Source organism: Microbacterium sp. NPDC091676 (assembly GCF_044756645.1).
Taxonomy (GTDB): domain Bacteria; phylum Actinomycetota; class Actinomycetes; order Actinomycetales; family Microbacteriaceae; genus Microbacterium; species Microbacterium paraoxydans_D.
This window is the reverse complement of the sequence record NZ_JBIVTI010000002.1, coordinates 54,940-109,288: the sequence shown is the minus strand read 5'-3', so window position 1 is coordinate 109,288 and position 54,349 is coordinate 54,940. Positions and strand designations below refer to the sequence as shown.

At 70.9% G+C, this 54,349-nt stretch carries 57 protein-coding genes and 1 tRNA gene (2 of these 58 running past the window's edge); 24 read left to right on the top strand and 34 right to left on the bottom strand.

Going from position 1 to position 54,349, the window contains the following annotated elements:
- The 4 genes in view from ACIQID_RS13640 to ACIQID_RS13625 are tightly spaced (at most 48 nt apart) and all read left to right on the top strand, a layout consistent with a single transcriptional unit that may run on beyond the window.
- Window positions 1-321 carry the 3' end of a thymidine phosphorylase gene (locus ACIQID_RS13640; protein ID WP_400286063.1) on the top strand. 993 nt of this gene lie to the left of the window's left edge, so 321 of the gene's 1,314 nt are visible here — the last part of the coding sequence; its start codon lies off the left edge, out of view; its stop codon occupies window positions 319-321.
- 48 nt (window positions 322-369) lie between these two features.
- On the top strand, window positions 370-1,485 hold the full coding sequence (locus ACIQID_RS13635; RefSeq protein WP_400286060.1) for an adenosine deaminase: 1,116 nt from the start codon (window positions 370-372) through the stop codon (window positions 1,483-1,485).
- 1 nt (window position 1,486) lies between these two features.
- Window positions 1,487-2,593 (top strand): polysaccharide deacetylase family protein, encoded by a 1,107-nt coding sequence (locus ACIQID_RS13630; protein ID WP_400286057.1) that lies wholly within the window; start codon window positions 1,487-1,489, stop codon window positions 2,591-2,593.
- Between the two features lie 27 nt (window positions 2,594-2,620).
- A complete protein-coding gene (locus tag ACIQID_RS13625; RefSeq protein WP_400286054.1) occupies window positions 2,621-3,490 on the top strand; it encodes a carbohydrate kinase family protein in 870 nt (289 codons plus the stop codon).
- Here ACIQID_RS13625 and ACIQID_RS13620 read toward each other — a convergent pair.
- From ACIQID_RS13620 to ACIQID_RS13590, 7 genes are all read right to left on the bottom strand, one after another.
- On the bottom strand, window positions 3,487-4,185 hold the full coding sequence (locus ACIQID_RS13620) for an alpha/beta hydrolase (RefSeq protein WP_400286051.1): 699 nt from the start codon (window positions 4,183-4,185) through the stop codon (window positions 3,487-3,489). The two genes, ACIQID_RS13625 and ACIQID_RS13620, sit on opposite strands and share 4 nt — an antisense overlap.
- Before the next feature lie 85 nt (window positions 4,186-4,270).
- Window positions 4,271-5,425, bottom strand: a complete 1,155-nt coding sequence (locus tag ACIQID_RS13615) for a mannitol-1-phosphate 5-dehydrogenase (RefSeq protein ID WP_400286048.1) — start codon at window positions 5,423-5,425, stop codon at window positions 4,271-4,273.
- Window positions 5,422-5,856, bottom strand: a complete 435-nt coding sequence (locus ACIQID_RS13610) for a PTS sugar transporter subunit IIA (protein ID WP_025105671.1) — start codon at window positions 5,854-5,856, stop codon at window positions 5,422-5,424. Before ACIQID_RS13610 ends, ACIQID_RS13615 begins: the two co-directional genes overlap by 4 nt.
- Window positions 5,853-7,487 (bottom strand): PTS mannitol transporter subunit IICB, encoded by a 1,635-nt coding sequence (locus ACIQID_RS13605; protein ID WP_312675208.1) that lies wholly within the window; start codon window positions 7,485-7,487, stop codon window positions 5,853-5,855. The genes ACIQID_RS13610 and ACIQID_RS13605 overlap by 4 nt, the downstream gene beginning before the upstream one ends.
- Window positions 7,484-9,169: a phosphoenolpyruvate--protein phosphotransferase gene (ptsP, locus tag ACIQID_RS13600; RefSeq protein ID WP_400286039.1), complete on the bottom strand. Its 1,686-nt coding sequence runs from the start codon at window positions 9,167-9,169 to the stop codon at window positions 7,484-7,486. Before ptsP ends, ACIQID_RS13605 begins: the two co-directional genes overlap by 4 nt.
- Window positions 9,166-9,447 carry an HPr family phosphocarrier protein gene (locus ACIQID_RS13595; protein WP_071329668.1) on the bottom strand — a complete coding sequence of 94 codons (282 nt, stop codon included), beginning with the start codon at window positions 9,445-9,447 and terminating at the stop codon, window positions 9,166-9,168. Before ACIQID_RS13595 ends, ptsP begins: the two co-directional genes overlap by 4 nt.
- Window positions 9,444-9,761, bottom strand: coding sequence for a PTS sugar transporter subunit IIB (locus ACIQID_RS13590; RefSeq protein WP_060923562.1), 318 nt, complete (start codon window positions 9,759-9,761; stop codon window positions 9,444-9,446). The genes ACIQID_RS13595 and ACIQID_RS13590 overlap by 4 nt, the downstream gene beginning before the upstream one ends.
- A gap of 163 nt (window positions 9,762-9,924) precedes the next feature.
- Here ACIQID_RS13590 and ACIQID_RS13585 point away from each other — a divergent pair, with 163 nt between their 5' ends.
- Window positions 9,925-11,847: a BglG family transcription antiterminator gene (locus ACIQID_RS13585; RefSeq protein ID WP_400286032.1), complete on the top strand. Its 1,923-nt coding sequence runs from the start codon at window positions 9,925-9,927 to the stop codon at window positions 11,845-11,847.
- A gap of 3 nt (window positions 11,848-11,850) precedes the next feature.
- Here the strand turns inward: ACIQID_RS13585 and ACIQID_RS13580 are convergent, their stop codons facing one another.
- From ACIQID_RS13580 to ACIQID_RS13570, 3 genes are read right to left on the bottom strand one after another with little or no spacing between them, the layout of a single operon-like run.
- Window positions 11,851-12,114 (bottom strand): HPr family phosphocarrier protein, encoded by a 264-nt coding sequence (locus ACIQID_RS13580; protein ID WP_312675203.1) that lies wholly within the window; start codon window positions 12,112-12,114, stop codon window positions 11,851-11,853.
- A gap of 2 nt (window positions 12,115-12,116) precedes the next feature.
- Complete coding sequence (locus tag ACIQID_RS13575; protein ID WP_400286028.1) at window positions 12,117-13,787, bottom strand: phospho-sugar mutase; 1,671 nt, start codon at window positions 13,785-13,787, stop codon at window positions 12,117-12,119.
- Window positions 13,784-14,617: a purine-nucleoside phosphorylase gene (locus ACIQID_RS13570; protein WP_400286025.1), complete on the bottom strand. Its 834-nt coding sequence runs from the start codon at window positions 14,615-14,617 to the stop codon at window positions 13,784-13,786. The genes ACIQID_RS13575 and ACIQID_RS13570 overlap by 4 nt, the downstream gene beginning before the upstream one ends.
- Before the next feature lie 48 nt (window positions 14,618-14,665).
- Between ACIQID_RS13570 and ACIQID_RS13565 the strand changes: the two genes are divergently transcribed.
- Window positions 14,666-16,114, top strand: coding sequence for an NAD(P)H-quinone dehydrogenase (locus ACIQID_RS13565; protein WP_025105680.1), 1,449 nt, complete (start codon window positions 14,666-14,668; stop codon window positions 16,112-16,114).
- 94 nt (window positions 16,115-16,208) lie between these two features.
- On the opposite strand, the gene ACIQID_RS13560 is transcribed toward ACIQID_RS13565, so the two are convergent.
- Window positions 16,209-17,975, bottom strand: a complete 1,767-nt coding sequence (locus tag ACIQID_RS13560) for a biotin carboxylase N-terminal domain-containing protein (protein ID WP_400286021.1) — start codon at window positions 17,973-17,975, stop codon at window positions 16,209-16,211.
- A 78-nt stretch (window positions 17,976-18,053) separates the two neighbouring features.
- Window positions 18,054-18,689, bottom strand: a complete 636-nt coding sequence (locus tag ACIQID_RS13555; protein ID WP_400286018.1) for a Maf family protein — start codon at window positions 18,687-18,689, stop codon at window positions 18,054-18,056.
- 23 nt (window positions 18,690-18,712) lie between these two features.
- Here ACIQID_RS13555 and ACIQID_RS13550 point away from each other — a divergent pair, with 23 nt between their 5' ends.
- Genes ACIQID_RS13550 through ACIQID_RS13535 form a run of 4 tightly spaced genes read left to right on the top strand, consistent with a single transcriptional unit; the run spans window position 18,713 to window position 22,904 of the window.
- On the top strand, window positions 18,713-19,957 hold the full coding sequence (locus tag ACIQID_RS13550; protein WP_400286015.1) for a class I SAM-dependent RNA methyltransferase: 1,245 nt from the start codon (window positions 18,713-18,715) through the stop codon (window positions 19,955-19,957).
- Between the two features lie 43 nt (window positions 19,958-20,000).
- Entirely contained in the window at window positions 20,001-20,660 is a 660-nt protein-coding gene (locus ACIQID_RS13545; protein WP_312675195.1) for a response regulator transcription factor, read from the top strand.
- Window positions 20,650-21,885, top strand: coding sequence for an ATP-binding protein (locus ACIQID_RS13540; protein ID WP_400286012.1), 1,236 nt, complete (start codon window positions 20,650-20,652; stop codon window positions 21,883-21,885). Before ACIQID_RS13545 ends, ACIQID_RS13540 begins: the two co-directional genes overlap by 11 nt.
- Window positions 21,882-22,904 (top strand): hypothetical protein, encoded by a 1,023-nt coding sequence (locus tag ACIQID_RS13535; RefSeq protein WP_400286009.1) that lies wholly within the window; start codon window positions 21,882-21,884, stop codon window positions 22,902-22,904. The genes ACIQID_RS13540 and ACIQID_RS13535 overlap by 4 nt, the downstream gene beginning before the upstream one ends.
- Before the next feature lie 196 nt (window positions 22,905-23,100).
- On the opposite strand, the gene ACIQID_RS13530 is transcribed toward ACIQID_RS13535, so the two are convergent.
- The 4 genes from ACIQID_RS13530 to ACIQID_RS13515 all read right to left on the bottom strand — a co-directional run bounded on the left by ACIQID_RS13530 (window position 23,101) and on the right by ACIQID_RS13515 (window position 26,778).
- Window positions 23,101-23,343, bottom strand: a complete 243-nt coding sequence (locus ACIQID_RS13530) for an acyl-CoA carboxylase subunit epsilon (RefSeq protein WP_400286006.1) — start codon at window positions 23,341-23,343, stop codon at window positions 23,101-23,103.
- On the bottom strand, window positions 23,340-24,929 hold the full coding sequence (locus tag ACIQID_RS13525) for an acyl-CoA carboxylase subunit beta (protein ID WP_370670667.1): 1,590 nt from the start codon (window positions 24,927-24,929) through the stop codon (window positions 23,340-23,342). Before ACIQID_RS13525 ends, ACIQID_RS13530 begins: the two co-directional genes overlap by 4 nt.
- Window positions 24,930-25,016: 87 nt before the next feature.
- Window positions 25,017-26,006, bottom strand: coding sequence for a hypothetical protein (locus ACIQID_RS13520; RefSeq protein ID WP_400286001.1), 990 nt, complete (start codon window positions 26,004-26,006; stop codon window positions 25,017-25,019).
- A 79-nt stretch (window positions 26,007-26,085) separates the two neighbouring features.
- Complete coding sequence (locus ACIQID_RS13515; RefSeq protein WP_025105324.1) at window positions 26,086-26,778, bottom strand: NTP transferase domain-containing protein; 693 nt, start codon at window positions 26,776-26,778, stop codon at window positions 26,086-26,088.
- 249 nt (window positions 26,779-27,027) lie between these two features.
- Between ACIQID_RS13515 and ACIQID_RS13510 the strand changes: the two genes are divergently transcribed.
- Genes ACIQID_RS13510 through ACIQID_RS13500 form a run of 3 tightly spaced genes read left to right on the top strand, consistent with a single transcriptional unit; the run spans window position 27,028 to window position 30,837 of the window.
- Window positions 27,028-28,989, top strand: coding sequence for an ATP-binding cassette domain-containing protein (locus ACIQID_RS13510; protein WP_400285997.1), 1,962 nt, complete (start codon window positions 27,028-27,030; stop codon window positions 28,987-28,989).
- On the top strand, window positions 28,965-30,530 hold the full coding sequence (locus ACIQID_RS13505; protein ID WP_312675187.1) for a hypothetical protein: 1,566 nt from the start codon (window positions 28,965-28,967) through the stop codon (window positions 30,528-30,530). Before ACIQID_RS13510 ends, ACIQID_RS13505 begins: the two co-directional genes overlap by 25 nt.
- Window positions 30,531-30,570: 40 nt before the next feature.
- Window positions 30,571-30,837, top strand: coding sequence for a DUF3039 domain-containing protein (locus tag ACIQID_RS13500; RefSeq protein ID WP_025105320.1), 267 nt, complete (start codon window positions 30,571-30,573; stop codon window positions 30,835-30,837).
- 6 nt (window positions 30,838-30,843) lie between these two features.
- Here the strand turns inward: ACIQID_RS13500 and ACIQID_RS13495 are convergent, their stop codons facing one another.
- Window positions 30,844-32,169 (bottom strand): nicotinate phosphoribosyltransferase, encoded by a 1,326-nt coding sequence (locus tag ACIQID_RS13495; RefSeq protein ID WP_400285993.1) that lies wholly within the window; start codon window positions 32,167-32,169, stop codon window positions 30,844-30,846.
- 63 nt (window positions 32,170-32,232) lie between these two features.
- Here ACIQID_RS13495 and murI point away from each other — a divergent pair, with 63 nt between their 5' ends.
- The 4 genes from murI (at window position 32,233) to ACIQID_RS13475 (ending at window position 35,457) form a co-directional block, all read left to right on the top strand.
- A complete protein-coding gene (gene murI / locus ACIQID_RS13490; protein WP_136051104.1) occupies window positions 32,233-33,069 on the top strand; it encodes a glutamate racemase in 837 nt (278 codons plus the stop codon).
- Window positions 33,070-33,102: 33 nt separating this feature from the next.
- On the top strand, window positions 33,103-33,840 hold the full coding sequence (rph, locus tag ACIQID_RS13485; protein ID WP_259981752.1) for a ribonuclease PH: 738 nt from the start codon (window positions 33,103-33,105) through the stop codon (window positions 33,838-33,840).
- Between the two features lie 2 nt (window positions 33,841-33,842).
- On the top strand, window positions 33,843-34,436 hold the full coding sequence (gene rdgB, locus ACIQID_RS13480) for an RdgB/HAM1 family non-canonical purine NTP pyrophosphatase (protein WP_400285988.1): 594 nt from the start codon (window positions 33,843-33,845) through the stop codon (window positions 34,434-34,436).
- Between the two features lie 100 nt (window positions 34,437-34,536).
- Entirely contained in the window at window positions 34,537-35,457 is a 921-nt protein-coding gene (locus tag ACIQID_RS13475; protein WP_400285985.1) for a cation diffusion facilitator family transporter, read from the top strand.
- 12 nt (window positions 35,458-35,469) lie between these two features.
- Here the strand turns inward: ACIQID_RS13475 and ligD are convergent, their stop codons facing one another.
- Window positions 35,470-37,449 carry a non-homologous end-joining DNA ligase gene (gene ligD / locus ACIQID_RS13470; protein ID WP_400285982.1) on the bottom strand — a complete coding sequence of 660 codons (1,980 nt, stop codon included), beginning with the start codon at window positions 37,447-37,449 and terminating at the stop codon, window positions 35,470-35,472.
- A gap of 57 nt (window positions 37,450-37,506) precedes the next feature.
- Here ligD and ACIQID_RS13465 point away from each other — a divergent pair, with 57 nt between their 5' ends.
- Window positions 37,507-38,319, top strand: a complete 813-nt coding sequence (locus ACIQID_RS13465) for a Ku protein (protein WP_136051108.1) — start codon at window positions 37,507-37,509, stop codon at window positions 38,317-38,319.
- Between the two features lie 12 nt (window positions 38,320-38,331).
- On the opposite strand, the gene ACIQID_RS13460 is transcribed toward ACIQID_RS13465, so the two are convergent.
- The 5 genes from ACIQID_RS13460 to ACIQID_RS13440 all read right to left on the bottom strand — a co-directional run bounded on the left by ACIQID_RS13460 (window position 38,332) and on the right by ACIQID_RS13440 (window position 41,544).
- Window positions 38,332-39,096, bottom strand: a complete 765-nt coding sequence (locus ACIQID_RS13460; RefSeq protein WP_400287126.1) for a DedA family protein — start codon at window positions 39,094-39,096, stop codon at window positions 38,332-38,334.
- 78 nt (window positions 39,097-39,174) lie between these two features.
- Window positions 39,175-39,256 (bottom strand) — tRNA-Leu (locus tag ACIQID_RS13455).
- Between the two features lie 67 nt (window positions 39,257-39,323).
- Window positions 39,324-39,905 (bottom strand): hypothetical protein, encoded by a 582-nt coding sequence (locus ACIQID_RS13450; protein WP_400285978.1) that lies wholly within the window; start codon window positions 39,903-39,905, stop codon window positions 39,324-39,326.
- Entirely contained in the window at window positions 39,902-40,750 is an 849-nt protein-coding gene (locus ACIQID_RS13445; protein WP_400285975.1) for an endonuclease/exonuclease/phosphatase family protein, read from the bottom strand. The genes ACIQID_RS13450 and ACIQID_RS13445 overlap by 4 nt, the downstream gene beginning before the upstream one ends.
- Window positions 40,747-41,544 carry a glycosyltransferase family 2 protein gene (locus tag ACIQID_RS13440; protein ID WP_400285972.1) on the bottom strand — a complete coding sequence of 266 codons (798 nt, stop codon included), beginning with the start codon at window positions 41,542-41,544 and terminating at the stop codon, window positions 40,747-40,749. Before ACIQID_RS13440 ends, ACIQID_RS13445 begins: the two co-directional genes overlap by 4 nt.
- Window positions 41,545-41,695: 151 nt before the next feature.
- Between ACIQID_RS13440 and ACIQID_RS13435 the strand changes: the two genes are divergently transcribed.
- Genes ACIQID_RS13435 through ACIQID_RS13425 form a run of 3 tightly spaced genes read left to right on the top strand, consistent with a single transcriptional unit; the run spans window position 41,696 to window position 44,597 of the window.
- Window positions 41,696-42,874: a CpaF family protein gene (locus ACIQID_RS13435; RefSeq protein WP_400285969.1), complete on the top strand. Its 1,179-nt coding sequence runs from the start codon at window positions 41,696-41,698 to the stop codon at window positions 42,872-42,874.
- Complete coding sequence (locus ACIQID_RS13430) at window positions 42,871-43,728, top strand: type II secretion system F family protein (RefSeq protein ID WP_400285966.1); 858 nt, start codon at window positions 42,871-42,873, stop codon at window positions 43,726-43,728. Before ACIQID_RS13435 ends, ACIQID_RS13430 begins: the two co-directional genes overlap by 4 nt.
- The gene (locus ACIQID_RS13425; RefSeq protein WP_400285963.1) at window positions 43,725-44,597 is read left to right on the top strand and encodes a type II secretion system F family protein; all 873 of its coding nucleotides are present in this window, start codon (window positions 43,725-43,727) and stop codon (window positions 44,595-44,597) included. Before ACIQID_RS13430 ends, ACIQID_RS13425 begins: the two co-directional genes overlap by 4 nt.
- Before the next feature lie 21 nt (window positions 44,598-44,618).
- Here the strand turns inward: ACIQID_RS13425 and ACIQID_RS13420 are convergent, their stop codons facing one another.
- Window positions 44,619-44,906, bottom strand: a complete 288-nt coding sequence (locus ACIQID_RS13420) for a hypothetical protein (RefSeq protein WP_400285960.1) — start codon at window positions 44,904-44,906, stop codon at window positions 44,619-44,621.
- Between the two features lie 100 nt (window positions 44,907-45,006).
- Between ACIQID_RS13420 and ACIQID_RS13415 the strand changes: the two genes are divergently transcribed.
- The 3 genes from ACIQID_RS13415 to ACIQID_RS13405 are packed head-to-tail and all read left to right on the top strand — an operon-like array spanning window position 45,007 to window position 47,552.
- Window positions 45,007-46,299, top strand: a complete 1,293-nt coding sequence (locus tag ACIQID_RS13415) for a DNA cytosine methyltransferase (protein WP_400285957.1) — start codon at window positions 45,007-45,009, stop codon at window positions 46,297-46,299.
- A 2-nt stretch (window positions 46,300-46,301) separates the two neighbouring features.
- Window positions 46,302-47,108, top strand: a complete 807-nt coding sequence (locus ACIQID_RS13410; RefSeq protein ID WP_400285954.1) for an endonuclease — start codon at window positions 46,302-46,304, stop codon at window positions 47,106-47,108.
- A gap of 15 nt (window positions 47,109-47,123) precedes the next feature.
- Window positions 47,124-47,552, top strand: coding sequence for a very short patch repair endonuclease (locus ACIQID_RS13405; protein WP_400285951.1), 429 nt, complete (start codon window positions 47,124-47,126; stop codon window positions 47,550-47,552).
- Between the two features lie 201 nt (window positions 47,553-47,753).
- Here the strand turns inward: ACIQID_RS13405 and ACIQID_RS13400 are convergent, their stop codons facing one another.
- The 10 genes from ACIQID_RS13400 to ACIQID_RS13355 form a co-directional block, all read right to left on the bottom strand.
- Window positions 47,754-48,236, bottom strand: coding sequence for a DUF6998 domain-containing protein (locus tag ACIQID_RS13400; RefSeq protein WP_400285948.1), 483 nt, complete (start codon window positions 48,234-48,236; stop codon window positions 47,754-47,756).
- 70 nt (window positions 48,237-48,306) lie between these two features.
- The gene (locus tag ACIQID_RS13395; RefSeq protein ID WP_400285945.1) at window positions 48,307-48,801 is read right to left on the bottom strand and encodes a hypothetical protein; all 495 of its coding nucleotides are present in this window, start codon (window positions 48,799-48,801) and stop codon (window positions 48,307-48,309) included.
- A 205-nt stretch (window positions 48,802-49,006) separates the two neighbouring features.
- Window positions 49,007-49,696, bottom strand: coding sequence for a DUF4145 domain-containing protein (locus ACIQID_RS13390; protein ID WP_400285942.1), 690 nt, complete (start codon window positions 49,694-49,696; stop codon window positions 49,007-49,009).
- Between the two features lie 88 nt (window positions 49,697-49,784).
- Window positions 49,785-50,456, bottom strand: a complete 672-nt coding sequence (locus tag ACIQID_RS13385; RefSeq protein ID WP_400285939.1) for a recombinase family protein — start codon at window positions 50,454-50,456, stop codon at window positions 49,785-49,787.
- On the bottom strand, window positions 50,453-50,758 hold the full coding sequence (locus ACIQID_RS13380; protein WP_400285936.1) for a hypothetical protein: 306 nt from the start codon (window positions 50,756-50,758) through the stop codon (window positions 50,453-50,455). The genes ACIQID_RS13385 and ACIQID_RS13380 overlap by 4 nt, the downstream gene beginning before the upstream one ends.
- Complete coding sequence (locus ACIQID_RS13375) at window positions 50,755-50,940, bottom strand: hypothetical protein (RefSeq protein WP_400285933.1); 186 nt, start codon at window positions 50,938-50,940, stop codon at window positions 50,755-50,757. The genes ACIQID_RS13380 and ACIQID_RS13375 overlap by 4 nt, the downstream gene beginning before the upstream one ends.
- Before the next feature lie 334 nt (window positions 50,941-51,274).
- Entirely contained in the window at window positions 51,275-51,847 is a 573-nt protein-coding gene (locus tag ACIQID_RS13370) for a hypothetical protein (protein ID WP_400285930.1), read from the bottom strand.
- 79 nt (window positions 51,848-51,926) lie between these two features.
- A complete protein-coding gene (locus ACIQID_RS13365; RefSeq protein WP_400285927.1) occupies window positions 51,927-52,208 on the bottom strand; it encodes a WhiB family transcriptional regulator in 282 nt (93 codons plus the stop codon).
- A gap of 363 nt (window positions 52,209-52,571) precedes the next feature.
- Window positions 52,572-53,714, bottom strand: a complete 1,143-nt coding sequence (locus tag ACIQID_RS13360) for an AAA family ATPase (protein WP_400285924.1) — start codon at window positions 53,712-53,714, stop codon at window positions 52,572-52,574.
- 86 nt (window positions 53,715-53,800) lie between these two features.
- Window positions 53,801-54,349 carry the 3' portion of a bifunctional DNA primase/polymerase gene (locus ACIQID_RS13355; protein ID WP_400285921.1) on the bottom strand. It continues 177 nt past the right edge of the window, so 549 of the gene's 726 nt are visible here — the last part of the coding sequence; its start codon lies beyond the right edge, outside the window — the gene reads right to left on this strand; the stop codon is at window positions 53,801-53,803.

The window sequence follows — 54,349 nt, the reverse complement described above, 5'->3', positions numbered from 1 at the left end:
CCGGTCGCGCGGGAGACGCACGTCGTCACGGCTCCCGCGGACGGCATCGTCACCCGGATGGACGCGCTCCCCTTCGGGATCGCCGCCTGGCGCCTCGGCGCCGGCCGGGCGCGGGCCGAGGACCCGGTGATCTTCGAGGCGGGCATCGACCTGCACGCGAAGCCCGGTGACCGGGTGTCCGCCGGGCAGCCGCTGTTCACCCTGTCGGCGGCGGACGAGGCGCGCTTCCCCCGAGCCATCGAGGCCCTCGAAGGGGCCTGGGAGCTCGGCGCCGACGCGCCGACCGTGGGGCCGATCGTCCGCGAGCGCATCACGGCGTGAGGCCCGGGCGCTAGCCTGGACGAACACCCCGCGACCGAGAGGATCCCCATGTCGATCGATGCGAGCGGCGACGTCGCCATCCAGGGCGTCTCCCTGCGGAGCCTGCCGAAGGTGTCGCTGCACGACCACCTGGACGGCGCCGTGCGTCCGGCCACGATCATCGAGCTCGCCGACGCGATCGGTCTCGACCTCCCCGCCTCCGACCCGGCGGCGCTCGGCTCCTGGTTCGCGACGAAGAGCGACTCCGGATCGCTGGGGGAGTACCTGAAGACCTTCGAGCTCACGACCGCCGTCATGCAGACCCGCGAGGGGCTGACCCGTGTCGCGCGCGAGTTCGTCCAGGACCTCGCGGCGGACGGGGTCATCTACGGCGAGGTGCGCTGGGCGCCGGAGCAGCACCAGGGCGGAGGTCTCTCCCTGGAGGACGCCGTCGAGGCCGTCCAGCAGGGGATCGAGGAGGGCGAGGACGCAGCGGACCGCGACGGCCGCAGCATCCGCGTGGGGCAGCTCCTCACCGCCATGCGGCACACCGACCGCGCTCGGGAGATCGCCGAGCTCGCGGTGGACTTCCGCGGGCGCGGCGCCGTGGGCTTCGACATCGCCGGTCCCGAGGACGGCTTCCCGCCGTCGGACCACCGCGCGGCTTTCGACTACCTCGCCGAGAACTTCTTCCCGGTGACCGTGCACGCGGGGGAGGCGGCGGGGCTCGCCTCGATCCGCTCGGCCCTGCTGGACGGGCGTGCGCTCCGCCTCGGACACGGCGTCCGGATCGCCGAGGACCTCGAGGTCGTCACGCAGGAGGGCGACGAGGTGCAGGTGCGCTTCGGCGACCTCGCGCGCTGGGTGCGCGACCGGGAGATCCCGCTGGAGCTCTCCCCGTCGTCGAACCTGCAGACCGGCGCCGTCGCCGCCTGGGGCAAGACGCTCGCCGATCACCCGTTCGACCTGCTCTACCAGCTCGGCTTCGCGGTGACGGTGAACGTGGACAACCGCACCATGAGCGCGACCTCGCTCACCCGGGAGCTGGCCCTGCTCGTGCAGACCTTCGAGTACGACCTCGACGACCTCGAGGCCTTCCAGTTCAACGCCGCCGCTGCGGCCTTCCTCCCCGTCGAGGAGAGGGAGGAGCTCGTGGAGATGATCGCCGAGGGCTTCGACGCCTGACATGCGCTCCGGGGGGAGGTCGTCGCATTCACGAGCCGGCCTGATCGGCGCGCTCGTCGCCGTCGTGATCGTCGGAGGGGGTGTGGCGGCGTTCGCGGGGCTGCATCGCGCGCCGGAGGAGCGGGTCCCGAAGGCTCAGGGCACCGTCACGACGCCCCCGCTCACGCCGTCGCAGCAGATCCTGGCGGACGCGGACGATCCCCGCGCGTGCGCCGTCACGTTCCGGGGCGAGGGGGCACCGACGGCGCCGATGCTGCAACTCCAGGACGAGCCGTACCGGGGGCTGCCGATCCCGCAGCTCGACGGCCGGGTGTTCGCGGGCTGGTACACCAGCAGCGACGCCGCCACCGCCTTCACGGTGGAAGCACGGGTGAACGGCGCGGATCCCGTCGCGTGCGTACAGCAGCAGACGGAGCTCTTCGCGGCCTGGAAGACGCCCGAGGAGAACGCGGCCGAGGGCGTGCGCGTGCCCATCCTGATGTACCACCAGTTCACGGCCGACCCTGCGGGGGAGAGCGGGTGGCTCCGCGGCAACTACGCGTACATCGGCGACTTCGAGGCGCACATGGCCCACATCGCGAGCACCGGCTTCTATCTGCCCACCTGGGACGAGCTCAGCGCGTTCATCGACGGGCGGCTCTCCCTCCCGGCGCGGAGCGTGATCATCACCGACGACGACGCCGATCAGACGTGGTTCGACCTCGCGGTGCCCGTGGTGGACGCGCACCGGCTCCTGAGCACCTCGTTCATGGTCACGGCCTACCGTCAGGACCCCGCGCCGTCGCCGTGGGTCCAGCGGCGCTCGCACACCCACGACATGCATCAGGCCGGCGACGACGGCAGGGGACGCATGGTCAACTGGACGCCCGCGGAGATCGCCGCCGATCTCGCGACGTCGGGGGACGTGCTCGGCGTCCGCGAGGTCGTGGCCTACCCGTTCGGCCACTACGACGACACGGCGAAGGAGGGGGTCCGGCAGGCCGGCTACGAGCTGGCGCGGACCATCGACCCCGGGTACGTGGTGATCGGGACGGACAAGCTCGCCCTCCCCGTCGTGCGCATCGACTACGGGATGGGGCTGGAAGCCCTGGTGTCGCGCATCGGGTGACCACCCGTCACGCGCGAGGATGAGGGCATGCCCGCCTCCGTCTTCCTCGCCGGTCCCGCCTCCTGGAACCGCATGGTCCTCCTCGACCGTCTCCCCGAGCCCGTGCCGCACATGCAGTTCGCGCAGGCGAGCTGGGAGACGGTCGGCGGCACGAGTGCGGGCAAGGCGCTGAGCCTGACGGCGCTCGGCCGATCCGTGGTGCTGCATGCCGTCGCCGGGGAGGACGAGGAGGGGCTCCGGGTGCGTGCGGCACTCGAGGCGGCCGGGGTGGTCGCCCAGTGGACGGACGGAACCACGGAGCGGCACCTCAACCTCATGACTCCGCAGGGTGACCGGGTGTCGCTGTACCTCTCCACGCCGGCGGAGACGACCGGGACGGAGGACGCCGCGTACGCCACGGCGATGGCCGCCGCCGACGCCGTCGTGCTCGATCTGGCCGCAGAGCCGCGGCGGCTGCTCCCGCTCGCGGCGGCCAGCGGCACGCCGCTCTGGGTCGACGTGCACGACTACGACGGCGTCGACGCGTACCACCGGCCGTTCCTGGCGGCGGCCGCGGCGGTCTTCTGCAACGCGGATCGGCTGGCCGCGCCTGTGGAGTTCCTCCGCGCCGTCGTCGCGGACGGAGCGGAGTTCGCCGTGTGCACGCTCGGTGCCGAGGGAGCGGTCGCGGTCGGGGCGGACGGGGCCGAGCTGCGGGTGCCTGCGCTGCCGGCCACCGTCGTCGACACGAACGGCGCGGGCGACGCGTTCCTGGCCGGAGTCCTCGATGCGCGGCTGGCGGGTGCGGACCTGGCACCGGCGCTCTCGGCGGGTGCGCGCTCGGCGGCCGGAGTGCTGACGACCCGGCACCTGCATCCGCTGCTCGACCCGATCCTCGGGGATCCGCGGGCGGCCTAGGGTGCGACCTGCTCCAGGAAGCCGCCGACGACCTCGGTGACCTCGGCGTGCATCTCCTCGTCGTCGATGGTCGCGGTGCCGTCACCGGACTGGGGGCCGTAGTCGCCGAAGGAGGCGTGGGAGGCGTCGTCGATCTCGACGAACTCGGCGTCCGCGGGGAGCTCGGACCGGGCGTCCGCGATCTTCTCGGGTGTGGAGAGGCCGTCCTCGCTGCCGGAGACGCTGAGGACCGGGAGGTCGGTGTGCGCGAGGTCGGTCGCGCAGTAGGAGGCGAAGAGGACGAGGGCGTCGGCGTCCGTCGCGAGCTGGCAGGCGCGCACCCCGCCGAGGGAGTGGCCGCCTACGGCCCAGGTGTCCACGTCGGGCGCGGCGCTCGTGAACGAGTCGAGGCCGCGCGGATCGAAGAAGGCCAGATGGAGCCAGGGCCGGGTGATGACGACCGTGGTGCCCTCCTCCGCGAGTCCCTGGAGGATCGACGCGTAGGCCCAGGGGTCGACCTTCGCTCCCGGGATGAAGACGAGTCCGCGGTCGGACGCGCCGTCCGCAGGCTCCAGGACGATCCCCTCCTCGGCATCGGTCACCGTGATCGCGGGGTTCTCCCGGACGGCGGCGAGCGGTTCGGGCTCCGCGGCCATGACGCCGACCTGGCTCCACACGAGGATGCCGCCGACGGCGAGGAGGAGGACGATCGCCACACTCCACAGGACTCGTCTCAGAACGCGGCGTCGGGGCTTCTGCTGCACAGCAGCAACGCTACTCCCGCCCGGACGCCGCGTCCTCTCAGCCGGCGAGTGCCGCCTGACGGAGCGCCACCGCGTCGCGGACGGCGGCGAAGAGCGGGTGCTCCGGATCGAGGCCCGTGGTGCGGACGGTGAACCCGCCGGCATCCTCGGTGCGCAGCAGGGTCTGCAGCTCGACCGCCTGCTCGTCGGCGGGGTCGTCGAACTCCAGCGCGGCGGCGACGGCCGCCACCAGGGCGTCCGTCGACAGTCCGTGCTCGGCCGCCATCGCGGCGGGACCGATGAAGCGCTCGTGCCGGGAGATCTTCCGCAGCGGCTGACGGCCGACGCGCTGCACGGTGTCCACGAGCGCGGGGTTGCGGAACCGCTCGAGGATGGTCGCGCGGTACCGCGCGAGATCCGCCGGGTCGAGACCGTGTTCGACGACCAGCACCGCAGACGTCTCCTCCAGCGCCGCGGAGACCTGCGCGGCGATCGCCTCGTCCGCGAGGGCGTCCGAGATCCGCTCGATGCCCGCCCGTGCACCGAAGTACGCAGTGGCGGCATGACCGGTGTTCACCGTGAAGAGCTTGCGCTCGATGTACGGTGCGAGGTCGTCGACGAAGTGGGCGCCGGGGATGCGCGGCGGGGTGTCGCCGAACGGCCGGGCCTCGATCGCCCACTCGAAGTACGGCTCCACCGTGACGTCGATGCCGCCGCCCTCCGGCTGCGCGGGCACGATCCGGTCGACGGCGGTGTTCGCGAACACGGCGCGGCCGAGCAGCGTATCGGCATCCGGCCCCGCCGCGGCGACGATCTCCTGCCGCAGCTGATCGGTGGCGCCGATGGCGTTCTCGCAGGCCATCACCTGCAGCGGCGCGGCCTCGGGGGAGCGCAGCGCGAGTCCGGCGACGATCGACGGGGCGACGAACCGCAGCACGGTGGGGCCGACGGCGGTCGTGACGACGTCGGCCGTCGCCACCTCCTCCGCCACCACGGCGGGGTCCGTGCGGCTGTTCACCGCACGGAACCCGGAGACGACGTGGTCGGTCCCTCCGGGGCCGGCTTCGTGCACGGTGTACGAGTCCGCCCTGTCGATCGCCTCCACGAGCGCGTCGGCGACGTCGCTGAACACGACCTCGTAGCCGCCCTCGTGCAGGAGCAGGCCGACGAAACCGCGCCCGATGTTGCCCGCCCCGAAGTGGACCGCCTTCATCCCTCGTTCACCTCCGAGAGGAGAGCGAACAGCTCGTCCGGCGTCGCCGCCGCCTCCAGCCGGGCGACGTCGTCCTCCTCGGAGAAGAGGATCGCGATGCGGGACAGGATGTCGAGGTGCTCGTCGCCGACACCGGCGATGCCGATCACGAACCGCGCCTGCTCGCCGTCCCAGTCGACGCCGCCGTCATAGCGGACGACGGAGAGGGCCGAGGCGAGGATGGCGTCCTTCGCCTCGTTCGTGCCGTGCGGGATGGCCAGCCCGTTGCCCATGTACGTCGACACGGTCTCCTCGCGCTGGCGCATCGCGTCGACGTACGCCGGGGTCACCGCACCGGCGGCGACGAGGATGTCCGTCGCCTCCTGGAGCGCGTCGTCCCGCGACGCGCCTCCCGGGTGGATGCGGACCTGCTCGGCAGTGAGAACGCTCATTCTTCGTCCTTTCGCTGTTCCTTGACCATCTCGACGACCTCGTCGTACCTCGGCGAGTTCATGAAGTTGTCCACCGACACGTGCAGGGAGTCCGGCGACTTCGCCGTGGCCCGGTCGGTGAGCTGCTGCTGCGTGATGACCACGTCGGCGGCGCCGTCGAGGTTGGCGATGGCGGCGTTCGTGACGGTGACGCCCTCGATGCCGGCCTTCTTCAGCTTGTTGCGGAGCACGCTGGCCCCCATGGCGGACGAGCCCATGCCGGCATCGCACGCGAACACGATGGTCTCGATCGGGGCCGCCGCGACCGCGGTGGTGGCGGGAGCCGGCGTCGTCTCCGGAGCCGTCGTCGCGGTCGAGGTGCGCAGGGCGTCCATCGCCGCGGACGACTTGCCCTTGTTCGCCTCGGTCTGCGCGATGGCCGCGCCGAACGTGTCGCCCTCGGCAGCGAGGTCGCGCTTGCGCGAGGCCCGCAGGATGACCCCGGTGATGAGGAACGTCACGGTCGCCGCGATGATGACCGACAGGTAGACGACGAGGAGGTTGGCGACGCCGGGGCCGATGGCCGCGGCGGTCACGGCGATGATGCTGCCCGGGGCCGCCGGGAAGGCGAGTCCGCCGCCGAGGACCATGTTGGTGGTCACACCGGCCGCTCCACCCGCGATGAGCGCGAGGATCGTGGTCGGCTTGCTGAGCGCGTAGGGGAAGTAGATCTCGTGGATGCCGCCGAAGAACTGGATGATGGCGGCACCGGGAGCGGAGGCCTTCGCCGCGCCGACCCCGAAGAAGGTGAAGGCGAGCAGCAGACCGAGGCCGGGGCCGGGGTTCGCCTCGATGAGGAAGAGGATCGACTTGCCCGTCTCGGCGGCCTGCTCGATACCCAGCGGCGTGAACACGCCGTGGTTGATGGCGTTGTTGAGGAACAGCACCTTGGCCGGCTCGACGATGATCGACACGAGCGGCAGCAGGTTGAGCGACACGAGCCAGTCCACGGCGGCGCCCAGCGCGGCGCTGATGCCGAGCATGACCGGGCCGAAGGCGAAGAACCCGACGATGGCGAGGATCATGCCGAGGATGCCGGCGGAGAAGTTGTTGACGAGCATCTCGAAGCCGGGGCGGATCTTGCCGTCCCACAGCTTGTCGACCTGCTTCATGATCCAGGCGGCGATCGGGCCCATGATCATGGCGCCGAGGAACATCGGGATGTTCGTCCCGACGATCACGCCGACGGTCGCGATCGTGGCGACCACGCCACCGCGCTCGCCGTAGACCATGCGTCCGGCTGTGTTCGCGATCAGGAGGGGCAGCAGGTAGGTGACCATCGGGCCGACCAGGCCCACGTAGGCCAGGATGTTGCCGTCCGCGCCCTCGGCGACCGCGGTCATCGCGCCCTGCCAGCCGAGGACGGCGGAGTCGCCGCCGCCGCCGACGATCTCGGCGACGCCGGCCCAGTGCCAGCCGAACGGGCTCTCTGCCCCGAAGAAGCCCTTCGGGATGAAGAGCATCGTGATGAAGCCCCAGGCGATGAAGGCCGCGATGTTCGGCATGATCATGCCGGAGAGGAACGTGCCGAAACGCTGCACGCCCACGCGGAGGCCGCCGGGGGCGGTGGCGGCGGGTGACGTCGTCGTCATGATGTGGTCTCTTTCTGATGAGGGGGGAGTGCCGCGGCGAGGGTCGCCGCAGCGGTGCGGGCGGAGGGGGCGTCGTCCGCGCCGAGCGCGGCTTCCGCGAGGCGGACGGCATCGTCGCGAGTACGGGCGGCGAGCGCCTGGCGGACGTCCGCGAGGGCTGACGGCGCCATGGAGAGGCTCGTCGCACCGAGCCCCACGAGGACGACGGCGAGCAGCGGGTCGGCCGCCGCCTCGCCGCAGATCCCGACCGGCTTGCCGAGACGGGCGCCGGCCGCGCCGACCTCGCGCACCAGGCGCAGCACCGCGGGGTGCCAGGGGTCCTGGAACGACGCGACGGAACCGAGCAGCCGGTCCGCGGCCATCGTGTACTGGGTGAGGTCGTTGGTGCCGATCGACGCGAAGTCCGCGTGCGCGAGCACCCGGTCGGCGAGCAGGGCGCTGGAGGGCACCTCGACCATGACGCCGGCCGTCTTCAGCCCGTACTCGCGGGCGAGGCCGGTGAAGTACACGGTCTCCTCGACGGTGGCCACCATGGGCGCCATGACCCACAGGTCGGCGTCGGTCGCGGCGTCGGCCTCGGCCAGCGCGGTCAGCTGCTCGCGGAGGATGTCCTCGCTCGCGCGGAGTGCCCGCAGGCCGCGCAGTCCCAGGGCCGGGTTCTCCTCGTGTGCGTCGTTGAGGAAGGCCAGCGGCTTGTCGGCACCCGCGTCGAGCATCCGCACGACGACCTTCTTGCCGGGGAAGGCCTCCAGCAGCTCGCGGTAGGCGTCCCGCTGCTGGGCGACCGTCGGCGCCTGCGACGCGGAGAGGAACAGGAACTCGGTCCGGAACAGGCCGACGCCCTCGGCGCCCCGAGCCACCGCGTCGGCGGCGTCGGCCGGCTTCCCCAGGTTCGCGAGCAGCGCGACCGCTGTGCCGTCGGCGAGCGCGCCGGGGGTGAGCGGGGCGTCGTCGGCGACCAGCCGGGCGGCGGCGCGCTCGGCGGCGCGGGCGCGCTCGTCGTCGGTCGGCTCGCGGGTGATGACGCCCGCGGCCGCGTCGACGATCACGGTCTCCCCGGTCGTCAGGGCGTGCCCGTCGCCGACGCCGACCACGGCCACGATGCCCTTCTCCCTGGCGAGGATCGCCGTGTGGGAGGTCGGGCCGCCGTCGGTGGTGACGAGGGCGAGCACCTGGTCGAGGTTCAGCAGCGCGGTGTCGGCGGGCGCGAGGTCGCGCGCCACGAGGACGAACGGGTGCCCCGGGTCGGGCACGCCGGGGGCCTCCACGCCGCGCAGCCGGGCGAGCACCCGCTGCGCGATGTCGTCGAGATCGGCGGCGCGCTCGCCGAGGTAGCCGCCGACGGCTTCGAGAGTGGCCCGGAAGCCGGCGAACGCGTCGTGCACGGCCCACTCCGCGGTGGCGCCGGCGTCGATCCTGCTGTCGACCTCGTCCTGCAGAGTGGGGTCCTCGGCGATCATCGCCTGCGCCTCGAGCACCTCCTGCGCCGCGCCACCGGCGGCCTCGCCGCGCTGGGTCAGCTCCTGCGCCACGACGGCGACGGCCTCGCGGACCCGCGCGCGCTCGGCATCAGCCCCCGCGGTGCTCGGCGTGTTCTCGGGCGCGGGCAGCGCCTCGGTCATGCGGACGACCGGTCCCTGCGCGACGCCGAGACCGATCCCCACCCCTCGCAGCGCGCTCATCCGGCGGCGTCCTGGTCGTGGTCGGTGGTCAGCAGCTCGGTGAGCGTATCCAGGACCCCCTCCGCGCCGTCGCCCTCGGCCGTGAGCGTCACGTAGTCGCCGTGCTCGATGGCCAGGGCGATCACCCCGAGGATGCTCGCGGCGTTGACCGGCTTGCCGGAATCCTTGGCGATCGTGACCGCGAGGCCGGAGTCCTTCGCGGCCTGCGCGAAGATCTTGGCGGGCCGGGCGTGCAGTCCGTGCGAAGAGCCGATGCGGACGGTGCGGGTGGCGGTCATGGTGTTCCTTTCGGGGCCCCGCCGGCGGCGGCGAGGGTCGACTGGGCGAGGAGAAGCGTGCGGCCGCCGTCGCGATCGGCGAACACGTCGTCGGGCAGGACCGCGACGGGCGCGCGGGTCAGGTCGCGGATGGCGCCGAGGCGCTCACGGAGGTGCGGACCCACGAGGACGAGGTCGTGTCCGCCGACGGGGACGGTGCTCTCGACACCGGCGTCCGCGTCCCAGTCCAGTCCCGCCGCCGCGGCGGCGGTGCGCAGGCGCTGGGCGACGAACGTGCTCGACGCACCGGCGCCGCAGACCACGAGAATCCTCATCGATGTCACCTTCCTGAGAACAGTCTGGGAAACCCGGCCACGGTGGCACCAACACGTTCTCTTCCGCCCCCGCGGAACCCTCCTCGCCGCGCCCCTGTCGCCGGAGGCTGTCATCATGGAGAGCAGTCGGACAGTGCCGTCAGCACGGGAACTCGGAGGGATCATGTCGCGCCAGCGTCAGGACCAGCTCCTCGCCGCCCTGCTGCGCGAGGAGGGCTGGGCGACCGCGGGCACGCTGGCCGACCTCCTCGGCGTGACGCCCCGCAGCATCCGTTCCTACGTCGCGGCCCTGAACGCCCGCACGCCCGGCGCCGCGGTCGTCGAGTCCGGCCCGGCGGGCTATCGGGCGGGTCCCGGTGCCCGCGGTGCGCTCCGGGTCCGGCAGGGCGGCGACTCCGCGCCCCGCGAACGGCTGCACGCCCTGGTCCGGCTGCTGCTGGACGAGGAGGAGGGGATCGACGTCTTCGACACGGCGGACGCCCTGCACGTGAGCGAGGCGACCCTGGAGGCGGATCTCGTGCGCGTCCGCGGGCTCCTCGACGGCACCGACCTCACGCTCGAACGGGCCCGCGAGCGGGTGCGGCTCCGCGGCGACGAGGCCGCCCAGCGCCGGCTGCTCAGCCGCCTCGCCCACGACGAGATGGACGACGCCTCGTTCCACCCCGAGATCTTCCGGCGGGCCCTCTCCGGCACGGCGGTGGATGCGCGGGCGGTGGGACCCTTCAAGTCCGCCCTGGTGGGAGAGCTCGGCGAGCTCGGCTACTACGTCAACGAGCTCGCGATCGCCGACGTCCTGCTGCACATCGCGATCGCCGCCGAGCGGGTGGCCGCCGGGCGCGCCCTCGACGCGCCGCCGGTCGGAGCCCGACCGGAGATCCCGCGGGTGGGCGCGGTGATCGCCCGCCTCGCGGCCGAGCACTTCGCCGTGGTCCTGGGCGAGGGCGACAGCGGTCACCTCGCCTCCCTGGTCCTCACCAGGATCGTCGCCCCGGGCGGCGAGGTGGCGCAGGAGCTCGCCCGCAGCGGCGTCGCCCCGGACGTGGAGGCGGCGGTCCGCGCGGAGATCGCGCGGGCGGCGGAGGACTACCGCGTCGACCTCGTCGACGAGACCTTCGTGCTCCGTCTCGCGCTGCACGTGCAGAACCTTCTGCGCCGTGCCGAGGAGAGCGCGCTCACCCGGAATCCGCTGACCCGCTCGCTGAAGACGACGTACCCGATGATCTTCGAGGTCGCGGTGTCGATCGCGAGCGGCCTGCACGACCGACTCGGCACGCCCATCCACGACGACGAGATCGCCTACATCGCGATGCACGTCGGGGGACGGCTGGAACGGAGCCGCAAAGCGGAGTCCATCCTCACCGCGACCATCGTCTGCCCGGGCTACTACGAGCTCCACGAACTCCTGCGCTCGAGCGTGGACCGCTCGCTGGGCTCCGCGATCGAGGTCACCAGCGTCGTCACGAACGTCGACCCGGACTGGGCGTCGTTCGACACCGACCTCGTGCTGAGCACGATCGAGCCCGGGGCCTCCGGCGACCGCTTCGTGCGCATCCAGCCGTTCCTCACCGACGCGGACGTCGACCGCATCCAGCAGGCCGCAGGGCGCCTGCGCCGGGGGCGACGGCTCGCCCGGCTCCGGGAGGAGCTCGCGCGCTACTTCCACCCCGACGCCTTCGTGCATCCCCTCCCGGACGACGGCGAGGAGGCCATCATCCGGCGACTCGGCGCGCCCCTGGTGCGGGCCGGCCTGATCGGCGACGACTACGTGGAGAACACGATCGTCCGGGAGCGCATGTCCTCCACCGCCTTCACCGACGCGCTCGCCGTGCCGCACGCGCTGCAGATGACCGCGGCGCGGACGGCGATCGCGCTCGGTGTCGCGGAGGGGTCGGCGGCCTGGGGCGACGGACGCGTGCAGGTCGTCGCGCTGGCCGCCTTCAGCGAGAGCGACCGCGCCGCCTTCCAGACCGTGTTCGAGCAGCTCGTGGAGGTGTTCAGCGAGCGCGAGAGCGTGCAGCGGATCGTCCGACGCAGCGCGACCTTCGAGGGCTTCCTCGACGAGCTCGTCGCCGTGATCGACGGCTGAGGCTCAGGCGTCGGGGGCGAGCACCAGGGCGAGCTGGTCGAGGACGCTCTCCGAGGCCGGGCCGGCCGGCGTCTCCAGGGTCACGGCGTCGCCGGGCGCGAGGGCGAGGTCCATCACCGCGAGGACGCTGCGCAGGTCCACGGACGTGCCGTCCGCGGTGCGCAGCGTGACGGGGAGCTCGTGCGCCTGCGCGAGGCGCACGAGCTCCGCGACCGGTCGTGCGTGCACGCCGTTGTGGGCGCTGACGACGACGTGGCGGGCGGGCATGGTCAGGAGCGCTCGTCCAGGAGGACGCGGACGCCGGCCTCCAGCTCGGCGACCGCCGCGGCGGCCGCCTCGGCGGAATCCCCCGTGGCGTCGATGTAGACCTTGAGCTTCGGCTCCGTGCCGCTCGGCCGGACGATCACCCGGGATCCGTCCGAGAGCCGGTACCGCAGCACGTCGCCGGAGGGCTGCCCCGGAGCGCTCTGCAGCAGGTCCTCGGCCGACGCGATCGAACGCCCCGCGATCTGCGTGGGCGGAAGCGACCGCAGCGACAGCATCACCGTGCCGATGAGCGACAGGTCCGACACCCGCACCGACACCTGGGCGCTCGAGAAGTGGCCGTACGTCTCGCCGACCTCGCGGATGAGGTCGGCGAGGGTGAGCCCGCGTTCCTGCGCCTCGGCGGCCAGGCCGAGCACGGCGACCGCGGCGGAGATGCCGTCCTTGTCGCGCACGGTCTCGGGATTGACGAGGTAGCCCAGGGCCTCCTCGAACCCGAAGACGATGCCAGGGGCCCGGGAGATCCACTTGAAGCCGGTGAGCGTCTCGTGGAAGTCCAGCCCGTGCTGCGCGGCGATGGCGCCGAGCCCGGGGGAGGAGACGAGCGAGCACGCGAGCGATGCGCCGGGGGTGCCCGCCGCCTGCCGCGCGGCACGCGCGCCGAGCAGCAGGCCGACCTCGTTGCCCGTGAGACGTCGCCAGCCGTCCGCGGCGGTCTCGTCGGGGACGGCCACCGCGAGGCGGTCGGCGTCCGGGTCGTTCGCGAGGATGAAGTCCGCCTTCGCCTTCCTGGCCGTGGCGAACGCCAGATCCATGGCCCCCGGCTCCTCCGGGTTGGGGAAGGACACCGTGCGGAACGTCGCGTCCGGATGCAGCTGCTCGTCGACCACGATCGGCCGCGGGTAGCCGGCGGCATCGACGATGCGGGCGACCGTCTCCCAGCCGACGCCGTGCATCGCGGTGTAGACCCAGCGCAGGCGGCGGGCCCCCGCGGGCGCCGGGGCGACCGCTGCGGTGGCGGCGACGTAGGCCTGGACGAGGTCCTCGCCCGCGGTCTCGTAGGCGGTGGACCGTGGCAGGGCCCGGACGTCCCCGCTGTCCGCGATCCGCTGGATGTGGGCGGCGATCTCGGCGTCGGCGGGAGCGACGATCTGCGAGCCGGCATCCGCGCCGCCGAGGTACACCTTGTAGCCGTTGTCGTCGGGCGGGTTGTGGCTCGCGGTCACCATCACGCCGGCGTCGGCGCCGAGGTGCCGCACGGCGAAGGCCAGCACGGGGGTGGGCAGCAGGCGGGGGAGCAGGATCGCGCGCAGGCCGGCCCCGGCGAACAGCTCCGCGGAGTCCTGGGCGAACACCCGGGAGTTCCGGCGTCCGTCGTAGCCGATCACGACCGTCGGCGTCGCCCCCGCGGCCCGCTCGCGCAGGTACGCCGCGAAGCCCGCGGCGGCCTGGGAGACGAGCACCCGGTTCATCCGGTTGCTTCCCGCCCCGAGCGCGCCGCGGAGCCCGGCCGTGCCGAACGCGAGACGACTGCCGAAGCGGTCGTCGAGCTCCGCCGCAGCGGCCTCGTCCCCGGAGGCGGCGCGGGTGACGATGCCGGCGAGCTCGTCGCGGGTCTGCGGGTCGGGGTCCTGGCGCAGCCAGGCGCGGGCCTGGGCGAGCCGCTCCTCGCTCACAGGGCCTCGACCACCCGGGCCAGCAGGGCGGAGATCACCGGCTCCGCCTCGCGGCCGGCTTCGATGACCTCGGCGTGGCTGAGCGGCGTCTGCTGGATGCCGGCGGCGAGGTTCGTGATGAGCGAGAACCCGAGGATCTCCATGCCGGCCTCGCGCGCGGCGATCGCCTCGAGCGCGGTGGACATGCCGACGATGTGGCCGCCGATGTGCTTCGCCATCTGCACCTCGGCCGGGGTCTCGTAGTGCGGGCCGCGGAACTGCGTGTAGACGCCCTCGTCGAGCGTGGGGTCGACCGTCCGGGCGATGTCGCGCAGGCGCTTCGCGTACAGGTCGGTGAGGTCGATGAACGTCGCGCCCTCCAGGGGGGAGTCCGAGGTGAGGTTGATGTGGTCGCTGATCAGCACGGGCTGCCCGGGCTTCCACGTCTCGCGGATGCCGCCCGCGCCGTTGGTGAGGACCATGATGCCGGCTCCGGTCGCGGCGGCGGTGCGGACGCTGTGGACGACCCGGCGGACGCCGTGGTTCTCGTAGTAGTGCGTGCGGGCGCCGATGACGAGGACGTTCTTGCCGCCGGGGGTCCGGATACTGCGCAGGGTGCCGACGTGGCCCTCCAGGGCGGGCTTCGAGAATCCGGTGACCTCGGTCGCGGGGATGGTCGCGACGGTCTCGCCGATGAGGTCGGCCGCCTTGCCCCAGCCGCTGCCGAGCGTGAGGGCGATGTCGTGCTTCTCGACGCCGGTCAGCCGCGCGATGTCGGCGGCGGCTTCGGCTGCGACCTCGAACGGGTTCGCAGTGGGGTCGTCGAGGGGGTTGCTGTGGGTTTCAGGCATGGATCCACTCTAGGAAGTGGCAGGCTCCGGTGCCAGGATTGCGGAAGAATGGAGAGCATGTCTTCCACCACTTTCGAGCGCACTCAGCGCGTCGCCGTCCTCGGCGGCGGACCCGGCGGTTACGAGGCGGCCCTGGCGGCCGCCCAGCTCGGAGCGGAGGTCACCCTCGTCGAGCGCGTCGGTGTCGGCGGTTCAGCCGTGCTCACCGACGTGGTGCCGTCGAAGAGCCTCATCGCGACGGCGGACGCCGCTGTCGCCATCTCCGAGGCCAGCGACCTGGGCGTGAACTTCTACGCCAAGGGCGAGAACGGCAAGCCGCTCAAGCCGGAGATCGCCATCAACCTCGCCGCCGTGAACAAGCGCCTCGTGGCGCTCGCCGGTCAGCAGTCCGAGGACATGCGCACCACCCTCCTCGACGCCGGCGTGCGGATCCTCTCCGGTCACGGCCGTCTGGAGGGTCCGAACGCCATCGTCGTCTCCACGGGCGAGCGGGGCACGGACTTCGACCGCGTCGAGGCCGACACCATCGTCGTCGCGGTCGGCGCCTCGCCGCGCGAGCTCGACTCCGCCAAGCCCGACGGCAAGCGCATCCTCACGTGGACGCAGCTCTACGACATGAAGGCGCTGCCCGAGCACCTCATCGTCGTCGGCTCCGGCGTGACCGGCGCGGAGTTCGCCTCCGCCTACATGAACCTCGGGGCGAAGGTCACGCTCGTCTCCAGCCGCGAGCAGGTCCTCCCCGGCGAGGACCAGGATGCGGCGCGCGTGCTGGAGAAGGTGTTCAAGCGGGGCGGCATGCAGGTGCTGTCGAAGTCGCGGGCCGAGAAGGTCGAGGTCACCGGCGACGGCGTCACCGTGACCCTGTCGGATGGCCGCACGGTCGAGGGCAGCCACTGCCTCATGGCGGTCGGCTCCATCCCGAACACCGCGGGCATCGGCCTGGAGGAGGCCGGCGTCGAGCTCGACGACTCCGGTCACGTCCGGGTGAACCGCGTCGCGCGCACCTCGGTGCCGAACGTGTACGCGGTGGGCGACTGCACGAACTTCTTCCCGCTGGCATCGGTGGCCTCGATGCAGGGGCGGACGGCGGTGTTCCACGCGCTGGGCGACATCGTCATCCCGCTCGAGCTCATCAAGATCACCTCCAACATCTTCACGGCGCCGGAGATCGCGACCGTCGGCTACGGCGTCAAGGACGTGGAGGACGGCCTCGCCGACGGCATGGTCTACAAGCTCCCGCTGGCCGCCAACCCGCGCGCGAAGATGATGGGCATCAAGGACGGCTTCGTCAAGCTCATCGCCCGCAAGGGGTCCGGCACCGTCATCGGCGGCGTGATCGTGGCGCCGAAGGCCTCCGAGCTCATCTACCCGATCGCGATCGCGGTCGAGCGTCGCCTCACCGTCGATCAGGTCTCCCGCGTGTTCGCCGCGTACCCCTCGCTCTCCAGCAGCATCACCGACGCGAGCCGCGCGATGCACCTCGTGAACATCTCCTGACCGAGACCCCCCGCAATCGCCGAGACCCCGGGCTGCAGACATCTGCAGCCCGGGGTCTCGGCGTGAAAGCGGGGTCTCGGGTCAGGAGATCGGGTCAGGAGATCGTGAGGAGCTGGTGACCGGCGGAGACCGTGGCGCCCGCGGCGGCGTCGATGTTGCCCACCACGCCGTCCTTGTGCGCCTGCAGCGGCTGCTCCATCTTCATCGCCTCGAGGACGACGACGAGGTCGCCCTTGACGACCTGCTGCCCCTCCTCGACGGCGACCTTGACGACCGTGGCCTGCATCGGCGACTTCACCGCGTCGCCGGAGGCCCCGGCGTTGGCGACGGTGGCGTGGCTGCGGCGCGACGGCGGGACGGCCGCCGGGCGACCGGCGGTGCCGGGGGCGACCGCGACGCGATCGGGGAGGCTGACCTCGAGGCGCTTGCCGCCGACCTCGACGACGACCGTGTGCCGGGCGTTCGTGGGAGCCGGAGCCTCGAGCTCGCCGTCCCACGCGGGGATGTCGTTGTCGAACTCGGTCTCGATCCAGCGCGTGTACACCCCGAACGTCCCGTCCTCGGCCGTGAAGGCGGGGTCGCGGACGACCTTGCGGTGGAACGGGATGACGGTGGGCAGACCCGCGACCTCGAACTCGTCGAGGGCCCGACGCGCGCGCTCCAGGGCCTCGGCGCGGTCCTTGCCGGTGACGATGATCTTGGCGAGCAGCGAGTCGAACGCGCCGGAGACCGCGTCCCCGGCGGTCACACCGGAGTCGAGGCGGATGCCGGGGCCGCCGAAGGTCTTGAAGACGTGGATGGGGCCGGGCTGGGGGAGGAATCCGCGACCCGGGTCCTCGCCGTTGATGCGGAACTCGATGGAGTGCCCCTGCGGCTGGGGGTCGTCGTAGTCGATCGTGCCGCCGGCGGCGATGCGGAACTGCTCGCGGACGAGGTCGATCCCGGTGACCTCCTCGGACACCGGGTGCTCGACCTGGAGGCGGGTGTTCACCTCGAGGAAGGAGACCGTGCCGTCGGCGCCGATGAGGAACTCGCACGTGCCCGCGCCGACGTAGCCGACCTCCTTGAGGATGGCCTTGGAGGCGGAGTAGAGCTTCTCGTTCTGCTCGGGGGTGAGGAACGGGGCCGGCGCCTCTTCGACGAGCTTCTGGTGCCGGCGCTGCAGCGAGCAGTCGCGGGTCGAGATGATGACCACGTTGCCCTCGGCGTCGGCGAGGCACTGGGTCTCGACGTGCCGGGGCTTGTCGAGGTACTTCTCCACGAAGCACTCGCCACGGCCGAACGCGGCGACGGCCTCGCGGGTGGCGGATTCGAACAGCTCCTCGACCTCGTCGAGCTCACGGGCGACCTTGAGGCCGCGTCCGCCGCCGCCGTACGCGGCCTTGATGGCGATCGGCAGGCCGAACTCCTGGGCGAAGGCGACGACCTCGTCGGCACCCGAGACCGGGCCGGGGGTGCCGGGCGCGAGGGGCGCACCGACCTTCTCGGCCACGTGGCGGGCGGTGACCTTGTCGCCGAGCGCCTCGATCGCCTCGGGAGAGGGGCCGATCCAGATCATCCCGGCGTCGATCACCGCGCGCGCGAACTCGGCGTTCTCCGCGAGGAAGCCGTAGCCGGGGTGCACGGCGTCGGCGCCGGCGCGGCGGGCGACGGAGAGGATCTTCTCGATCTGGAGGTACGTCTCGGCGCTTGTCGCGCCACCGAGCGCGTACGCCTCGTCGGCCAGGCGCACATGCAGCGCGTCCCTGTCCTGGTCGGCGTAGACGGCGACCGAGGCGATCCCGGAGTCACGAGCGGCACGGACGATGCGGACGGCGATCTCGCCGCGGTTGGCGACGAGCACCTTCGCGATTTCAGGCATGGTTGCCAGCCTAGCGAGTAGCATCCCGATACTTTTGACGACTCTCGACAAGAAAGAGGGAAAAACGTGGAGGGGAGTCTACGACCACAGATCCGTCCACCGGACCCCGAGGTCGGCGGTGAGGCGGCGCACGGTGGACAGCGACATGCCCACCACAGTGGAGGGGTCGCCCTCGACCTTGGTGATGAAGGCGCCGCCGAGACTGTCGACGGTGAAGGCTCCGGCGACGTGCAGCGGCTCACCCGACGCCACGTACGCGGCGATCTCCTCATCGCTCACGTCGTCGGCGAACGTCACCGCGGCCTCCGCGACCGCGGTCGCCTCGACGGGTTCGATGCCGGGGGCGACGCGGAACACGGAGTGCCCGGAGTGCAGCACCCCCGTGGCGCCGCGCATCTCCCGCCACCGGCGTGTGGCCTCCTCCGGCGTGTAGGGCTTGCCGTACACCTGATCCCCGAGGGCGAACATCGAGTCCCCGCCGATGACGATGCCGTCGAACGCGCCCTCGGCGGCCAGTCGCGCGGCGACGGCCGCGGCCTTGGCACGGGCGAGCAGCAGCACGAGGTCGGCGGGCGCGAGGGGGCCCATGCGCTCCTCCGCCGCGGCGGCGAGAGCGTCCTCGTCCACCTCCGGCGACAGCGTGAGCGGTTCGATGCCGGCCTGACGCAGCAGCATGAGCCGGGCGGGGGAGGTGGAGGCGAGGCAGACGCGCATGGAGACCACCGTATCCTCGAAGGATGACTTCCTCCGCAGCCGACGTGCTCGATCTCGACATCACCGGCATCGCCCACGGAGGCACCTTCGTCGCCCGTCACGAGGGACGCGTGGTCTTCGTCTCCGATGCGATCCCGGGGGAGCGCGTCCGTGCCCGGCTGCTCGACCCGTCCGCAGGCGCCGGGGAGCCCGATACCCGGAGCTTCTGGCGCGCCGAGACGATCGAGGTCCTCGACGCCTCCCCGCATCGCCGGCCGCACATCTGGCCGGAGGCGGACGTCGCACACGACCCCGCCCAGCGGCCGGGGGGTGCCGACCTCGGGCACATCGACCTCGACCACCAGCGCGTGCTCAAGCGCCAGGTCCTCTCGGAGGCGTTCGACCGCTTCGCCGGTCCCGGGCTCGAGGCCCCGGAGATCGAGGCCGTGGAGTCCGGGGACGGGACGGGGTGGCGCACCCGGGTGACGCTGCACGTCGACGATGCCGGGCGGATCGGCCCGTTCGCCGCCCGCAGCCACCGGGTCGTTCCTGTCTCGACCTACCCGCTCGCCCGCCCCGCGATCGCCGAGGCCGCCCTGGCCCTGCAGGGCGAGAAGGCCGGACGCATCGAGCTGGTGGAGCCCGCGGACGGCCGGGTGCGCATCCTCCGGCACCCCGAGGCCGAGCGTCGGGCGCCCAGGGACCGCCGCCCTCGACCGAAGCCCGAGGTGGTGCAGGAGCGCGTGGGCGACCGCACGTTCGACGTCGACGCCGGCGGATTCTGGCAGGTGCATCCTCGTGCCGCCTCCGTCCTCGACGGCGCCGTGTACGGACTGCTGGACGGTCATGTGGAGCCGGACGCGACGCATTACGACCTGTACGGCGGCGTCGGCCTCTTCGCGCGGACGCTCGCCGACCTCGGCGGCACCGACGTCGTCACGGTCGAGTCCAGCCGACGCGCGACCGCGCATGCCGCCGCGAACCTCGCTCCGCTCGAGGTGGCCGCCGTCACCGCCCGCGTCGACCGTTTCCTGCAGCAGCCGCGACGCGGAGGCACGACGGGGGCCGTCGTGCTCGATCCGCCCCGGTCCGGTGCCGGCCGGGCGGTGGTGGAGGGCGTGCACGCCCTGTCGCCGTCTGCCATCGCCTACGTCGCCTGCGATCCGGTCGCCCTCGCGCGCGACCTCGGGACGTTCCGCGGTCTGGGGTGGCGGGTGGAGGCCCTGCGCGGTTTCGACCTGTTCCCGCACTCGCACCACTTCGAGGTCGTCGCGCTGCTCACCCGGTGAGCGCATTCCCGGCCGCGGGTCCGTGACTCACTAGGCTGTGGGCATGAGCACCGTCGCCCTCATCGACGACCACGAGTCCGTCCGCCTCGGCCTCGAGGCCGCGTGCGCCAGGGACGGGCAGACCGTGGTGTTCACGGGGAGCACCGTCGGCGCCTACCTCGTGTGGCGGTCCTCGACGGGGGCTCCGCCCGCCGACGTCGTCGTGCTCGACCTCACACTGGGGGACGGGACGACCGTGACGGAGAACGTCGTGTCCCTCGTCGCCGACGGTGCGAGCGTCGTGATCCACAGCGTCGCCGACCGGCCGGCCGCGGTCCGGGAGGCCCTGGCGGCGGGTGCGGCCGGTGTCGTCAGCAAGTCGTCGGCCCTCGACGACGTGCTGGACGCCATCCGGACCGTGGCCCAGGGCGAAGCGCTGAACAACGTCGAATGGGCGAGTGCGGTCGACGGAGACCGGGCGTTCGCCGATGCCCAGCTCTCCACCCGCGAGCGGGAGGTGCTCCGCCTGTATGCGACGGGCCTGCCGCTGAAGGCCGTGGCCGAGCGTCTCGGCGTCGCGTACTCCACCGCGAAGGAGAACATCACCCGGATCCGGGTGAAGTACGTCGAGGTCGGTCGGCCGGCGCCCACCAAGGTCGATCTGCTGCGACGCGCGATGGAGGACGGCATCGTGACGGCCGACGGGGCGCCGAGTGCCCGCTGAGCCGCTGAGCGTCCGCGACGCCTGGAGCAAGATCCCGTCTCCCGGCAGCGCGGAGAACGGCTTCGAGCGGTTCACCGGGAAGCGGATGGAACGCATCCTGGCGATCGTGGTCGCCCTGGGGTCGGCCGTGCTCGGGGCACAGGCGCTGATCGCGGCCGTGCAGACGATGTCCCGCGCGGACGCGCCGCACATCTCGATGCTCGTCGCCGTCTTCGTACCGCTGACCGCGATGCTCGTCGCCTGTCTGGTCGGACGCGGCGTGCGCCTGGCCGCGGGGGTGTTCGCCGTCGTGTACGTGCTCGCGCTCGCGGCATGGCCGGTCGTCGTCGACCCGACCGACAAGGTCGCAGGAGACCAGCCGTGGATCTTCTTCCTCGTGAACGTCGGCGTGGTGGCGGCGATGCTCGCCTTCCCCGTGCGGCTGCAGTTCGCGTGGGCCGTCGGCGTGCCCTTTGTCTACGGATACGTGCGTCTGGTGCAGGGGGAGTTCTCCCGGGAGTTCTGGGTCACGACGGCGTTCGACGTCTCCTTCACGCTGATCCTCGGCGTCGTGATCGTCTCGCTCGGCTGGATGTTCCGTTCGGTCGCCGCAGGCGTCGACGAGGCGCGGGGCACGGCTGTGGCCTCGTACGCGACGGCGGCCGCCGCGGCGGCCGCCGAGGAGGAGAGGGTCGCCATGTCGGCCCTCATGCACGACAGCGTCCTGGCCGCCCTCATCGCCGCAGAGCGCGCGGAGGGGGAGCGGGCACGGGAGCTCGCCGTGGCGATGGCCAGGGAGGCCCTCACGCGGCTCGCGAACACCGAGGCGGCGGTCGCGGAAGAGGGCAGCGACGAGCCGGTCGGAGCCGCGCAGATCGTCGTGGAGCTGCGACGAGCGCTCTCCGAACTCGGCGCGGACGCCATCGTGGAGGAGCGCGGCGGCAGCGGCCTCATCCCGGGGCGCGCCGCGCGAGCGCTCGTCCTCGCCGCCCGCCAGGCGATCGGGAACGCGGTCGCACACGCCCACGGTCGTGGCCTGCACATCCTCGTCGTCGGTCACGGTGACGAGGGCATCGGCGTGACGATCTCGGACACCGGCGGCGGCTTCGACGTCGAGGCCATCGGTCCCGACCGGCTCGGCATCCGCGCCTCGATCCTCGCCCGCATGGCCGGCGTGGCCGGAACCGCGCACATCGCCTCGGATGCGGACGGCACCGTCGTCACCCTGGGGTGGGAGCGCTCATGAACCGGACCGTCCGCAGCGTCGCGACCTCGCTCGCCGTCGGCTTCGCACTGTACTTCGTCGCCCGGGGGATCTGGTGGATCGAGCAGCCGACGGCTCCGCTGCTCATGGTCCTCGCCATCGCCGTGTACCTCGTGGTGGTGAACATCGCGATCCTCGGGAGTCCGGCCACGGTGCGGATGCCGCTGTGGTCGGCGCTCCTCGCCCTCGGAGCGAGCGCGATCATCCCGGTGCTGGTCACCCTCTCGCTGGACCCCGACGATCGGACGGCGCCCTTCGCCACCTGGTACATCGGCGCCCTCGGTCTGCTCGGCATCGTCTGCGTGGTCCGTCGCCGCGCGTGGGCGGGCTGGGCGACGCTGGTCGTGCTCGTCGTCGCCGCCTCCGCCGCCCTCGGGCTCGGCGTGGCGCTGAACCTCGGTGTGGTGGGGTCGATCATGTGGGTCGCGGTCGCCCAGCTCCTGGTGATGTTCTGGGACCGTGCCGTGAGCGACACGGAGCGCCTGTCGGAGATCCAGCAGGCGGTCTCGGCCTGGCACGCGACCCAGCGGGTGCGCCAGCGCGAGCGTCGCCTCCGCACCCAGTTCGCCCTCGCCGTCGCCGGCCCCGTGCTCAGCCGGGTGGTGGCGTCGCGTGGAGAGCTCGACGATGCGGAACGGCTGGAGGCGAGGCTCGCCGAGGGGCGCCTCCGCGACGAGCTGCGCGGCGCGGACCTGCTGAACGACGACGTCCGCAACGCGATCGACGCGGCCCGCCGTCGCGGCGCCTCGGTGACCGTGTTCGACGAGGGCGGACTCGACGGGGTCGACGAGGGTCGGCGCATGGAGATCCGCGACGAGCTCGCGTCGGTGCTGCGCAGCGCCGGCACGGGGCGCATCATCATCCGCTCGGCACGAGACCCGCTCGTCGCCGTCACCGTCGTCGGCCGGGCCGGCCTGCGGGCCTCGGACGACGACTCCGTCGACCTGTGGCACGAGATCGCGAGGGAGCGACGCGGGACGACGTCCGACGCGCGGCGATGAGAGTGGGCGAGGGGCGGCGAATCCGCCTGCCCCTCGCCATGCGGACAGTTACCCGAAAACCGTCCGCTGGTGGCCGATCAGCGTCTGTCTACCCTGGGACAGAGAGACCAGCCGAACGCGAAGCGTCTCCTCTAGTCTGCGGGGCCGTGCAACGGTTGTCTGTAGGTATTTTGGGGGACAAAACCCGGCCATCGGCTCAGCCCGCGAAACGTCCCCACGGGATGTCCCGGCGCAGCGGTCGGCGGAGGGGGCGCTGGGTGCGGGTCCAGGCAGAGACCCGCGGCTCCTCGACCGTCGCCTCGGCCTGTTCGGTCGCGTAGGCGTCCCCGAGCACGGCGATGAGGGCTGCGAGCTCCTCCTCGGTGGCGGTGCCGCGCGTGATCTCGAACAGCACGGGCGCGGGCGCCGCCCCGTCGGCGGCGGGATCCAGGCCGCTCACAGCGGGATGTTCCCGTGCTTCTTCGGGGGCAGCTCGGCACGCTTGCCCCGCAGGGCCCGGAGCGCCTTCGCGATCGCCACCCGGGTGTTCGCCGGCTCGATGATCCCGTCGAGCTCGCCGCGCTCGGCCGCGAGGAACGGCGAGGCCACGTTGTAGGTGTATTCGTTGGCCAGCCGCGTGCGGACCGCCGCCACGTCCTCGCCCGCTTCCTCCGCCTTGCGGATCTCTCCGCGGTACAGGATGTTGACGGCTCCCTGGCCGCCCATCACGGCGATCTCCGCGGTGGGCCAGGCGAGGTTCACGTCGGCGCCGAGCTGCTTCGACCCCATGACGATGTACGCACCGCCGTAGGCCTTGCGCAGGATGACGGTCACGAGAGGCACGGTGGCCTCGGCGTAGGCGTAGAGGAGCTTGGCGCCGCGGCGGATGACGCCCGTCCACTCCTGGTCGGTTCCCGGCAGGTAGCCGGGGACGTCGACGAGGGTCACGATGGGGAGGGAGAACGCGTCGCAGAAGCGCACGAACCGGCTCGCCTTCTCGCCCGCCTCGATGTTGAGCGTGCCCGCCATCTGGGACGGCTGGTTGGCGATGATGCCGACCGAGCGGCCCTCGATGCGTCCGAAGCCGATGACGATGTTCGGCGCGAACAGCGGCTGGACCTCCAGGAAGTCGCCGTCGTCCACGACGTGCTCGATCACGGTGTGGATGTCGTACGGCTGGTTCGGGGAGTCCGGGATGAGGGTGTTGAGCGTGCGGTCGGCGTCGGTGGTCTCGAACTCGAACGCGCTCTCGTAGGACGGCAGCTCCGCCATGTTGTTGTCGGGCAGGAAGCCGAGGAGCGTGCGGGCGTAGTCGATCGCGTCGTCCTCGTCCTCGGCCAGGTAGTGTGCGACGCCGGAGCGCGTGTTGTGCGTGTAGGCGCCGCCGAGCTCCTCCATGCCGACGTCCTCGCCGGTGACGGTCTTGATCACGTCGGGTCCGGTGACGAACATCTGGCTGGTCTTGTCGACCATGATGACGAAGTCGGTGAGGGCGGGGGAGTACACCGCGCCACCGGCCGCCGGGCCCATGATGATCGAGATCTGCGGGATCACGCCGGAGGCGCGGGTGTTCAGGCGGAAGATCTCGCCGTACTTGCCGAGCGCGACGACGCCCTCCTGGATGCGCGCGCCGCCCGAGTCGAGGATGCCGATGCACGGCATGCCGCCGGCCAGGGCGAACTCCATGATCTTGACGATCTTCTCGCCGGCGACCTCGCCGAGCGACCCGCCGAAGGTGGAGAAGTCCTGCGAGTACACGGCGACGGTGCGGCCGTGGATGGTGCCGACGCCGGTGACGACGGAGTCGCCGTACGGGCGGGAGCGATCCATGCCGAACGCCGTGGTGCGGTGGCGCACGTACTCGTCGAACTCGACGAAGCTGCCGGGGTCGACGAGGAGTTCGATGCGCTCGCGGGCGGTCATCTTGCCCTTGGCGTGCTGCTTCTCCTTCGCCTTCGCCTCGGCGTCGACGACGGCCTCGGTGTAGCGAGCGCGCAGGTCCGCGATCTTGCCGGCGGTGGTAAAGGGGTCGGGCTTGTCCGTCACGGATTCCACCCTAGCGTCGGGTTCGCGCCGTCCGTTGGATGATCGGCACAACGGGGCGGCGGATCCTTTGGCGAGGTGCGCGCTCCCTCATCCGGCGGTCGTGTCGGAACCCGGGCGCGGCGGCAACCCGTGATCGCCGTCCGCGTGACCGGCGTCGAGCTCGTCAGCGGAGTGCTCGCGTCGGCGACCGGCGATCTCGCCGACCCGGTGTCCGACCCATCCCGCGCCACGCGCCACGGTGCCCGCGGCTCCCGCGACCGCGTTGCCGGCGTAGCGCGCTCCTCGCAGCATCCGCAGCTCCACCTTCTCGGCGCCGGGGATGGGCTCCAGCTCGGCGGGGAGGGTGAGAGGCGCGGCCCCGAAGGCCCGGTGGGAGGTGGTGAGCACGCGGCGTCCGAGGATGTGGTTGCCCGCCCCGCCGATCGCCGCGCCGATCCCGAAGGGCATCGCCTTGCCGAGGAACGATGCCCCGCCCTTGGCCGCGAACTGCTTCACGAACATCCCTTTGAGCTGGTCCACGAGCGGCCCCACGGCGGCGCGGGGGAGCGACTTCGTCACCATCTCGCCCCAGTACGCCGAGCGGCTGCTGCCGCGACCGGTGACCTGCCGGGCGAGCTGCCCGACGAGGTCGACGCCCTCCTTGCCGAGCATGAGGGTCATGACGAGAGCGCGGGCACGGTCGGGGTTGCCCACCGCGATGCCGTGCACCTCGGCGACCGACTGCGCGAAGAGGGCTGTGGATTCCACGAACCCCACGGTCTCGACGCCGGAGAGCGCGAGGGTGATGCCCGTGCCGATACCCGGCACGACGGCGGTCGCCCCCACCGCGGCCCCACCGGTCGTGACGGCTGCGAGGTAGCGCCGCTCCAGGATCCGGATGATCTCGTCGGGGGTCGCGTGCGGGTTGCGGAGCCGGATGCTGCGGATGTGGGCGAGCACCAGCGGGCGCTGGATGGAGAGCACCCGGTCGAGCCCGCGGACCATCATCGGGTGTTCGGGGGAGCCGACCGGCGGCACGCCCTTGTCCCACGGGGCGTCGTCCGGGAGCGAGTGGATCTTGTGCACCTTGGGGGCCATGTGCCGATCCTATGAAGCCCTTCCGCGAAAACACCGAGAGCCCCGGTCCGTGGCGGAACGGGGCTCTCGGAGGGGAGCGTCACACGAAGAGGTTCGCGCGCTCCAGGTCTTCCGCGAAGTCGACCTCGACCGCGTACAGGTCGGAGACGTCCATCGGCTCGAGCAGCAGGCCGTCCTCGGCGATCGCCAGCTCGAGACCCCGCTCGAAGTAGTCCTGGTCCTCGACCCGCTGCAGCTGGCGCATGAACGCCTTCTTGAAGCCGGAGGAGATGTAGTTGATGCCGACCGCCTCGCCGAGGCCGCCCTTGACGGACTTCGACAGCTCCTTGATGAAGCCCTCCGCCGTGACGGTGTACTTCACCTCTTCGTCGCTGACCTTGGCGGTGTTGACGGTGACGAACGACTGGTCCCGCTCGATGTACGCGGCCGCGCGACCGAGGATCATCGGGTCGAAGACGACGTCGCCGTTCATCCACAGCACGCCGCTCCTGCCGGTGGCGCCCAGGGCGCGCAGGAGGCTCTTCGAGGTGTTCGTCTCGTCGTAGCGGTCGTTGTGGACGTAGTTCACGGAGGGGAAGGCCTCGATGATCGTCTCCGCGCGGTAGCCCACCACCGTGGTGATGCGCGCGTCGGATCCGAAGGCGGCGCGGATGTTGTCGTGCTGCTGGCCCATGATCGTGCGGCCGTCGCTGAGCTCGGTGAGCGGCTTGGGCAGCGCGCGGCCGAGGCGGGAGCCCATGCCCGCGGCGAGGATGACGGTCTGAAGAGTCACGAATACTCCTAAAGGAAGTTGTGTTCACGGTCGTTTCACCGACCAGACACTTCGTCGTGCCGGGAATCATGGTAGCGATTTCCCCTGGGAAGCCCGGGGCCAGGGGGGTCCCGTTGCCATTTCGTGACCGAGTACACACGCAACGCACAGGGACGGCAACCCCCTTGCAAATGCCGCGAAGAAGGGGTTCTGATGTCGGAATGTCGCGTGGGGCCTTGGCTCTCAGCCACCCGTTGATACCGTAGGACGGTGACTTCCTCCCCTGATGACCCCACCCCCCAGGCAGAGGGAGCCGAGACTCCGACCGAGGCCTCCGCGCCCGCTCGGAAGCCGGCCGCCAAGAGACCTGCCTCGTCCTCCGCCGGCGCGAAGAAGGCGACCGGAGCGAAGTCCTCCGCGCCGAAGTCGGCAGCGGCGAAGACCGCAGCCTCGAAGACCACCACTGCGAAGTCCACGTCGGCGAAGACCGCATCGGCGAAGACCGCCGGCACGACGTCCACGAGCCCGAAGACCACGAGCCCGAAGACCACGGCGGCGAAGGCCGCGGGTGCGAAGGCCGCTCCGGCGAAGTCCACCGCAGCGAAGTCCTCCAGCCCGGCGAAGTCCTCGACGGCGGCGAAGACTCCCGCGGTGAAGAAGCCCGCGGTGAAGAAGCCCGCGGCGAAGACTCCCGCGGCGAAGACTCCCGCGGCGAAGACTCCTGCGGTGAAGAAGCCGACCGCCGCGCGGCCCGCACCGACCAAGGCCGCAGCCGAGAAGGCGGCCCCCACGTCCGAGGTCGTGGTCGAGCCCACGCCCGCAGCGAGCGTGGATCCCGCGACCGCGCGCACGGCGTCCGCCGCCCGAGCAGCCGCGGTGAAGAACACCGCCGCGCGGACCACGAGCCCGAAGCGTCCGTCCGCGACGACCACGAAGCCGAGCGCTGCTGCCGCCAAGACGTCGGCTGCCAAGACGGCTGCGGCCAAGGCCGCCGCGGCGAAGACGGCCGCCGCGAAGGCATCGGCGGCCAGGACGACGGCCAAGACCACCGCCGCCAAGACCGCTGCGGCGAAGGCGGCTGCGGCCAAGGCGGCTGCCGCGAAGGCCGCGGAAGCCGAGGCCGCGGAGGCGCAGGCGGCGGAAGCCGCGGCTGCGGACGCACAGGCCGCGGACGCACAGGCCGCCGCGGAAGCACAGGCCGCCGCGGAGACGCAGCCCGAGGAGCCCGCCGCGGTGGTGGCGTCGGACGACGGCACCACCGAGTCGGCGACGCGCGTCGAGGACGCCGCCGCCATCGAGGATTCCGCCGCGGAGCCCGCGGTCGAGGTGTCCGACACCGCTCTGCCGGTGACGACGGAGCCTGCACCGGAGGACGGCCGCGTCGCGGAGGTCGAGATCGTCGAGGTCGTCGACGCGGTGATCGCCGAGGAGCCGCCGACCGAGGTCGTCGAGGAGGAGGCGGCGGGGCCCGCCACCGAAGCCATCCGGATCCGCGGTCTCGTGAAGCAGTTCGGCGAGAACCGGGCGGTGGACGGCATCGACCTCACGGTCCCGGCCGCCTCCTTCTACGGCATCGTCGGACCGAACGGCGCCGGCAAGACGACGACCCTGTCGATCGTCGCCGGCCTCCTGCGCGCCGACGAGGGCAGCGTTCTCATCTGCGGCATCGATCAGGCGACCGAACCGCTCGCCGCGAAGCGCGTGATGGGGGTCCTGCCCGACCGCCTGCGCACCTTCGACCGCCTCACCGGCCGGCAGCTGCTCTACTACTACGGTCTGCTCCGCGGACTCGCGGCCGACGTCATCGAGAAGCGCACGGGTGACCTCGCCCGGGCGTTCGACCTCGGCGATGCCCTGAACCGGGTGGTCTCCGACTACTCGGCCGGAATGACCAAGAAGATCATGCTCGCGGGCGCGATGATCCACTCGCCGCGCGTCCTGGTGCTGGACGAGCCGTTCGAATCGGTCGATCCGGTGTCGTCGGCCGTGATCCTCGACATCCTCCGCGCCTACGTCTCGCACGGCGGCACGGTGATCCTGTCGAGTCACGGCATGGATCTCGTCGAGCGCGTGTGCTCCCGGGTCGCCATCATCGTGAACGGCGAGGTGCTCGCCGAGGGCACGATCGACGAGGTGCGCGCGGGCCAGACGCTCGAATCGCGCTTCGTGGAGCTCGCGGGATCCAGCGGAGAGGTGGAGGGGCTCGAGTGGCTGCACACGTTCTCCGACTGAGGTTCGCGCTCCTCCTGGGCGCCCTGCGCGGGGAACACCGGGTGCGCATCCTGCTCTCCTTCGGCGCCGTGATCGCGGTCACGGTCGTCGTGTGCGTGGCGGTGTTCAGCCTCGGCGACGCTCCGGTGCCCGTGTCCAAAGCGGTGACCGTGCTCGGCGGGGCGGCTGTGCTGCTCGGCTTCCTCGTGGGGCCGCTGCTCGTGGGGGCCGTCGACCAGCTCGATCCGCGGCGCTTCGCGGTGTTCGGCGTCGACGAGCGGAAGATGCCCTGGGTGCTCGCGATCGCGTCGCTCGTCAGCGTTCCGAGCCTCGCGCTCCTCGCGGTCTACATCAGCGTGACGGTCGTCGCGATCGGCGCCGGCGCGCCGTGGATCCCGGCGGTCCTCCTGGCGCTGACGGGGCTGCTGTCGACGATCCTCCTCTCCCGGGTCGGGATGGCGCTCAATGCGCTCCTGCTCCCGGAGCGCCGCTCCCGAGAGCTCACCGCGCTGTTCGCCCTCGCCCTCATCGTGATCGCGTTCCCTGTCGCCGTGTTCCTCGGTTCCTTCCGCTGGGACGGCGAGGTGCCGGCATCGCTGGCGACGCTGACCTCCGTGATCGGCTTCACCCCGCTCGCCGCCTCGCCGGCGGCGATGTTCGCGGCGGCCGAGGGCGACACCGCCGCGGCCTGGATCAGCGGCCTGGTGGCCGTCGTCACCCTGGCGCTGCTGTGGCTCGCCTGGACCTGGTTCGTGCGCCGCCTGCTCACGACCACCGAGCGTCCGGTGGCGGCACGCGAGCGCAGCGGACTCGGCTGGTTCGGCCTCCTGCCCTCGAACGCCTTCGGTGCCATCGCGGCACGGAGCCTCGTGTACTGGCTGCGCGACCGCCGGTACATCATGAACATCATCGTGGTGCCGGTGGCGGGCGTGCTCACCGTGTTCCCCCTGATCGTCGCGGGCGTGCCGGTCGAGATCGCCGCCCTCGTCCCGGTGCCGGTCATGGCGCTGTTCTTCGGCTGGCTGCCCCACAACGACGTCGCCTACGACTCGACGGCTCTGTGGACCCACGTCGCGAGCGGCGTCCGCGGTCTGCCGGACCGTCTCGGACGCCTCGTCCCGGTGCTGCTCGTCGCCGTCCCCGTGCTGGCGATCGCGGTGCCGCTCTCGCTGCTCCTCGCCGGGAGATGGAGCCTCCTGCTCCCGCTCGTCGGTCTCGGGGCGAGCCTGCTGTTCAGCGCCCTCGGCATCTCCAGCGTGGTGTCCGTGGTGGCGCCGTACGCGGTCTCCCGTCCGGGGGACAGCCCGTTCCAGCAGCCGCAGCGTCCCACGTCCCGCGGCGTGTACGGCCCCGCGGCGGCGTTCGTCGGGGCGATCGTGCTCAGCGTGCCGACGATGTGGCTGTTCGCGGCGAGCATCGTCACCGATCCCGGCTACGCGCCCGCCGCGTTCTGGGTCGGCATCCTCACCGGGATCGCCGTGTTCATCGGGGGCGCCGTGCTCGGCGGTCGCATCTTCGAGCGCAGCGGCGAACGTCTCATGGAGTTCGTCGAGACCGCGTGAGACCGCCCCGCGGAGGCGGAGACGCGGCTAGAATCACGGGATGAGTACTCCGCTGGACAGCCCCGATCAGGGCGGCGTGGCAACGCTTGATCGCGAACTGGAAGAACTCCTCCGCGAGGAGAACATCGAACCGGGCGACCACGAGCGCTTCTCCCACTACGTCAAGAAGGACAAGATCCTCGAGTCGGCGATCACGGGCAAGCCCGTCCGCGCCCTGTGCGGCAAGAAGTGGACGCCGGGGCGCGACCCCGAGAAGTTCCCGATCTGCCCGACGTGCAAGGAGATCTACGAGTCGATGGTCCGCTGACCCCGGTCAGTCGGCCTCCACGTAGACGGTCGGGATCGCCGGATCCGACTTGCTGAGGGCCAGCGCGCGCACCGGGAGCTCTTCGCGGACGCGCAGGTGATGCGCACGGGCGGCGGCAGTACCCGCAGCGCCCTCGTAGGTGGAGTCGATCTCGCCGCCGTCGACGAGGGTGACCTGGAGCGGTCGTCCGTCCGGGTGCTCCGCAGGGGTGTCGAGCGCCTCGAACCCGTCGGAGACGACGACGGTCTCCGACGCGGCGACCCCCTCGCTGAGCGTGCGGAACGCCGCCTTGCGGCCGCCAAACGACGCCTTGTCGGCGGAGGCCTTGGCGACCCCGATCCATGAGCCGTCGGCGTCCTGCCGGGCCACGAGCTTGTAGACCATGCTCGCCGTGGGGTATCCGGAACCGGTCACGACGGAGGTGCCGACGCCGTACGCGTCCACGGGGGAGGCCGCCAGCGCGGCGATCGCGTACTCGTCGAGGTCGCTCGTGACCGTGATGCGGGTCTCGGTGGCGCCGAGCTCATCGAGCTGCGCGCGCACCTCCGCGGCGACGATCGGCAGATCCCCGGAGTCGATGCGCACGCCGCCCAGCCCGGTCCCGGCCACGCGGATCGCCGTCTCGACCCCGGCGCGGATGTCATAGGTGTCGACGAGGAGCGTGGTGTCCGTGCCCATGCTCTCGACCTGCGCGCGGAAGGCGTCCTCCTCGCTGTCGTGCAGCAGAGTCCAGGAGTGGGCGGCGGTGCCCATGGTCGGGATGCCCCAGGCCCGCCCGGCCTCGAGGTTGCTCGTCGCGCCGAAGCCGGCGATGTAGGCCGCCCGTGCCGCGGCCACGGCGGAGCGCTCCGCCGCGCGGCGGGAGCCCATCTCGGCGAGCGGTCGCTCCCCGGCCGCGATGCTCATACGCGCGGCGGCCGTGGCGACGGCGGAGTCGTGGTTGAGCACGCTCAGCGCCAGAGTCTCCAGGACCACCGCGTCCGCGAACGAGCCCTCGACCGTGAGGATGGGGGACCCGGGGAAGTACAGCTCGCCCTCGCGGTAGCCGCGGATGGTCCCGGTGAAGCGATAGCGCTCGAGGTAGCCGAGGGTCTCGGCGTCGACGATGCGCTCGTCACGGAGGAAGCGCAGCTCGTCATCCCCGAAGCGGAAGTCGCGCAGCAGGGCGAGCAGCCGTCCGGTGCCGGCCACGACGCCGAAGCGGCGCCCGCCGGAGAGCCGTCGCGAGAAGAGTTCGAAGACGCTCGGTCGGGACGCGGTGCCGTCCCGGAGCGAGGCGGCGAGCATCGTGAGCTCGTAACGGTCGGTGAGCAGCGCCGTCGACGTGGTCATGCGCTCAGCTTAGTGAGCGCCGCGATGCACGCGGCGCCGCGCACGCGGGTAGGCTTGGGGGTCATGAACGACGCGCCGATCGGGATCTTCGACTCCGGTGTCGGCGGGCTCACGGTGGCCAGGGCCATCCGGGCCCAGCTGCCCCGCGAATCGTTCGTCTACATCGGCGACACCGCCCACTCGCCGTATGGTCCCAAGCCCATCGCCGACGTGCGCCGCTACGCGCTCGAGGTGCTCGACACGCTCGTGGACCAGGGCGTGAAGATGCTCGTGATCGCCTGCAACACCGCGTCCGCGGCCATGCTGCGCGATGCGCGCGAGCGCTACGACGTGCCCGTCGTCGAGGTGATCGGTCCGGCCGTGCGACGCGCGGTGTCCACGACGAGGAACGGCCGGGTCGGTGTGATCGGCACCGTCGGTACCATCGGCTCCCGGGCCTACCAGGACATGCTCGAGGTGAACGAGCGCCTGCAGGTGTTCACGGCGGCCTGCCCCCGGTTCGTCGAGTTCGTCGAGGCCGGCGTGACCGGGACCCCCGAGGTGCTGGCCGTCGCCGAGGAGTACCTCGCGCCGCTGCGAGAGGCCGAGGTGGACACACTCGTCCTCGGCTGCACGCACTACCCGTTCCTCCGTGGCGCCATCAGCTACGTCATGGGGGAGGGCGTGACCCTCGTCTCCAGCGACGACGAGACCGCAGGCGACGTGTACCGCCAGCTCGTGCGCGGCGATCTGTTGGCGCCGCCCGACGCCACGGCGACCTACGTCTACGAGGCCACGGGCGACTCCGCCGATGACTTCACGGCGCTCGCGAACCGGCTCATGGGCCGTGAGGTGCGCGACGTGCAGCTCGTCCAGACCGGCGTCATCACGCTCCCCGATTCCGCCCTCGACGCGCGCTGAGCCCGTCGCTCCCACCCCGACCGAGAGAAGCACATGACCGACATCGTCCGCGCCGACGGCCGTTCCACCTCGCAGCTCCGCGAGATCACCATCGAGCGCGGCTGGAGCGCGCAGGCCGAGGGCTCGGCTCTCATCAGCTTCGGCGGGACGAAGGTGCTGTGCACCGCCTCGTTCACGAACGGTGTGCCGCGCTGGCTCACCGGCAAGGGCAAGGGCTGGGTCACGGCCGAGTACGCGATGCTCCCGCGCGCGACGAACAGCCGCAACGACCGGGAGAGCGTGAAGGGGCGCATCGGCGGCCGGACGCACGAGATCTCCCGCCTCATCGGCCGCGCCCTCCGTGCCGTCGTCGACACCAAGGCGCTGGGCGAGAACACCATCGTCATCGACTGCGACGTGCTCCAGGCGGACGGCGGCACCCGCACGGCGGCGATCACCGGCGCCTACGTCGCCCTGGCCGACGCGATCGAGTGGGGACGGGACAAGAAGTTCATCGGCAAGAACTCGACGCCGCTGCTCGACTCCGTCTCCGCCGTCTCGGTCGGCATCGTCGACGGGGAGCCGATGCTCGACCTCGCCTACGTCGAGGACGTCCGTGCCGAGACCGACATGAACGTCGTGGTGACCGGCCGCGGCCTGTTCGTCGAGGTGCAGGGCACGGCCGAAGGGGCGCCGTTCGACAAGCGCGAGCTCGACGCGCTCCTCGACCTCGGCGTCGCCGGCTGCGCGGACCTGAAGGAACGGCAGCTCGCCGCTCTGGCAGGAGCCTGAGCATGCGCGTCGTCCTCGCGACCCACAACCCGCACAAGGTCGCGGAGTTCCAGCAGATCGTGCAGCAGACGCGGCCCGACCTGGAGGTCGTCGGCTACGACGGTCCCGAGCCGGTCGAAGACGGGGTGACGTTCGCCGAGAACGCGCTCCGCAAGGCGCGAGCGGCTGCCGCGCACACCGGCCTCGCGGCGCTCGCCGACGACTCCGGCATCTGCGTGGACGTGCTCGGCGGCTCGCCCGGGGTGTTCTCGGCGTACTGGGCAGGGCAGAAGAAGGACGCCACGGCGAACCTGGAGCTGCTGCTCGACCAGCTGCGCGACATCGCCGACCCGCATCGCTCGGCGCACTTCACCTCGACCATCGCGCTCGTCCTCCCGGACGGTCGCGAGCACGTCGTGGAGGGGATCTGGCCCGGACGCCTCGCCCACGAAGCCTCCGGAGCCGGGGGCTTCGGCTACGACCCGATCTTCCTCCCGGACGGTCAGCCGGCCGGCGCGGAGCGCACCGTGGGGGAGTACACGGCGGAGGAGAAGCAGTCGCAGTCGCATCGCGCCCGCGCCTTCACGGCGCTCGTGCCGCTGCTCGCCGCGCTCTGAGCGTCGAAGAGAAGAACCCCTGCTGACGGTGAGAATCGTTACTGTTCCCGACTAGCCGGGAACGGCCTCGCTGCACCCGCCGCCGGGCTAGCCTGGGGGCATGCACGATCATGCGCCCGCGCCCGGCGGTCTCCGTTCGGCGAGCAGCCGCCGCCTGCTCGCGATCTCCCTGACCCTCACGGCCACCGTGATGATCGTGCAGGTCGTCGGAGCTCTGCTCACGGGATCGCTGGCGCTGCTCGCGGACGCCGCGCACATGTTCACGGACGCCTCGGCGCTCGTGATCGCGCTGATCGCCGCGACCGTGGCGGCGCGGCCCGCGGACGATCGGCGGACGTTCGGCTATCAGCGCGCGGAGGTCTTCGGCGCGCTGATCAACGCGGTCATCCTCATCGCCCTCGCCGCGGTCGTCGCCGTGCAGGGGGTGCAGCGGCTGCTGAACCCCTCCGAGGTCGAGGTCGCCGGCGGGCTCATGCTCGTCGTCGCGGTCGTCGGCCTCGTCGCGAACGCGGTGTCGATGTGGCTGCTCAGCCGTGCCCAGCGCACGAACCTGAACGTGCGCGGCGCCTACCTCGAGGTGATGGGCGACCTGCTCGGCTCGCTCATGGTCATCATCGCGGCGGGCGTGATCCTCGTGACGGGCTGGATGCCGGCCGACGCCCTCGCCTCGCTGTTCATCGCGGCGATGATCATCCCGCGGGCGTTCGTCCTGCTCAAGGAGGTGTTCTCCGTGCTCGCCGAGTCGGCGCCGAAGGGCATGGCCGTCGGCGAGATCCGCACCCACCTGCTCGGCTACGACGGCGTCGTCGGGGTCCACGACGTGCACGTGTGGCAGCTCACCCGCGGTGCTCCGGTCTTCACCGCGCACGTCAGCGTGCGGCCGGACCTGCTGGCGGACGGCCGCTCGGCGGCGCTGCTGTCGGAGATGCAGGCGTGCCTCGCGGATCACTTCGACGTCGCGCACTCCACGTTCCAGATCGAACCGGCCGAGCAGAGCGACTGCGAACCGCACCACGCCTGAGCGGCGTGCCCCTCAGGCCTCGACGGTGATCTCGTCGACGGTCTTGTCGGGACGCAGACCCCGCCAGCGGGCGTGCCGCAGGATGCCGTCCGGCGTCCAGTTCGCGAACTCCACCTCGCCCACGAGCTCGGGGCGCACCCACAGCGCGTCGGAGGCGTCGGGTCGGGGGACGCCGTCGAGCGGTGCGCGCGGCACCCGCAGCGGCTCCAGGCGCGCCAGGAGGTCGCGGAGGATGCGGTCCGTGAAGCCGGTGCCCACACGTCCGATGTAACGGAGGTCGCCGTCCTCCGGGACCGCGAGGAGGAGGGAGCCGAGAGTGCCCTCCCGCTCGCCCTTCCCCGGGCGGATGCCGACGATCACCGCCTCCTGCATGCGGGTGTTCTTGAGCTTGAGCCAGGAGGGCGAGCGCTGGCCGGCACGATACCGTGACGCCGGGTCCTTCACGACGACGCCTTCCAGGCCGAACTCCTCGCTCGCGGCCAGCGCCGCGTCGACGTCGTCGAAGACGGGAGGGACCTGGATGGGCGCGTCGACCCCCGCCACGATGTCGCCGAGCAGCGTGCGCCGCTCGCGCAGCGGCATCGCGGTGAGATCATGCCCGTCGAGACGGAGCAGGTCGAACAGCATGTACACGACGGGTGTGCGCACGACCTCGCGCTCGATCTCCCGCGGGCGGGTGAGATGCATGCGGTTCTGCAACAGCGAGAAGCTCGGCCGACCGGCGCTGTCGAAGGCGACGATCTCCCCGTCGACGATCGCCTCGTCGACCGGGAGGAACGGGGCACCGTCGGCCGTCAGCTCGGGATAGCGCGCGGTGATGTCGGTGCCGCGACGGGCGTGCAGCGACATGTGCCCGTCGCGCCAGGTGCCGATCGCACGGATGCCGTCCCACTTCACCTCCACCCAGGAGGGGGTGCTGAGGTTCCGAGCGATCGCGGGGGTGCCGTTCTCGGCGAGCATCGGGGCGAGGGAGGGGAGGGTGGCGCCGGCGGGTGACGGTGCCGGCGCGGCGAGGGGCCGTCCGTGGCGGGCGGGGGCGGGGGCCGCCGCCCGGATCGCGGGAGCCGGGGTCGAGGCGGGCGCGTGCGCGGGCAGTGCCGGAGCGTCGGGGCGGAGCGACGAGAGGGGGTCGAATCCCGCAGCCGCGCGCGCGAGCACGTCGTCCAGTTCGAGGTGCGCGAGCCCCGGATCGTCGAGCTCCTCCCACGTGCGCGGCGCCGCGACCCCGGGCCGGGCACGCCCGCGCAGGGAGTAGGGGGAGATCGTCGTCTTCTTGCCGTTGTTCTGGCTCCAGTCGAGGAACACCTTGCCCCCGCGCACGGCCTTGGACATGACGCTCGTCGCAAGATCCGGGTGCTCGTTCTCGATGATGCGGGCCAGCTCCCTGACCACGGCGGACACCTCGGCGCTGGTCTGCTCCCCGGGCAGGGACGCGTAGAGGTGGATGCCCTTGCTGCCGCTCGTCACGGGAAGAGGGTCGAGACCCATGCCGGTGAGGAGCGTCCTGGCGATCCGGGCGACCTCGGCGCACTGCGCGAGGTCGGCACCGGGTCCGGGGTCGAGGTCGAGCACGAGACGGTCCGGGCGTCCGGGTAGACCCTGCGGGGTGAACCGCCACTGCGGCACGTGCAGCTCGATCGCCGCGACCTGCGCGAGCCACACGAGCGTGGGCACGTCCTCCACCAGCGGGTACGCCTTGGGACCGTCGGAGTGCTGGATGTCCTGCCGCGGGATCCAGTCCGGAGCGCCGGGCTCGAGCTGCTTCGTGAAGAAGGAGTCTTCGGGGGCGGCGGCGGTGCCGACCCCCTCGACCCAGCGCTTGCGGGTGACCGGGCGGCCGTCGAGGAGCGGCAGGAGCAGGGGCGCGATGGCCGTGTAGTAGGCGATGACCTCCCCCTTGGTCGTGCCCGTCTCCGGATAGACGACCTTGTCGAGGTTGGTCACGCGCAGTCGTCGGCCGTCGACCTGTACGACCTGTGCCTCTCCCACCATGGAGCCAGCGTAGTCAAGGGGTGGTCGTGACGGGTGGGGCTGGTGTCTACTGGTGTGATGAGGACGATCTGGAAGGGCGCCCTGACGTTCGGGCTGGTGAACGTGCCGGTCAAGGTGTACTCCGCGACCGAGGACCACGACGTACCGCTGCATCAGGTGCACGACAAGGACGGCGGCCGCATCCGCTACCAGCGGACCTGCGAGGTGTGCGGCGAGACGGTCGCGTACTCCGACATCGACCGCGCCTACGTCGACGACGGCCAGACGGTCGTGCTCACCAAGGACGACCTCGCCGCGCTTCCGGCGGAGAAGAGCCGCGAGATCGACGTCGTGGAGTTCGTGCCCTCCGAGCAGGTCGATCCGCTCACCCTCGACAAGCCGTACTACCTGGAGCCCGACTCGAAGTCGCCCAAGGCGTACGTGCTGCTGCGCAAGACCCTGGAGCAGACCGACCGCACCGCGATCGTGCGGTTCACGCTGCGCCAGAAGACCCGGCTCGCCGCGTTGCGCGTGCGGGGCAAGGTGCTCGTGCTCCAGACGCTCCTGTGGTCGGACGAGGTCCGGGAGGCGGAGTTCCCGTCCCTCGACGAGGACGTGCGGATCTCGAAGAAGGAGCTGGAGCTGTCGTCCTCCCTCGTCGACAGCTATTCGGCCGACTTCGATCCCGAGGAGTTCGTCGACGAGTACCAGAAGGAGCTCCGCACCCTCATCGACGCGAAGATCGAGGCCGGCGAGACGTTCGATGTGGCCGAGACGTTCGGTGGCGACGCCGAGAAGGCCGCCGACGGGGGCGAGGTCATCGACCTGATGGAGGCGCTGCGCGCGAGCGTGGCCCGCTCCAAGGAGAAGCGCTCGAAGAACGCGGGCTGACCCCGCGCGGGGTCAGTGCTTGCCGTCGCCGTCGAGGTCGGGGGCCCGGTCGAACACGTCGGCGTCGAGGACGAGCTCCTCCGCCTCCGCGTGGTCGGTCACGACGTCTTCGCCCGCGGCCGCGGCCTTCTTCGCCTTGTGGCGCTCGGAGAGGTAGTGCCAGAGGGTGACGAGCGCGGTGCCGCCGACGGCGACGAGCAGGATGATGTCGATGTAGTCGACGACGAGGTCTCGCACCCACGGGATGTAGGCGATGAGGTACCCGACCATCGTGAGGCCGAAGCCCCAGATCATCGCCCCGATGAAGTTGTAGAGCGAGTAGCGCCGCCAGGGCATGTGGCCCACGCCGGCCGCGACCGGGGCGAAGGTGCGCACGATCGGCACGAAGCGGGCCAGGATCACGGTGAGACCGCCGAAGCGCTCGAAGAACGCGTTGGTGCGCTCGACGTTCTTCTTGCTGAACAGGCCGGATTCCTTGCGTTCGAACACCGCGGGGCCGCCCTTGTGCCCGATGACGTAGCCGACCTCGCCCCCGATGAACGCCGAGAGCGCGATGAGCAGCGAGACGACCCAGATGTTCACGCCGAAGACGTTGCTCGTGTGGGTCAGCAGACCCGCGATGATGAGCAGCGTGTCACCGGGCAGGAGGAAGCCGACCAACAGACCGGTCTCGGCGAAGATGATGAAGCAGACCACGAGGAGCGCCCACGGACCCGCCGCCCCGATGATCGTCTGCGGATCGAGCCACGGGATGAGCGCGGTGGGGGCGTGCAGCATGCTTTCGAGCACTGGCGGGATTCCCGTCGGTCGTGAGGTGTCGGCGGTGGAGCGGTACGGGCGCCGAAGCACCCGTCGTGCGGAAGGTGGGACTTGAACCCACACGCCCTGGGGCACAGGAACCTAAATCCTGCGTGTCTGCCAATTCCACCACTCCCGCGCGGTGGCTTCAGTCTACTGACCCACGCCTCGTTCGACCCTGGGGATCGTCCCGCAGTTCCGCGCCGTCACGCCGAGCGGCGACGCTCCAGCCGGACGACGGCGACGAGGGCTCCTGCCGCGAGCGCACCGAGTCCTCCCATCGCCATGTCGCCGATGGTGTCCTCGTAGGTGACGAAGATCTCGTCAGTGATGAACGTACGACCCGCCCACTCGATCATCTCCCACACGGCGCTGGCCGCGAGCCCGATCACGGTGCAGAGGACGATCGGCATGCGGGGGCGGAACGTCGGCGACTCCTGCGCGGTGACGATGCCGAGTCGGGAGAGCACGAGGTAGCCGGTGGCCGCGAGGGCGCCCGTGCAGACGAAGTGCACGACGAGGTCCCACCCGGTGAGCGTGCGGTACAGGTCGAACACGTTGCTCGCCGCCGCGATGAGCACGATCAGGCCGATCGCGAGGTCGATGCCGCCGCGCATCCCGAGGACGCGGGGGAGCATGAGGGCAGGGAGGGCGAGTGCGAGGATGCCGGCGTCGGTCGGTGTCGACCAGATCGCTGCGACGAGGACGCTGAGGATGCCGATCACCCGGACGGCGTCGGCACCGTACTCTGCAACGGAGTGCGGCGGGCGGAGGAAGTCCTCCTTCATGCGTGCTCCTCGGGTGGGACGGCGGCGGGCGGGGCTAGATCGATCAGGGCGTGCACGGGGAGATGATCGGACGGCCATCCTCCTCCATACTGCCGCGCGTCGATGCCGGCCCGGCGCACGGGAAGCGCGGGGGAGACGAGGATGCCGTCGATGCGGCGTCCTCGGCGGGGCGCCCGATAGCCGGCGAACGTGCTCCAGGCGGGGGTGCGGCGGGACACGGCGGCCGTCCACGAATCGCGGAGGACGTCGGCGGCTTCGAGGGCGCGCCATGCGGCCGAGCCGGCGGAGGCGTTGAGGTCCCCGAGGACGACGACGGGGGCCGCAGAGGCGGCGGCGACGTCGTGCACCGCCTGCGCCTGACGGAGCCGCGCCCACGGCGAGAACGCGTCGAGGTGGGTGTTGAGCACGGTGAGCACGGCGTCCGTGCGGCGGTCGCGGAAGGACGCCTCCACCGCCACCCGCGGCGCGACGCTCAGCCAGGAGCGGGAACCGGGGCGATCGGGGGTCCGGGAGAGCGCCATCTGTCGCCAGGTGCGCAGTTCCAGCCGGTCGGCGTCGTAGAAGAGCGGACAGCCCTCGCCGCGGGGTCCGGGGAGGCGGCTGTGGCCGACGCGGCGGAACGAGGGACCGAGGGTGGCAGAGATCGCGTCGGCCTGCGCGGGCAGGGCCTCCTGAACGCCGAGGACGTCCGGCCGCTCCGTGCGCAGGAGCGCGGTGAGCCGGGGGCGCCGTATCTCCCAACGGTCGGCGCGCGGCCAGGCGAGCGCGCCGAGGTCGCGGCGGATGTTGAGCGTCATGACGTGCAGCTCGGTGGCAGACGGTGTTCCGAGGAGCGGGGCGTTCATCGGCGGGCTCCGGGCGCGGGGACACCGAGCCGGTGAAGTACCCGGCGCAGGGTGAGCCGCACCCAGCGCACGGGAGGGAAGTCCTCCGGCCAGTGCAGGAGGACGGTGCGGGCGCCGATCCAGGCCCGGCGGGCGAAGGAGCGGCCGCTGCCGAACGGGCGCATGGAGATGCCCATGTCGGTGTGCAGCAGCCAGCGGATGCGATGGCGCTCGCCGACGTGGAAGGCGAGGTCGAGATCGTCGTGGAGGTCGGCGTCGGCGCGGTGCACGCGGTCCCGGACGGCGAGCCACGCCGAGCGGCGGAGGGCGAGGTTCGACCCGAACAGCGGTACGTGACCGAGTGCCGAGCCGCACACGACGACGTAGGAGAAGAGGTAGGCCGCCGCGAGCGGGCGGCGCAGGAACCGGGGGCCGTCCACGAAATGTGCGCCGCCGGTCCAGGCGCCGACCCGCGGATCCCTTGTGCACGCGGCTGCCATCGTCTCGATCCACCGCGGCCCCGGAACGCCGTCCGCGTCGAGTCGCAGGATCACGTCGCCCGTCGCCGCGTCGTATCCGGTCGCGCTCGCCGCGGGGATGCCCGGGGTGTCGCACCGCACGACCCGTGCACCGTGCCGGGCAGCCACGGCGGCCGAATCATCGGTCGAGGCGTTGTCCACGACGATGATCTCGTCGGGCGGGAGCGTCTGCCGGGCGAGGGCGCGGAGACACCGCCGCAGTTCCGCCGCGTCGTCCTTGACCGGGATGACCACGCTCAGGGTCGGTTCGGGGGCGGCTGGTGTGGCGCGGTGCACGTCGTCTCCTCGCAGGTCTGCTCCTCAGCCTAGGGAGCGCGACGACGGGGGACGTACCGGTTGACACCAGGGCGGGCGGCTCGATACGGCTCACCTCGCGGGGTGTGGATAACTCCGCGGGCCGGGAGCGGATCGTTGCGAGGATGCAGGGATGGAGCAGCCCGCGTCGATCATCGCCGACCTCGTGCGGCGTCGGCTGCGGACCGAGGGGGTGGATCCGGCGACCGACCCGGAGCGGGCGCGGGAGGTCACCCGGGCGGAGGTGCGGCGTCACGATGATCGGGCGCTCGCGCGGGGCGGCGTGCTGGTCGAGGACGAAGCGGCATGCGTGCGGGACGTGCTGGCGGCGGTGAGTGGCTTCGGTGCTCTGCAGCCCCTGCTCGACGACCCCAGCATCGAGGAGGTGTGGGTCAACGGCGACGGGGCCGTGCACACGGCGCGGGGTGGGGTCGCGGAGCGGACGGCGCTGCGGTGGGACGAGGCGACGGTGCGGGATCTGGTGGAGAGGATGCTGCAGGCGACGGGACGGCGCGTGGACATCGGGCAGCCGTTCGTCGATGCCTCGCTGCCGGACGGCTCGCGGCTGCACGTCGCGATCGCTGATGTCGTGCGCGGGTCGTGGGCGGTGAACATCCGCAAGTTCCTTCCCGGGCACCGCTCGCTGGAGGCGCTCACGGCACAGGGCGCGCTGACTCCCGAGGCTGCGCGGGCCCTCGGTGAGGCGATGCGGACGGGCGCATCCGTGATCGTGTCGGGAGCGACCCATGCGGGCAAGACGACGATGCTCGGAGCGCTGCTCGCCGCCTGCGCGGCCGAACAGCGCATCATCACGGTGGAGGAGACGTTCGAGCTCGCGGTGGAGGGCCCCGATGTGGTCGCGCTGCAGGGGCGTCAGCCGAGCCTCGAGGGGACCGGCGAGATCACGCTGCGGCGGTTGGTGAAGGAGGCCTTGCGAATGAGACCGGACCGGCTCGTGGTGGGGGAGGTGCGGGATGCGGAGGCGCTCGACCTCGTGCTCGCGCTGAACACGGGGGTGCCCGGGGCCTGCACGGTCCACGCCAACTCCGCCGCGGAGGCGCTCGACAAGCTGTGCCTGCTACCGCTCCTCGCCGGCCGGAACATCGACCGCGACTTCGTCGCTCCGGCGCTCGCGTCGTCCGTCGATCTCGTCGTGCACTGCGCGCGCGACGCGGCCGGGTGCCGATTCATCGAGGAGATCGTCGCCCCGACGGGTGAGGTGGTCCGGGGGCGGGTGCTCAGCACGCCGGTCTTCGGAGCCGGGCGCCCCCTCGACCGGGCGGCCTCGGCCGGGACGGGGGTTCTCGCATGACGTTCCTCCTCGGCGCGACGCTCGCGGCCGGCGTGCTCCTGATCCTGGCACCGTGGCTGTGGCCGGCGGGGGAACGCTCCGCGTCCTCTCCGCATCCCGGTCGCCTGGCTCGTCTCGCGGGCGAGGCGGGGTTCCCGGCGTGGCAGACCCGCTCCCTCCTGATCGGCATCGCCGGTGCCGCCCTCGCCGCCGCCTCCCTCGCCTGGCTCGTCACGGCGAGCGCCGCGCTCGCGGTGCTGGCCGGGGTGGCCGGGGGCACGGCGCCGATCGCCTACCTGCGTGGCCGACGTCTGCGACTGCGGCGTCTGCGGCGCCAGCTCTGGCCCGACGTCTGCGACCTGCTGATCGCCGCGATCCGCGTCGGCCTGTCGCTCCCCGATGCGGTGGCCACCCTCGCGGAATCGGCTCCACCGCCGCTTCGCCCCGCGTTCGACGTGTTCGCCCGAGACCTGCGGAGCAGCGGACGGTTCGACGCCAGTCTGGACCGGCTGAAAGCCGTCCTCGCTGATCCTCTCGGGGACCGGATCATCGAGACGCTGCGGATGGCGCGGCAGGTCGGCGGGACCGAGCTCATCGGCGTGTTGCGGGCGCTCTCGTCGTCCGTGCGTGCCGACGCGGCGCTCCGCGGCGAGGTCGAGGCGCGGCAGTCGTGGATCCGCGGGGCGGCCGTCCTCGGCGCCGTGGCGCCGTGGGTCATCCTCACCCTCCTGATCCTGCGCCCGGAGGGGGCGAAGGCCTACGGCACGCCGGAAGGGATCGCCGTCATCATCGTGGGCGCGGTCGTGTCGGTCGTCGCGTTCCGCCTCATGATCCGGATCGGTCGGCTGCCCGAGCCGCGACGGTGGTTCGGGTGAGCGGGCTCTCCGCGCTCGCCGTGGCCGTGCTGCTCGGCGGGGGATTCGCCGCGGGTGTCCTCTCGCTTCTGGCGAACCTCCCGCGGTGGCGGGCGGCGTCGCTCACATCGAGGATCGCGCCGTACGTACGGGACGTCGTCGACGACGAGGCGTTGCCGCGTGACGCCGTCCCCAGGCCCGGCACCCTGCCCGCCGGAGGGTTTCGCCTCGGTGCGCGCGGTGCGCAGGCGCTCGACCGTCTGCTCGGTGGGACGGAAGCTCTCCGAAGGCGGCTCGCACAGGCGGGGTCGACACGCGATCCCGTCGCCTTCCGCGGTCGACAGCTCACGGTGATCGTGAGCGGAATCGTCGCCGGGGCGCTCGCCGTCATCGTTCTGGTCGTGATCGGTCGGTGGTCGCTTCCGGTCGGGTCGATCCCGCTCCTCGTGGGAGCGGCGGCCGGTGTGGGGTACGACATGCGGCTGTCGGCGCGGGTGCGTGCGCGGAAGGTGCGTCTGACCGAGGAGCTGCCGACGACGCTGGAGTTCCTGGCGCTCTGTCTCTCGGCGGGCGAGGGGTTTCTCGATGCCGTGAAGCGCGTGGCCGGTGTGGGGTCGGGGGAGCTCACGGTCGAGCTGCGCCGCGCGGTGCTGGAGGTCGGGACGGGGTCGCCGCTGGCGGATGCGTTGACGGCCATGGCGGCCCGGCTGGAGCTGCCGGGGCTGACACGGGCCGTGGACCAGATCGTCGCCGCGCTCGAGCACGGAGCGCCGCTCGCCGCCGTCCTCCGCGCGCAGGCCGACGACACGCGGGAGGAGGCAAAGCGCACGCTCATCGAGCAGGCCGGACGGAAGGAGATCTTCATGCTCCTGCCCCACACAATTGTGTAAACGTACCTCGGGAAGCTCGCGCTAGCTCGTTTCAAACAGGCCGGGGATGATCACGACGGTGCAGACGAGTCCGAGCAGTGTCGTAAATGCGGCGTTCCATCGGACGGTCTTGCCCCATTGATCCCAAGTGGTGGTCCCGAACTTGCGGTCGCTGAAGGTGGGGAGTGACAGCGTGTGGCCCACGAACGAAACGAACGCCACTCCCAGCCCGAAGAAGCCAAACCTGACGATGAGCTCGTCCACGCTGTCGATGGATGGCCAGAACGCGAGCAACGGGGTGAGCGAGAGTGCGAGGAACAGTAGGAGCATGGTCTGACGCTAGCGGGCCAGGTCGCTCAGACACGCGCGACCCGCGACGCGCGAGTACTCCTTCAGGCGTATCGTCGGAACCCGACGATACGATTACGGCATGGCCTCCACACGCACTAAGCGACCGATCGCTGTAGACCTGTTCGCTGGCGCTGGAGGGCTTTCGCTCGGGTTTGAGCAGGCCGGATACGACATCGCCGCAGCGGTCGAGTACGACCCAATTCACGCCGCTGTGCACGAGTTCAATTACCCGTACTCGACGACGTTCTGCCGCGACGTGTCCACGATCACTGGCGACGAGATTCGTCAGAAGTCGAGCATCGGCAACCAGGAGATTCACGTTGTCGCTGGTGGTCCGCCGTGTCAGGGCATCTCCATGATCGGGAAGCGTGCCATCGACGACCCGCGCAACGTTCTGATGCGTGAGTTCGCGCGCATCGTGATCGAGTTGCAGCCGCGCTACTTCGTCATGGAGAACGTCGCCGGGCTAACGGTTGGCGCGCACCGCCAGCTTCTCGACGAGGTTGTCGAGATGATGAACGAGGCCGGGTACAACATGGTCCTGCCATACCGAGTGCTCCAGGCGGCTGACTTCGGCTCGCCGCAGTCGCGTCGTCGTCTCATCCTGCTCGGCTCACGGTCGGACGTGCCGCTGCCGTCGTACCCCGAAGCTACCTACACGCCTCGGACGATCAAGGGCACGGTGCCCAAGGGGGCGAAGCTACCGCTCGGGCCGAGCGTTGCCGACGCCCTTTCGGACATTCCTGACGCTGACTCGTTCGATGCCCTGCTCAGCTCGGACGCCACGAGGGTTGAGTACGGCAAGCCGTCCGCGTATGCGGCTGCGCTCCGGGGGATCGTGCGGGAGATCGACGACTTCTCGCGACCGCGCGTGTTCGACCCTGAGCTGCTGACCTCATCCGCGCGCACACGCCACACCGAACTGTCGGTATCGCGCTTCGCGGCGACCGAGCCGGGGTCTACGGAGAAGGTATCGCGGTTTCTTCGCCTGCACCCCGATGGTGTCAGCAATACCCTCCGTGCCGGGACGGCCTCCGACCGGGGAGCGCATACCGCACCCAGACCGATCCACCCGTTCTACCCCCGCGTCATCACCGTGCGGGAAGCGGCAAGGCTTCACGGATACCCGGACTGGTTCCGGTTCCACGTCACCAAGTGGAACGGCTTCCGCGAGATTGGCAACAGTGTGCCTGCACGGCTGGCGCGCGCGGTCGCCTCGTCGCTGCTGAAGGCCGATGGCATCAAGCCGAAGCCTGGACCTGAGACTGAGCTTGGCGACACGCGCCTGCTCCACCTGACGGCAACCGAGGCGGAACGGCACTTCGGCATTGCCGAGCGCGTCATCCCTCAGCGCGACCGCAAGGCCGGCTGAGCGTGGCGGAGAAGAAGGAGAACCGCTACTCCCAGATCCTGGCGCTTGTCTTCGAGTCTGGCTTCACCCCGGGCGCGACAAGGGTCCAGTTCGAGCGCACTGACCTGGAGCACGCGGCTGACGCCATCGGCATCAAGCTACCTAAGAACCTCGGCGATGTGATCTATTCGTTCCGGTTCAGGAACAAGCTGCCCGACTCGATCATTGCCTCCGCGCCCGAGGGGTACGAGTGGATCATCCGCGGCACTGGGCGCGCGAAATACGCCTTCGTCGCCGTGCCGAACCAGGTGCGAATACTGCCGCGTGAGGGCCTCATCACGATCAAGATTCCCGACGCCACTCCTGAGATCATCCGGTCGTCGGCGCTCGGAGACGAACAGGCGCTTCTCGCACTTGTCCGCTACAACCGGTTGCTGGACATCTTCCTCGGGATCACGACGTACTCGCTCCAGAACCATCTCCGCACGACGGTGCAGGGCATCGGCCAGGTCGAGGTCGATGAGGTCTACGTCGGTCTTGATCGATACGGCGTTCAGTACGTGATGCCGGTTCAGGCGAAGGGTGGCTCGGACGAGATCGGTCTGACGCAGATCGAGCAGGACTTCGGCGTATGCGCGCAGAAGTGGCCGCACATGACCGCGCGCTCAGTGGCTGTGCAGTTCATGGACGACGACAAGATCGCGATGTTCGAGCTCGGCCTTCAGGATGACCAGGTGGCCGTGATCCGCGAGGCGCACTACCGGCTCGTTGCGTTCGCGGACATCACCGACGAGGACCGCGACCTCTACCTCCGGGCGCGCGACGTTTGACGGAGAATGGTCGGCATGACGCCGAAGGAGTCGTGGGCGAGTAGTCCGCGCTCGCGTCGGGTGATGCTCGGCAATCGCTCGCGGGATACCAAGCCTGAGATGGCTGTCCGTAGAGCCTGCCATGCACGCGGCCTTCGTTACCGTGTGGACGTGCGTCCGTTGCCGGAGCTGCGGCGGCGAGCCGACCTGGTGTTCCCGACCGAGCGCATAGCCGTGTTCGTCGACGGGTGCTACTGGCACGGCTGCCCGGAGCACTACGTCGCATCGAAGTCGAACGCAGACTACTGGCGCGTCAAGATCGCGCGGAATCGTGAGCGAGACGCCGACACCGACGCCACTTTGCTCGCCGCAGGCTGGCGGGTCGTCCGGGCTTGGCAACACGAGGACCCCGGTACCGTCGCGGACGCAGTCGCCGCCGTTGTCCGCGCCCGCCGTGCTGGGTAGGTTCCGTGGGCACGAGAGAGGGGCACCCCCAGCGCGTCAGCTAGGAGTGCCCCGAGGGCGGCCGCTCAGGCGGCGACGCTGCCCTATGCGGTCGTCTTCAGGAACCGCCCGATTCCGTGCAATGTGGACCCGGTGCCGATCATGACTGAGGCCCTCCAGACGGGAGTGTCCAGAGCGCCTCGGGTAGCGCCTACCGTGCGGTTACCCGTCGATGCGCGCGTATGCGGCCTGCATCTCGGCGGTGACGCTCGCGCCGAACGCGCGCACCTGATTCAGGGTTGGCTGACGGCCTCGCACATGCGCACTGAGGGTGACCTCCTCGATACGTACAGCCTCTACCTCCCATGCCTCGGCAAGATCGAAGGCGGCATCGAAGACCAGGAAGATCGCGGTGTCGAAGTCGGTGCTACGGAACGGGCTGAACTTGCCGCCTGCCACGGTGCGCACCCCCATCGCCTTGACCTGAATGCGCTGGCCGGTAGGCGTAGTGATGTCGTGCGACTTGGTGCTGGTCGGCTCCAGCACGCCACCACGGGCCAGCCAGACGATGTGCTCGGCAATGTCCCCGAGGGGCTTGTTGTTCGTGCGCACCAGCTCGCGGCGCTGAAGCTCCTTCACAATGCTCGCTTCCAGCAGCAGCAGGCTGCGCACGGGCAGGGCGGTCAGGTCAGGCAGGTCGTTCATGTGGTTCTCCTCAGTGTTCATCATCGGGCCTTGCCGCAGCGGACGCCGCCGACCAGGCGGGGGAGCAGCCTCACGCCTTGGCGGCGACGTTGAGGTGGCGGCTGAGTGCGGCCTTGCTGCCGTACGACTGACCGCAGGTGCAGCCGTTGGCCTTGTTCGGGTCGGCGTTGTGCACGACCGGCACGCTAGCGTCCACGTGGCGCTGCTCGGCGATGACCACGCCTTCCTCGGTGGCGACGGTGCTGCCCTTGCTGGCGCGGGGCTTGCGCGCGGGCTTCGGTGCGCGCTTGGACGGTGTGACCATCCAGCCGTTGGGCAGGCTGCCCGCGTTGGCGATGGCCCGATGGGTGAGCGCCTCCAGATCGCCGGCCTCGATACTCTCCAGGAGCGCCTGGTAGGCCAGCGCCCGGATGCCCTTGAGGCGGGCGCGCTGCACGGTGACGCCGAACGTGTCAACGACCTGCTGGATGGCAGCTTCGATGGCGGGCAGAGCCTCGTCGAACTGCGCGGCCTCGGTGGTCTCGACGGGCTTGAGGGACTTGGGGGCGGTGCGCTTGGTGGCCATGATGCGAAACCTTTCAGGTGTGGAACTGAGTCGAACGTGTGTTCGGTACTTGAACCATGCATCGCCGTCCCGAGGGCATCCAAGACCGGGCCTCAGCCCCGGCATGTAGACCGCTGCTGCACTATCGGGAACGGTCCCCTTCCGGAACTCGCCCAGACCCATAAGAGACCCAGGCGCATGCTCAGGGGTCTCGGTGGGAACGAGGCTAGAAGGACAGTCCCTTCCTCGGCGCACCTGGATGCACCCACACCGACCCGTCGGCTACCGGCGCGTCATCTTCGGGAGTCGCTGGGTTCGCCTTTGCCATCGTGTCGTCCATCTCGTAGGCGAGTTCCAACAGCTTCTGCGTGAAGGTGGCCACGTCGAGCGCCGCATCCTTATCAACTGGTGCGATCTCATGGTTAGCCTCATTGCCGATTTCACGTATGCGGTCGATCCACGGCTGCATACGTTTGGTGATGACGCCCTCAGCGGCTAGGTGGTCAACACACTGGACGAAGTTAGGCGCGCGATCCTTCGAGTCTTTCGCCGGGAGACCGTGGGTCACCGCGACATGCATGAGCAGCTTGCGACAAAGCATCACTGACGCGGTATACGCTCCCACGCCCAGACACTCCCGAATCTCTCCCCACAGCGCGGATTCGTCGTCGGGTAGACCCGCTGGAACGCGCAGCGGCTTTTGCGCAGGTGATGCGATGCCCTGGTTCAGAGCCACCGCGAGCTTGCACTGAATGCACCGCAGCCATGCCTCGCGCTGACTGTTCGTAACGGCAATGACCACGAACTGATGCGCGCCGCATTGCGGGCAGTCGCCTTGCGCGTAGGCCCGGTCCTCGTGCTTACCGAAGCTGCCGGAAGCGCTGATAGTGATTACGTCCTCGATGGGGGTGGCCATGTACACATTCTGATCGACACCTCCGACATCCCCGTCTTGTCGGGTCGATGCTCGTCGTGCGCGCCCAGGAGCCCTAGTGCAGCCGATGTCAGGCGGCGAGTGCTGCCGCCGTCTGCTGGTGTGCGACGAGGCGGCGCTGAGCCTTGGCCACGCCGTTGACCGTCCACCGTAGGCCGGTGGCCGTGGTGTGCCCCTCGGCATTGAGCGCGGCAGCCGTAGCGGCGAGGGTGCGCGTGCGCCGCAGCGTCAGCAGCCTGTTAGCCGTGGCCTGGGGCAGCACCGACACGCGGCCCATGTGTCGTCCCTGGCGCTTGGCTGCCTGCATCGCCGCGCTGGTGCGCTCACCGATCACGCGGCGCTCCCACTGAGCTACCGACATCATCACGTTGGCCACAAGCTCGCCGGTCGGGGTGCTGGTGTCCACGCCCAGGTCGATAGCGACCAGCGCCCAGCCGCGAGCACGGGCCAGCTCCAGTACGCGGGCGAAGTCGGCCACGCTACGGCTCAGGCGGTCGAGCTTGGCCACCACGATTCCGTCAACGTCGCGGCGCTTGGGGCTGGCGTCCAGCCGGTCGAGCGCGGCCTGTAGCTGGGGGCGCGCGAGCGACTTGGCGCTGAGGCCCGCGTCCACGTGCCAGACCACGTCCCAGCCGTGGGCGTCAGCGTAGCGCTGGATGGTTTCGCGCTGGGCGTCTAGCCCGAGGCCGCTGCTGGCCTGCTCTTCGGTGGATACGCGCAGATAGCCGATCATCGTGGTCATGCCTGCACCGCCTTGGTCCGGTCGTACAGGTCGCCCTCCACGTGGTGCAGCTTGGCCCCGGTGCTGGGGTGGCGTGCGATGTAGACGTAGCTGCCCTCCACGAACCGCAGCTCCCAGCCCGCGTCGTGCAGGGCATCGGCTAGGTCATCATCAGCACCGCCAGGGAAGAACGCGTCACCGCTGCTGGGCGGCTCGAAGCTGTCCAGGATCGCCTTCAGCTTGGCGAACGTGTCGGGGCGCTCCTGCCGAACACGGGCAAGCGTGGCGTCGTACTTGGCCCAGTAGCCGTCGAGCGCGCTCACAGGTACAGCCCCGTGCGCTGCTCAATGTGGACGATGGTGCCGCCTGGCTCGTAGTCGTCCACGAGGGTCTGCTCAATGCGCTCGCGTGCTTCCTCGGCGCTGGTGGCCACCACGTCAATCTCTTCGATGGTGTCGGGGTAGCCGGGGTCCGCGAAGCGGACGAAGCCGGTGTAGGTGCTCATGGTGTGGAACCTTCCGTGCGGGGCATGTGTCGAACAAGTGTTCGAGCCTGAGCAAGCTAGCCGGAAGGGCTGCCTTGTCGCAAGACGGCGGTTGAGCACCGGGCGCGGGGTGCGCCGTGGCGCTGTTGCTGGCAGCGGGCACGCGCTGGGGCAGGTCGTCGGCGCATTCGGGTCTAGACGGTCGCTGGGCCGAATGGCAGGGCTGCCCCGACCCCCAAGTACCCCAAAGACCCCCGCTCGTGGCAGGGGTCCGGGGGCGTTGGGTCACAACTCCCAACGCTTGGGCGGCAGGTTGAAAGGAGTCAGGAAAGACCCTGCCGCCCCGTCTGTGGGCCTACGCAGCCGGGGAGGAGTAGGCGGCACCGTTGGCGAGGTTGTACGCGCCCCCGCTGGTGGCGTCCTCCACGAAGGCGAGCGCTTCGGCCAGGCCAGCCGTGTCGGGGTGCGCCTGCTGCCAGGCTTCCGCCACGTCGAACCACCCGGTGTTCCGCGCCTTGATCCCGATGGCGTGGGCCATCGTCTCGTCGCCTGTGCGCACTGCGTCCTGCAGGATGGCAAGCGCGTCGCGCTCGTCGGTCACCTGGCGGGCACGCTGGGCGGCGTCACGCCGGAGCATGATGCTGTTCGCGTCCTGCGGAAGGCTGCCGCGCAGCTCCTTCTCCAGGCTGGACTTGAGGCCGTCCACGTAGCGCTTCTGGTCCTCCAGGATGGACGCCAGCTTGCCCACGGTCTGCGCCAGGAGCTTCGCCGCGTCCTCGTCCTTGGCCTCGGCGGACAGGCGGCTGTCGTTGAGGATCGCGTCGCGCTTGGCGTAGTAGTCCTTCTTCGCCTCGGACGCCTGCTGGTGGTAACCGTGGATGCGGCTGGTGAGCTCGTTCTGAACGCTGAGCGGGGTGTACTTGGCCATGATGGGTTCCTCTTACTGCTGGTGATGGTTGCCGGAGAACCGCCCCGGCGTCGGTGGTCTTGATGCGGCAGCCGTGGGGCTACCAGTTCTTCTTTCGCTTGGGGTACGCCGTCCCGGCCCAGTAACCTGCGCTGACCTTCGCCGTGATGGCGTAGGCCTCGCACTGGTCGAAGAGCGGGCACGCGGAGCACAGTGACGCGCAGAACGCCACGTCCTCCGGTGCCAAGTGGTCGGCGGTGAACAACGGGTCGTCGGTGCAGGGTGGCGCGTAGTCCTCCAGTGCGGCATGCAGCGCAGCCCACGCGGCCTCGGGCGTGACGCGCGCCTTGGCTGCTGCCTTTCTGGCGCTGGCGCGGCTCATGGTGTTGCCCGATCGGTCGGGATGCCGGGATCGGTCATGATGGGATTTCTCTCAGTCGATGTGCGCTGTTGCCCGCTGGGAGACCCGGCAGATCGCGCGTTCCGCGGCAGGGTGCGCGGCGTGGCGGGGTGCTTCCTCACCTGGACACGGATGGATCGCCGCACAGCCGCAGAGGTCTCGGTCATGACGTCACCCCGTTCAGCCGGGGGCAGGTATCGTCGTGATAGACGTGCAGGTGATGCACGCCGAGCGCATCCACTTCGAGCCGAGAGCGCGAGTCGCAGTCGGGACACTGGTACGCGGCAGCCACGTCGACAGCGCGCGTGTCCGGTTGTGCGCGCTTGGCTCGGCGCGCTCGCCGGTTCATCGCCGCCTCCGCGCGGTCCTGCGCTTGGTACTGGTTCCCTGAGTTGCCTGAGTTGAGTTGACCCCCACATCACACACATCAGGGGCACTGACATCAGGGGGGTTACCGGTGGGGGAAGGGTCAACTCGCAACTCAGGCAACTCAGGGGGTACACCCATCAGCGCGTACTTGCCCGCGTCGTCCTTGGAGACGAGTTCACGCCGATGCAGCCGAGACAGCGCATTGCGCACCGACTGCACGCTGGCGGTCGCATTCGGATCACGGCTGTAGACCTCGAACGCGACGGCGGGCGTCATCGGCCCGTGTAGGCGCAGCAGGTCCATCAGTTCACTGCCGAGATCGCCCTGCTTCGTGACCTTCTCCTGGCGGTGGTGCTCCATCGCGTTGCGGCGGGCTTCTTCCAGGGTCCGGCCATCAAGCGCCCACCCATCGACCCCAAGAAGAATCGCGTACTCGTCGCCTTCTACGTCGCGCAGCTCGCAGACCAGCGTGGCGGCAGGCTCGCGCCGTGCCGGGCGATTCAGGGCGATGATCCCATCCACGGCAGCCGTCAGGCCGTGTGTGCCGGACGACGCATCAACGCTGTCGCCTTCCTTCGACTTGCGGTTGTGATGCACGACGATGATCGACGCGCCGGGATCGTCCGCGCACAGCTTCTGCAGCGGCTGAAGGGTCGCCTTTTCGTGCTGGAACTGGGTCATGTCGCGGGGGCGGCTGCCCATCACGCCGGAGAGCGTGTCAAGGATCACCAGCGGCGACCGCCCCTTGTGCCGTTCCAGGAACGTGCGCAGAACCGCGAGAGCCGTGTCGGGGTCGGTGTGGTACTCGAACGCATCCGACAAGGCCCGATCACCGAGCAGCGATGCCAGCCGGTTCTGAAGCCGACGCTCGCCCGACTCCAGATCGAGCACCAGCACCGGGCGCTGTCGCACTGCGAGCACTCCCAGCGCCTTTCCGCCCTCGGCGCACGCAATCGCCAGATCGAGAGTGAGCAAGCTCTTGCCGATCTTCGGCGCGGCGATCAGCAGGTGGCAGCCGTCGGGCACCATCCCCGGCACGATCCAGTCGAGCTTCGGAAACTTCCGCTTCAGCAGGTCGCTGCCCTTCTTCGGCGCGGGGTTCACGATGGCCTCGGCCACGTCGTCACCGAAGGTAGGTTCGGCATCCTTGACGGTTGCCTTGGGTACGGGGCGACGCCGCCGTGCGGGCCTACTTGTGTTCGTGGTCACTTTCGTGATCCCTTCTGTGCGGACTCGACCACGCGGCGAGCCTCGGATGGGGTGAAGCCGATGTCCTCTGCGGCTTCGATCAGTTGTTCGGCATGGCGCGTACTGCCGCCTGCCTCGTGTACGCGTCGCGCGGCCCAGTGCAGCCCGTTGTGACGTTCACCCGGCTGTAGCGCGCGAACCCACGAGACCAGCCCGCCGATGTCGTAGGTTCCGGCCTCACGGCGATCACGCTCAGCGGGGGTCTCCAGCACCAGCCGCGCCAATTCGAGCGGCATGTGCGCGATCGGTCGGCGGTTCCACCTGTACGGCTGCCCCGTGGCAGGGTGCAGGCTCGGCGGCATCACCATGTAGCCGTTCGCCTTGAAGTCGATACCAACGGGCAGCTTCGTCCCGGTGACGCGCTCCCACGGGCGCACGTAGTACAGATGCCAGCCGCCCGACCCGGTCTTCGTGGTCAAGGTGGGCGCGAGCGGAACCCCGGCTGCACGCGCCAGCGCACGGCGCGACCCGCCATTGCGCGGGTCAATGTCGAACACCACAACGTT

What these genes read in the sequence shown, in the direction of transcription:
- ACIQID_RS13635 (WP_400286060.1), top strand. Translation starts at nt 370, where the DNA reads ATGTCGATCGATGCGAGCGGCGACGTCGCCATCCAGGGCGTCTCCCTG.
- ACIQID_RS13630 (WP_400286057.1), top strand. Translation starts at nt 1,487, where the DNA reads ATGCGCTCCGGGGGGAGGTCGTCGCATTCACGAGCCGGCCTGATCGGC.
- ACIQID_RS13625 (WP_400286054.1), top strand. Translation starts at nt 2,621, where the DNA reads ATGCCCGCCTCCGTCTTCCTCGCCGGTCCCGCCTCCTGGAACCGCATG.
- ACIQID_RS13615 (WP_400286048.1), bottom strand. Translation starts at nt 5,425, where the DNA reads ATGAAGGCGGTCCACTTCGGGGCGGGCAACATCGGGCGCGGTTTCGTC.
- ACIQID_RS13610 (WP_025105671.1), bottom strand. Translation starts at nt 5,856, where the DNA reads ATGAGCGTTCTCACTGCCGAGCAGGTCCGCATCCACCCGGGAGGCGCG.
- ACIQID_RS13605 (WP_312675208.1), bottom strand. Translation starts at nt 7,487, where the DNA reads ATGACGACGACGTCACCCGCCGCCACCGCCCCCGGCGGCCTCCGCGTG.
- ptsP (WP_400286039.1), bottom strand. Translation starts at nt 9,169, where the DNA reads ATGAGCGCGCTGCGAGGGGTGGGGATCGGTCTCGGCGTCGCGCAGGGA.
- ACIQID_RS13595 (WP_071329668.1), bottom strand. Translation starts at nt 9,447, where the DNA reads ATGACCGCCACCCGCACCGTCCGCATCGGCTCTTCGCACGGACTGCAC.
- ACIQID_RS13590 (WP_060923562.1), bottom strand. Translation starts at nt 9,761, where the DNA reads ATGAGGATTCTCGTGGTCTGCGGCGCCGGTGCGTCGAGCACGTTCGTC.
- ACIQID_RS13585 (WP_400286032.1), top strand. Translation starts at nt 9,925, where the DNA reads ATGTCGCGCCAGCGTCAGGACCAGCTCCTCGCCGCCCTGCTGCGCGAG.
- ACIQID_RS13580 (WP_312675203.1), bottom strand. Translation starts at nt 12,114, where the DNA reads ATGCCCGCCCGCCACGTCGTCGTCAGCGCCCACAACGGCGTGCACGCA.
- ACIQID_RS13570 (WP_400286025.1), bottom strand. Translation starts at nt 14,617, where the DNA reads ATGCCTGAAACCCACAGCAACCCCCTCGACGACCCCACTGCGAACCCG.
- ACIQID_RS13565 (WP_025105680.1), top strand. Translation starts at nt 14,666, where the DNA reads ATGGAGAGCATGTCTTCCACCACTTTCGAGCGCACTCAGCGCGTCGCC.
- ACIQID_RS13560 (WP_400286021.1), bottom strand. Translation starts at nt 17,975, where the DNA reads ATGCCTGAAATCGCGAAGGTGCTCGTCGCCAACCGCGGCGAGATCGCC.
- ACIQID_RS13555 (WP_400286018.1), bottom strand. Translation starts at nt 18,689, where the DNA reads ATGCGCGTCTGCCTCGCCTCCACCTCCCCCGCCCGGCTCATGCTGCTG.
- ACIQID_RS13550 (WP_400286015.1), top strand. Translation starts at nt 18,713, where the DNA reads ATGACTTCCTCCGCAGCCGACGTGCTCGATCTCGACATCACCGGCATC.
- ACIQID_RS13545 (WP_312675195.1), top strand. Translation starts at nt 20,001, where the DNA reads ATGAGCACCGTCGCCCTCATCGACGACCACGAGTCCGTCCGCCTCGGC.
- ACIQID_RS13535 (WP_400286009.1), top strand. Translation starts at nt 21,882, where the DNA reads ATGAACCGGACCGTCCGCAGCGTCGCGACCTCGCTCGCCGTCGGCTTC.
- ACIQID_RS13520 (WP_400286001.1), bottom strand. Translation starts at nt 26,006, where the DNA reads ATGGCCCCCAAGGTGCACAAGATCCACTCGCTCCCGGACGACGCCCCG.
- ACIQID_RS13500 (WP_025105320.1), top strand. Translation starts at nt 30,571, where the DNA reads ATGAGTACTCCGCTGGACAGCCCCGATCAGGGCGGCGTGGCAACGCTT.
- ACIQID_RS13495 (WP_400285993.1), bottom strand. Translation starts at nt 32,169, where the DNA reads ATGACCACGTCGACGGCGCTGCTCACCGACCGTTACGAGCTCACGATG.
- murI (WP_136051104.1), top strand. Translation starts at nt 32,233, where the DNA reads ATGAACGACGCGCCGATCGGGATCTTCGACTCCGGTGTCGGCGGGCTC.
- rph (WP_259981752.1), top strand. Translation starts at nt 33,103, where the DNA reads ATGACCGACATCGTCCGCGCCGACGGCCGTTCCACCTCGCAGCTCCGC.
- rdgB (WP_400285988.1), top strand. Translation starts at nt 33,843, where the DNA reads ATGCGCGTCGTCCTCGCGACCCACAACCCGCACAAGGTCGCGGAGTTC.
- ACIQID_RS13475 (WP_400285985.1), top strand. Translation starts at nt 34,537, where the DNA reads ATGCACGATCATGCGCCCGCGCCCGGCGGTCTCCGTTCGGCGAGCAGC.
- ligD (WP_400285982.1), bottom strand. Translation starts at nt 37,449, where the DNA reads ATGGTGGGAGAGGCACAGGTCGTACAGGTCGACGGCCGACGACTGCGC.
- ACIQID_RS13465 (WP_136051108.1), top strand. Translation starts at nt 37,507, where the DNA reads ATGAGGACGATCTGGAAGGGCGCCCTGACGTTCGGGCTGGTGAACGTG.
- ACIQID_RS13460 (WP_400287126.1), bottom strand. Translation starts at nt 39,096, where the DNA reads ATGCTGCACGCCCCCACCGCGCTCATCCCGTGGCTCGATCCGCAGACG.
- ACIQID_RS13450 (WP_400285978.1), bottom strand. Translation starts at nt 39,905, where the DNA reads ATGAAGGAGGACTTCCTCCGCCCGCCGCACTCCGTTGCAGAGTACGGT.
- ACIQID_RS13445 (WP_400285975.1), bottom strand. Translation starts at nt 40,750, where the DNA reads ATGAACGCCCCGCTCCTCGGAACACCGTCTGCCACCGAGCTGCACGTC.
- ACIQID_RS13435 (WP_400285969.1), top strand. Translation starts at nt 41,696, where the DNA reads ATGGAGCAGCCCGCGTCGATCATCGCCGACCTCGTGCGGCGTCGGCTG.
- ACIQID_RS13430 (WP_400285966.1), top strand. Translation starts at nt 42,871, where the DNA reads ATGACGTTCCTCCTCGGCGCGACGCTCGCGGCCGGCGTGCTCCTGATC.
- ACIQID_RS13420 (WP_400285960.1), bottom strand. Translation starts at nt 44,906, where the DNA reads ATGCTCCTACTGTTCCTCGCACTCTCGCTCACCCCGTTGCTCGCGTTC.
- ACIQID_RS13415 (WP_400285957.1), top strand. Translation starts at nt 45,007, where the DNA reads ATGGCCTCCACACGCACTAAGCGACCGATCGCTGTAGACCTGTTCGCT.
- ACIQID_RS13405 (WP_400285951.1), top strand. Translation starts at nt 47,124, where the DNA reads ATGACGCCGAAGGAGTCGTGGGCGAGTAGTCCGCGCTCGCGTCGGGTG.
- ACIQID_RS13400 (WP_400285948.1), bottom strand. Translation starts at nt 48,236, where the DNA reads ATGAACGACCTGCCTGACCTGACCGCCCTGCCCGTGCGCAGCCTGCTG.
- ACIQID_RS13395 (WP_400285945.1), bottom strand. Translation starts at nt 48,801, where the DNA reads ATGGCCACCAAGCGCACCGCCCCCAAGTCCCTCAAGCCCGTCGAGACC.
- ACIQID_RS13390 (WP_400285942.1), bottom strand. Translation starts at nt 49,696, where the DNA reads ATGGCCACCCCCATCGAGGACGTAATCACTATCAGCGCTTCCGGCAGC.
- ACIQID_RS13385 (WP_400285939.1), bottom strand. Translation starts at nt 50,456, where the DNA reads ATGACCACGATGATCGGCTATCTGCGCGTATCCACCGAAGAGCAGGCC.
- ACIQID_RS13375 (WP_400285933.1), bottom strand. Translation starts at nt 50,940, where the DNA reads ATGAGCACCTACACCGGCTTCGTCCGCTTCGCGGACCCCGGCTACCCC.
- ACIQID_RS13370 (WP_400285930.1), bottom strand. Translation starts at nt 51,847, where the DNA reads ATGGCCAAGTACACCCCGCTCAGCGTTCAGAACGAGCTCACCAGCCGC.
- ACIQID_RS13365 (WP_400285927.1), bottom strand. Translation starts at nt 52,208, where the DNA reads ATGAGCCGCGCCAGCGCCAGAAAGGCAGCAGCCAAGGCGCGCGTCACG.